This window comes from Caproiciproducens sp. NJN-50 (assembly GCF_004103755.1).
Classification (GTDB): Bacteria; Bacillota; Clostridia; order Oscillospirales; family Acutalibacteraceae; genus Caproicibacter.
Map to the genome: position 1 here is coordinate 2,744,384 of NZ_CP035283.1, position 56,449 is coordinate 2,800,832.

Annotated in this window: 60 protein-coding genes (1 of these 60 only partly in view); 18 read left to right on the forward strand and 42 right to left on the reverse strand. The window is 54.9% G+C overall.

Annotated features, from left to right (window positions below):
- From EQM14_RS13335 to EQM14_RS13360, 6 genes are all read left to right on the forward strand, one after another.
- Positions 1–517: the 3' portion of a PilZ domain-containing protein gene (locus EQM14_RS13335; RefSeq protein WP_128743675.1), read on the forward strand. 131 nt of this gene lie to the left of the window's left edge; 517 of the gene's 648 nt are visible here — the last part of the coding sequence; its start codon lies beyond the left edge, outside the window; its stop codon occupies positions 515–517.
- A 70-nt stretch (positions 518–587) separates the two neighbouring features.
- Positions 588–1,184, forward strand: a complete 597-nt coding sequence (locus tag EQM14_RS13340) for a chemotaxis protein CheW (protein ID WP_243112536.1) — start codon at positions 588–590, stop codon at positions 1,182–1,184.
- Between the two features lie 7 nt (positions 1,185–1,191).
- Positions 1,192–2,649 (forward strand): methyl-accepting chemotaxis protein, encoded by a 1,458-nt coding sequence (locus EQM14_RS13345; protein WP_128743676.1) that lies wholly within the window; start codon positions 1,192–1,194, stop codon positions 2,647–2,649.
- A gap of 206 nt (positions 2,650–2,855) precedes the next feature.
- On the forward strand, positions 2,856–5,552 hold the full coding sequence (fliD, locus tag EQM14_RS13350; protein ID WP_128743677.1) for a flagellar filament capping protein FliD: 2,697 nt from the start codon (positions 2,856–2,858) through the stop codon (positions 5,550–5,552).
- Positions 5,553–5,591: 39 nt separating this feature from the next.
- Entirely contained in the window at positions 5,592–6,005 is a 414-nt protein-coding gene (gene fliS / locus EQM14_RS13355; protein ID WP_128743678.1) for a flagellar export chaperone FliS, read from the forward strand.
- A 32-nt stretch (positions 6,006–6,037) separates the two neighbouring features.
- On the forward strand, positions 6,038–6,490 hold the full coding sequence (locus EQM14_RS13360; RefSeq protein WP_128743679.1) for a hypothetical protein: 453 nt from the start codon (positions 6,038–6,040) through the stop codon (positions 6,488–6,490).
- Here EQM14_RS13360 and EQM14_RS13365 read toward each other — a convergent pair.
- The 30 genes from EQM14_RS13365 to flgB form a co-directional block, all read right to left on the reverse strand.
- Positions 6,487–6,972, reverse strand: coding sequence for a chemotaxis protein CheD (locus EQM14_RS13365; RefSeq protein WP_128743680.1), 486 nt, complete (start codon positions 6,970–6,972; stop codon positions 6,487–6,489). The two genes, EQM14_RS13360 and EQM14_RS13365, sit on opposite strands and share 4 nt — an antisense overlap.
- Complete coding sequence (locus EQM14_RS13370; RefSeq protein ID WP_243112537.1) at positions 6,969–7,592, reverse strand: chemotaxis protein CheC; 624 nt, start codon at positions 7,590–7,592, stop codon at positions 6,969–6,971. Before EQM14_RS13370 ends, EQM14_RS13365 begins: the two co-directional genes overlap by 4 nt.
- 21 nt (positions 7,593–7,613) lie before the next feature.
- Positions 7,614–9,059 carry a DUF342 domain-containing protein gene (locus EQM14_RS13375; protein ID WP_128743681.1) on the reverse strand — a complete coding sequence of 482 codons (1,446 nt, stop codon included), beginning with the start codon at positions 9,057–9,059 and terminating at the stop codon, positions 7,614–7,616.
- 60 nt (positions 9,060–9,119) lie between these two features.
- On the reverse strand, positions 9,120–9,824 hold the full coding sequence (locus EQM14_RS13380) for a flagellar hook-basal body protein (RefSeq protein WP_128743682.1): 705 nt from the start codon (positions 9,822–9,824) through the stop codon (positions 9,120–9,122).
- Positions 9,825–9,842: 18 nt separating this feature from the next.
- A complete protein-coding gene (locus EQM14_RS13385) occupies positions 9,843–10,574 on the reverse strand; it encodes a flagellar hook-basal body protein (protein WP_128743683.1) in 732 nt (243 codons plus the stop codon).
- Positions 10,575–10,592: 18 nt separating this feature from the next.
- Positions 10,593–11,372, reverse strand: coding sequence for a sigma-70 family RNA polymerase sigma factor (locus EQM14_RS13390; RefSeq protein ID WP_128743684.1), 780 nt, complete (start codon positions 11,370–11,372; stop codon positions 10,593–10,595).
- Between the two features lie 30 nt (positions 11,373–11,402).
- A complete protein-coding gene (gene flhA / locus EQM14_RS13395; protein WP_128743685.1) occupies positions 11,403–13,457 on the reverse strand; it encodes a flagellar biosynthesis protein FlhA in 2,055 nt (684 codons plus the stop codon).
- Positions 13,454–14,530 carry a flagellar biosynthesis protein FlhB gene (gene flhB, locus EQM14_RS13400; RefSeq protein WP_128743686.1) on the reverse strand — a complete coding sequence of 359 codons (1,077 nt, stop codon included), beginning with the start codon at positions 14,528–14,530 and terminating at the stop codon, positions 13,454–13,456. Before flhB ends, flhA begins: the two co-directional genes overlap by 4 nt.
- 18 nt (positions 14,531–14,548) lie before the next feature.
- Positions 14,549–15,316 carry a flagellar biosynthetic protein FliR gene (locus EQM14_RS13405; RefSeq protein WP_128743687.1) on the reverse strand — a complete coding sequence of 256 codons (768 nt, stop codon included), beginning with the start codon at positions 15,314–15,316 and terminating at the stop codon, positions 14,549–14,551.
- Positions 15,317–15,329: 13 nt separating this feature from the next.
- The gene (gene fliQ / locus EQM14_RS13410; RefSeq protein WP_128743688.1) at positions 15,330–15,596 is read right to left on the reverse strand and encodes a flagellar biosynthesis protein FliQ; all 267 of its coding nucleotides are present in this window, start codon (positions 15,594–15,596) and stop codon (positions 15,330–15,332) included.
- A gap of 21 nt (positions 15,597–15,617) precedes the next feature.
- Positions 15,618–16,289 carry a flagellar type III secretion system pore protein FliP gene (gene fliP, locus EQM14_RS13415; protein ID WP_305764112.1) on the reverse strand — a complete coding sequence of 224 codons (672 nt, stop codon included), beginning with the start codon at positions 16,287–16,289 and terminating at the stop codon, positions 15,618–15,620.
- Positions 16,290–16,374: 85 nt separating this feature from the next.
- Positions 16,375–16,764: a FliO/MopB family protein gene (locus tag EQM14_RS13420; protein ID WP_243112538.1), complete on the reverse strand. Its 390-nt coding sequence runs from the start codon at positions 16,762–16,764 to the stop codon at positions 16,375–16,377.
- A 20-nt stretch (positions 16,765–16,784) separates the two neighbouring features.
- Positions 16,785–17,147: a response regulator gene (locus tag EQM14_RS13425; protein WP_128743690.1), complete on the reverse strand. Its 363-nt coding sequence runs from the start codon at positions 17,145–17,147 to the stop codon at positions 16,785–16,787.
- Between the two features lie 40 nt (positions 17,148–17,187).
- A complete protein-coding gene (gene fliY, locus EQM14_RS13430) occupies positions 17,188–18,288 on the reverse strand; it encodes a flagellar motor switch phosphatase FliY (protein ID WP_326974804.1) in 1,101 nt (366 codons plus the stop codon).
- 27 nt (positions 18,289–18,315) lie between these two features.
- Positions 18,316–19,314: a flagellar motor switch protein FliM gene (gene fliM, locus EQM14_RS13435; RefSeq protein WP_128743691.1), complete on the reverse strand. Its 999-nt coding sequence runs from the start codon at positions 19,312–19,314 to the stop codon at positions 18,316–18,318.
- Between the two features lie 73 nt (positions 19,315–19,387).
- Positions 19,388–20,230 (reverse strand): OmpA/MotB family protein, encoded by an 843-nt coding sequence (locus EQM14_RS13440; protein WP_128743692.1) that lies wholly within the window; start codon positions 20,228–20,230, stop codon positions 19,388–19,390.
- A 39-nt stretch (positions 20,231–20,269) separates the two neighbouring features.
- The gene (locus tag EQM14_RS13445; RefSeq protein WP_128743693.1) at positions 20,270–21,103 is read right to left on the reverse strand and encodes a motility protein A; all 834 of its coding nucleotides are present in this window, start codon (positions 21,101–21,103) and stop codon (positions 20,270–20,272) included.
- A 28-nt stretch (positions 21,104–21,131) separates the two neighbouring features.
- Complete coding sequence (locus EQM14_RS13450; protein ID WP_128743694.1) at positions 21,132–21,350, reverse strand: flagellar FlbD family protein; 219 nt, start codon at positions 21,348–21,350, stop codon at positions 21,132–21,134.
- 65 nt (positions 21,351–21,415) lie between these two features.
- A complete protein-coding gene (locus EQM14_RS13455; protein WP_128743695.1) occupies positions 21,416–22,249 on the reverse strand; it encodes a flagellar hook-basal body complex protein in 834 nt (277 codons plus the stop codon).
- 80 nt (positions 22,250–22,329) lie between these two features.
- Complete coding sequence (locus EQM14_RS13460) at positions 22,330–22,728, reverse strand: TIGR02530 family flagellar biosynthesis protein (protein WP_128743696.1); 399 nt, start codon at positions 22,726–22,728, stop codon at positions 22,330–22,332.
- Positions 22,729–22,747: 19 nt separating this feature from the next.
- Entirely contained in the window at positions 22,748–23,278 is a 531-nt protein-coding gene (locus EQM14_RS13465) for a flagellar hook assembly protein FlgD (protein ID WP_128743697.1), read from the reverse strand.
- A gap of 18 nt (positions 23,279–23,296) precedes the next feature.
- Entirely contained in the window at positions 23,297–24,661 is a 1,365-nt protein-coding gene (locus EQM14_RS13470) for a flagellar hook-length control protein FliK (protein ID WP_128743698.1), read from the reverse strand.
- Between the two features lie 62 nt (positions 24,662–24,723).
- Entirely contained in the window at positions 24,724–25,179 is a 456-nt protein-coding gene (locus tag EQM14_RS13475; protein WP_128743699.1) for a flagellar export protein FliJ, read from the reverse strand.
- A gap of 2 nt (positions 25,180–25,181) precedes the next feature.
- A complete protein-coding gene (fliI, locus tag EQM14_RS13480; RefSeq protein ID WP_128743700.1) occupies positions 25,182–26,483 on the reverse strand; it encodes a flagellar protein export ATPase FliI in 1,302 nt (433 codons plus the stop codon).
- Positions 26,484–26,504: 21 nt separating this feature from the next.
- Positions 26,505–27,275 carry a FliH/SctL family protein gene (locus tag EQM14_RS13485; protein ID WP_128743701.1) on the reverse strand — a complete coding sequence of 257 codons (771 nt, stop codon included), beginning with the start codon at positions 27,273–27,275 and terminating at the stop codon, positions 26,505–26,507.
- A complete protein-coding gene (fliG, locus tag EQM14_RS13490; RefSeq protein ID WP_128743702.1) occupies positions 27,268–28,275 on the reverse strand; it encodes a flagellar motor switch protein FliG in 1,008 nt (335 codons plus the stop codon). Before fliG ends, EQM14_RS13485 begins: the two co-directional genes overlap by 8 nt.
- Positions 28,268–29,821 (reverse strand): flagellar basal-body MS-ring/collar protein FliF, encoded by a 1,554-nt coding sequence (gene fliF, locus EQM14_RS13495; protein ID WP_243112539.1) that lies wholly within the window; start codon positions 29,819–29,821, stop codon positions 28,268–28,270. The genes fliG and fliF overlap by 8 nt, the downstream gene beginning before the upstream one ends.
- 79 nt (positions 29,822–29,900) lie before the next feature.
- Positions 29,901–30,203 carry a flagellar hook-basal body complex protein FliE gene (fliE, locus tag EQM14_RS13500; RefSeq protein ID WP_128743704.1) on the reverse strand — a complete coding sequence of 101 codons (303 nt, stop codon included), beginning with the start codon at positions 30,201–30,203 and terminating at the stop codon, positions 29,901–29,903.
- Between the two features lie 6 nt (positions 30,204–30,209).
- Entirely contained in the window at positions 30,210–30,659 is a 450-nt protein-coding gene (gene flgC, locus EQM14_RS13505) for a flagellar basal body rod protein FlgC (protein WP_128743705.1), read from the reverse strand.
- A gap of 47 nt (positions 30,660–30,706) precedes the next feature.
- On the reverse strand, positions 30,707–31,087 hold the full coding sequence (gene flgB / locus EQM14_RS13510; protein ID WP_128743706.1) for a flagellar basal body rod protein FlgB: 381 nt from the start codon (positions 31,085–31,087) through the stop codon (positions 30,707–30,709).
- Between the two features lie 384 nt (positions 31,088–31,471).
- Here flgB and EQM14_RS13515 point away from each other — a divergent pair, with 384 nt between their 5' ends.
- The 8 genes from EQM14_RS13515 (at position 31,472) to EQM14_RS13550 (ending at position 38,242) form a co-directional block, all read left to right on the forward strand.
- Positions 31,472–31,801, forward strand: coding sequence for a flagellar biosynthesis anti-sigma factor FlgM (locus tag EQM14_RS13515; RefSeq protein ID WP_128743707.1), 330 nt, complete (start codon positions 31,472–31,474; stop codon positions 31,799–31,801).
- Positions 31,802–31,841: 40 nt separating this feature from the next.
- Positions 31,842–32,321, forward strand: a complete 480-nt coding sequence (locus EQM14_RS13520) for a flagellar protein FlgN (RefSeq protein WP_128743708.1) — start codon at positions 31,842–31,844, stop codon at positions 32,319–32,321.
- A gap of 16 nt (positions 32,322–32,337) precedes the next feature.
- The gene (gene flgK, locus EQM14_RS13525; RefSeq protein WP_128743709.1) at positions 32,338–34,254 is read left to right on the forward strand and encodes a flagellar hook-associated protein FlgK; all 1,917 of its coding nucleotides are present in this window, start codon (positions 32,338–32,340) and stop codon (positions 34,252–34,254) included.
- 6 nt (positions 34,255–34,260) lie between these two features.
- Complete coding sequence (locus tag EQM14_RS13530) at positions 34,261–35,970, forward strand: flagellin N-terminal helical domain-containing protein (protein ID WP_128743710.1); 1,710 nt, start codon at positions 34,261–34,263, stop codon at positions 35,968–35,970.
- A gap of 48 nt (positions 35,971–36,018) precedes the next feature.
- Entirely contained in the window at positions 36,019–36,306 is a 288-nt protein-coding gene (locus EQM14_RS13535) for a hypothetical protein (protein WP_128743711.1), read from the forward strand.
- Between the two features lie 193 nt (positions 36,307–36,499).
- On the forward strand, positions 36,500–36,943 hold the full coding sequence (fliW, locus tag EQM14_RS13540; RefSeq protein ID WP_128743712.1) for a flagellar assembly protein FliW: 444 nt from the start codon (positions 36,500–36,502) through the stop codon (positions 36,941–36,943).
- Between the two features lies 1 nt (position 36,944).
- Entirely contained in the window at positions 36,945–37,208 is a 264-nt protein-coding gene (locus EQM14_RS13545; protein ID WP_128743713.1) for a carbon storage regulator, read from the forward strand.
- Between the two features lie 209 nt (positions 37,209–37,417).
- Positions 37,418–38,242, forward strand: a complete 825-nt coding sequence (locus tag EQM14_RS13550) for a flagellin N-terminal helical domain-containing protein (protein WP_128743714.1) — start codon at positions 37,418–37,420, stop codon at positions 38,240–38,242.
- Between the two features lie 241 nt (positions 38,243–38,483).
- On the opposite strand, the gene EQM14_RS13555 is transcribed toward EQM14_RS13550, so the two are convergent.
- Positions 38,484–40,703, reverse strand: a complete 2,220-nt coding sequence (locus EQM14_RS13555; protein WP_128743715.1) for a glycosyltransferase — start codon at positions 40,701–40,703, stop codon at positions 38,484–38,486.
- 109 nt (positions 40,704–40,812) lie between these two features.
- Here EQM14_RS13555 and EQM14_RS13560 point away from each other — a divergent pair, with 109 nt between their 5' ends.
- Both EQM14_RS13560 and eno read left to right on the forward strand, forming a co-directional pair.
- Complete coding sequence (locus EQM14_RS13560) at positions 40,813–41,916, forward strand: glycosyltransferase family 2 protein (RefSeq protein ID WP_243112540.1); 1,104 nt, start codon at positions 40,813–40,815, stop codon at positions 41,914–41,916.
- Between the two features lie 98 nt (positions 41,917–42,014).
- Complete coding sequence (gene eno / locus EQM14_RS13565) at positions 42,015–43,301, forward strand: phosphopyruvate hydratase (RefSeq protein WP_128743716.1); 1,287 nt, start codon at positions 42,015–42,017, stop codon at positions 43,299–43,301.
- 128 nt (positions 43,302–43,429) lie between these two features.
- Here the strand turns inward: eno and EQM14_RS13570 are convergent, their stop codons facing one another.
- Positions 43,430–44,734: a methyl-accepting chemotaxis protein gene (locus EQM14_RS13570; protein ID WP_164919087.1), complete on the reverse strand. Its 1,305-nt coding sequence runs from the start codon at positions 44,732–44,734 to the stop codon at positions 43,430–43,432.
- A 240-nt stretch (positions 44,735–44,974) separates the two neighbouring features.
- On the opposite strand from EQM14_RS13570, the gene EQM14_RS13575 reads away from it, so the two are divergent.
- The gene (locus tag EQM14_RS13575) at positions 44,975–45,580 is read left to right on the forward strand and encodes a LexA family protein (protein ID WP_128743718.1); all 606 of its coding nucleotides are present in this window, start codon (positions 44,975–44,977) and stop codon (positions 45,578–45,580) included.
- A 59-nt stretch (positions 45,581–45,639) separates the two neighbouring features.
- Here EQM14_RS13575 and EQM14_RS13580 read toward each other — a convergent pair whose 3' ends face one another.
- The 8 genes from EQM14_RS13580 to EQM14_RS13610 all read right to left on the reverse strand — a co-directional run bounded on the left by EQM14_RS13580 (position 45,640) and on the right by EQM14_RS13610 (position 53,958).
- A complete protein-coding gene (locus tag EQM14_RS13580) occupies positions 45,640–48,093 on the reverse strand; it encodes a M56 family metallopeptidase (protein ID WP_128743719.1) in 2,454 nt (817 codons plus the stop codon).
- Positions 48,090–48,476 (reverse strand): BlaI/MecI/CopY family transcriptional regulator, encoded by a 387-nt coding sequence (locus EQM14_RS13585; RefSeq protein ID WP_128743720.1) that lies wholly within the window; start codon positions 48,474–48,476, stop codon positions 48,090–48,092. The genes EQM14_RS13580 and EQM14_RS13585 overlap by 4 nt, the downstream gene beginning before the upstream one ends.
- A gap of 169 nt (positions 48,477–48,645) precedes the next feature.
- Positions 48,646–49,536 (reverse strand): MaoC/PaaZ C-terminal domain-containing protein, encoded by an 891-nt coding sequence (locus EQM14_RS13590; protein WP_128743721.1) that lies wholly within the window; start codon positions 49,534–49,536, stop codon positions 48,646–48,648.
- Positions 49,537–49,620: 84 nt separating this feature from the next.
- Positions 49,621–50,766, reverse strand: coding sequence for an acryloyl-CoA reductase (acrC, locus tag EQM14_RS13595; protein WP_128743722.1), 1,146 nt, complete (start codon positions 50,764–50,766; stop codon positions 49,621–49,623).
- Positions 50,767–50,931: 165 nt separating this feature from the next.
- Positions 50,932–51,693, reverse strand: a complete 762-nt coding sequence (locus tag EQM14_RS13600; protein WP_128743723.1) for an SDR family NAD(P)-dependent oxidoreductase — start codon at positions 51,691–51,693, stop codon at positions 50,932–50,934.
- Positions 51,690–52,289 carry an RNA 2',3'-cyclic phosphodiesterase gene (gene thpR / locus EQM14_RS13605; RefSeq protein ID WP_128743724.1) on the reverse strand — a complete coding sequence of 200 codons (600 nt, stop codon included), beginning with the start codon at positions 52,287–52,289 and terminating at the stop codon, positions 51,690–51,692. The genes EQM14_RS13600 and thpR overlap by 4 nt, the downstream gene beginning before the upstream one ends.
- 69 nt (positions 52,290–52,358) lie before the next feature.
- Entirely contained in the window at positions 52,359–52,532 is a 174-nt protein-coding gene (locus tag EQM14_RS16430) for a hypothetical protein (RefSeq protein WP_164919088.1), read from the reverse strand.
- 10 nt (positions 52,533–52,542) lie between these two features.
- A complete protein-coding gene (locus EQM14_RS13610) occupies positions 52,543–53,958 on the reverse strand; it encodes an aspartate ammonia-lyase (RefSeq protein ID WP_128743725.1) in 1,416 nt (471 codons plus the stop codon).
- Between the two features lie 596 nt (positions 53,959–54,554).
- Here EQM14_RS13610 and EQM14_RS13615 point away from each other — a divergent pair.
- A complete protein-coding gene (locus EQM14_RS13615; RefSeq protein WP_128743726.1) occupies positions 54,555–55,010 on the forward strand; it encodes an Lrp/AsnC family transcriptional regulator in 456 nt (151 codons plus the stop codon).
- Between the two features lie 184 nt (positions 55,011–55,194).
- Here EQM14_RS13615 and spoIIID read toward each other — a convergent pair whose 3' ends face one another.
- Entirely contained in the window at positions 55,195–55,452 is a 258-nt protein-coding gene (gene spoIIID / locus EQM14_RS13620; RefSeq protein ID WP_128743727.1) for a sporulation transcriptional regulator SpoIIID, read from the reverse strand.
- A gap of 338 nt (positions 55,453–55,790) precedes the next feature.
- Positions 55,791–56,435: a dihydroxyacetone kinase family protein gene (locus EQM14_RS13625; protein ID WP_128743728.1), complete on the reverse strand. Its 645-nt coding sequence runs from the start codon at positions 56,433–56,435 to the stop codon at positions 55,791–55,793.
- Positions 56,436–56,449: the final 14 nt, after the last annotated feature.

Consider the following 56,449-nt stretch of genomic DNA (forward strand, 5'->3'; position numbering starts at 1 on the left):
GCTTCCCATCGTCCACTGCAATACCACTGTCAGAATCAGCGTATTCAGCACCGCGCTGGGATTCCGCGTTCTGGTCGGGAAAGTATACCTTTCGTCGCCGGAATTTATCCGGATTTCGGACGTGCAAAGTTTGGCAGACTATGAAAAAAGAAATTTTTTCCGCGTCAGGGTTGATATTGAAACAGAGGCCTTCCCTGAAAACGAGGAAGGCGAAATTCGGAAGGGCAGTGAGGCCATCGCGGTCAGCATCAAAGATCTCAGCCTGAGCGGTCTTTATTTTTTCAGTTCCAGGAAACTGGAGGTCGGCGACCGGCTGTCCGTCAGGCTGAGCCTTTACGATTCGGCCGTCTTCCTCAGCTGCAGAGTTGTGCGCAGGCTCCTGCTGGAGCGGGCGCAGGAGGATGGGTACGGATGTGAGTTCCTGAACAACTCCGGCCCCAAGGGCGATCTTTTATGCAAATATCTTTTCGATTGCCAGCGGGAACAGATCCGCACGATGAAGGAACGGCAGCTGTGAGCGACCCGGAACCGAACCACGCGGGCCAGCGTCCCTGAAGAATCATAATTTACTCTACGAGGTGAATCATATGCAAAACAACTTGGCGGAAGAGGGAATTGGCCAAGACAGCGAACAGGCCGCCCTGATGACCAAATATCTCACTTTCTGGACGGACGGCGAACTGTTCGGCCTTCCGATTTCGGATGTCGTGCAGATTATCAGCATGCAGGGAATCACGCCGCTTCCGGATTTTCCGGACTACGCAAAGGGCGTCATCAACCTGCGCGGGAATATCATACCGGTCATCGATATCCGCGTGCGTTTCGGCAAGCCCGAAGCCGAATACAATGAAAACACCTGCATTATCGTGACCAGCATCGAGGATTCCTACATGGGCTTCATCGTGGATGCGGTCGACGAGGTCACCGATCTTGATGAAGACAGCATCTCTCCGCCGCCGAAGGTTTCCAAGGATATCACCAACCGTTATCTGACGGGAATCGGACAAATCGAAGAGAAGGTCATTCTTCTTCTGGACGTCGCAAAGATTCTTTCGGAAAACGAACTGACGGAAGTACATGAAACCGCCGCTCAGAACAAAAGCGCCGAAGCAGCGGACAAGCATCCGGAAACCCCGGTTGTAGATCTGCGGGCTGCTGCGGTGAAAAAAAACGAAGGAGAGTAATCGGAGTATGCATCCATATCTTAATTTGAAGATCCGTGGAAAATTGATTCTGAACATCACCGTTATTTCCCTGCTATTTGTTATCCCTTATGTAGTCTGTCTCATCATGATTTCGGCGAACAAGGGAAATCCGGATGCTTTGTTGAGCGCCGTAAGGACCATGACCCCGATTATGGTCGCCGCTTTCGTCGTGATCTGGCTGATCGGCATTTATATGGTCGCGAGGTTTTCCAGACATATGGCCGGCGCGATCGATGAAATTTCCAGAGTCTCCAAGGAGATTTCCGAAGGCAAGCTGGACGTTAAAGTGAGTTACGAATCAAATGCCGAACTGGGCCGGCTGGCCAAATCCGTCAATGAGCTTTCCGAGAAGCTGACCACGGCCGTCAGGGAGATCATTTCCCTTCTGGATAAGATGGCAGAAGGGGATCTGACGGCGGAATCCCACGTTGTGTGGGAGGGAGACTGGGCGCGGATTAACAATTCGATGAAAAATATTTTTCAATCCCTGAATTCAATTTTCTCAAAGGTCCAAAGCGCGTCGGATCAGACTTCCAGCGGCTCCGAACAGGTGGCAAGCGGCTCCCAGGCTCTGGCGCAGGGTGCAACGGAACAGGCAAGTTCGATCGAACAGCTGTCCGCGACGATCCTCGAAGTCTCCGGCCATGTGAAAAAGAATGCCGCGAACGCCGCGGAAGCAAACCGCTCTTCCAGCGAAGAAGAGCAGAAGCTGAAAGACGCCAGCGCCAAAATGGATGAAATGCTGAAAGCCATGGGAGAAATCAGCGAAACTTCCAAGCAGATCGGCAATATTATCAAAACGATTGACGACATCGCTTTTCAGACGAATATTCTCGCTTTGAACGCGGCTGTGGAAGCGGCCCGGGCGGGCGCCGCCGGCAAGGGCTTTGCCGTCGTCGCGGATGAAGTCCGGAACCTTGCCAGCAAAAGCGCGGAAGCGGCGAAAGATACAACCAGCCTGATCGAGAACGCCGTAAAGTCGGTCAATAACGGCACAAAGGTGGCCGACGTCACGGAAAAGACCCTTCAGGAAGTCATTCAGTCCGCGAACCGCACCAACGAGCTGGTCAACGAGATCGCAAACGCCTCCAACCAGCAGGCGACGTCCATCGGCCAGATCACACAGGGCATTCAGCAAATTTCCGCCGTCGTGCAAACGAACTCCGCGACAGCGGAGCAGAGCGCCGCCGCAAGCGAGGAGCTGGCCGCCCAGGCGAAAGAGCTGAAACGCACTGTATCCGGCGTCAAGCTGCGTGACGACGACGCGCGGGCACAGAAGAAGGGTCCTGAGAAAAAGCCGGCGGCAGTCCCCGTAAAAGAACAGCTGGAAGCCAGCGGCAGACCCTCGGAAAAACAAAGCGGGGAAAAACGCAAGGCGCAGCCGCAGCGTCCGGCCGCCGTGCCTGTGCATGCCCAGGCCGCGGGCGATGACAAATACGTCTGATATTTAACGCACAGATCGTCAGGGACGTCCTCAAAAACCGAGGGCGTCCCTCTTTTTCATCCGCCGGCAGGAAACGTCACGGCCCGCTTTTGTGCGTATAAATCCCAAAAGACCGAACTTTCTCATAAATATTTCACCCGGCGTGCCGATATATGTTACAGATCGGATTTTATTGACAAATTCTACCGGTCACAGGAGGAATCCCCATGAGTTCATCCAGTTCAGCTACTTCTTCGGCAAATCTTCAGACTTCATCAATCTACCGTCTGACCGGTACAAACCTGTACTCGGGGCTGGATACGGACAGCATTATCAAGGCTCTTGTATCCAATACGCAGAGCAGGATTGACAAACAGCAGCAGTTGGAACAAATCGCCGAGTGGAAAAGGGATTTATACCGCGATGTAACTTCCTCCATGCAGGATTTTGAAAACACCTATTTTTCCTATACCAGCGATACCAACCTGTTGAGTTCGACATTTTTTAAAACCTCCGGCATCAGCAGTTCTTCCAGCGTGGTCAGCGCGACGGGCAACGCCGGCAATGCGGACAGCCTTGTGATCAACAGCATTTCGCAAATCGCCTCCAAGGCTTCCTACAATTCCACCCAGCAGGTGTCGGACGAGGCGATCACCTCCGGTGAAATTTACGACAGCTGGACGCAGTCTGCCGTCGGCGGCAAGTCGCTCATTGTCAATTATAACGGCACTGATTATACCCTGACCATGAGCAGTTCGGTCAAGCTGGATTCCGAGAACATGTCCGCGACGGATGCGGACGGTTACAACGTTGAATTAAAGAAGATTGTGGACGGACTGAACAGCCAGATCAGCCAAAACAGTTCGCTGAACGGAAAAGTCAGCTTTTCACTGAATCAGGACAACAGCATCGTGCTTTCAGCCGCGAATTCTGCCGATACGGTCGGCGTCTCGGCCTATAAGACAAGCAGCGACACGACCAGCGGCCCGGCATTCCTGAGCGCTCTGGGCCTCACGGAAGGAAGCGGAACGGGATCGGTTTCCGGCTCCGCGATCGACACGGACCCCGCCACAAGCAGCCTTTTCAATAAAACCGTATCCTCCTCGTCCTACCTGAAATTCACCATCGGCAGCGACGAATACACGGTCAAGATGGGGACCGATATAACCATATTGGGTGCTACGGACGGCGGATATGCCTCCGCCATCGCGACCCAGCTCCAAAAACAGATCGACGCGAATTCCGACCTCAAGAGCAAAATAAGCGTGACGGCCGACACCGGCACCGGGAAAATCACTTTCACCTCCCTGGACGGCAGCGACCTTTCCGTCAGCGGAGGGTCGCAGAACCTGCTGCAGGGGCTCGGGATCAATACGTCCGACACCGGCACCAGCGTCCAGACCTCAGGGGTGGACGCGTCCGCCCTCTTCCAATCCTATTTCGGCGATGCGCTGGCTGGCAGCACCATGACGTTCAGCCTGGACGGCGTTTCAAAAACCGTCACGTTCGACGCCACCGAGGAAGCGGAATACTCCACCGTCGGCGACTCCAGCAGCGGTCTGATCCATTACCTGCAGGGCAAACTGACAAATTTATTCGGCACGGATTCGTCCACCGGGGATCCGAAAATTCAGGTTGCCGCGACCGGCGAAGGCGGGATCCAGTTCACGACAGACGACAGCACTTCCGTGCTTTCCGTCACTTCCTCCGACAGTTCCAATGTTCTGAACCAATACGGAGCGCTGCGGATTTCCTACGGGGAAACCAATCGCGTGGAGACCAGCAAGACGCTGAGTGAGCTTGCCGGCGAATTGAAACAGACCCTGACGGCCGGTGACGACGGCCAGTACACGATTTCCATCAACGGCAAGACGCTTTCCTTCGACGGGGACACGACGCTTTCCAAAGTGATCTCCCAGATAAACGACGACGAGGATATGGGCGTGACCGTCGCTTATTCCCAGACGACTAATTCCTTCCGCATCACGGCGGACGACAGCGGTTCCCAGAGCGAAATCGAATTCAGCGACGTCAGCGGAAATCTCGCTTCCGCTCTGTTCGGCACTTATGATTCGGATCATCTGACCGCCGGCAAGGATCTGAAAATGAACGTCACCATCAATGGAACTACAACGGATATTGTCCGCTCTTCCAACACAACGACCCTGGATGGAATCAACCTGACCGTTACCGGCACCACCGACGAAGCCGTCACGCTTTCCTCGGAGAGCAACGTGGACGATCTCGCGGATAAAATCGTCGATTTCATCAATGATTACAACAAAATCATCGACAAAGTAAATACCCTTACCTCGCAGATGCCGAATACGGATGAGGATTATGTGCCCCTTACCGACGCGCAAAAAGAAGACATGACGGACGACGAAATCGACAAATGGAATACGGAAGCCAAAAAGGGCCTGCTGCAGAATGATTCCGCGCTGAACGGAATTCTGAACGACCTGCGCGAGGCCATGACGAATGTTGTGAGTTCCGCCGGACTGTCGCTGAACCAGCTGGGAATTTCGACGCAGGCCTACGATTACACCTCCGGCGGCCAGCTGGTCGTGGATACGGATACCCTCAAGGAAAAGCTTCAAAGCGACCCGGATACCGTAATAAAGTTTTTCACGGACGAGGACGGCGTTTCGTCACGGGTGAAAGACGTGCTGGACAAATATGTCGGCACATTCGGCGGCGACGGAGTCCTTCTGCAGCTTGCCGGCACAAGTTCCGACGCGAACGATACCAGCCAGCTGACGACGCAGATCAAACAGTACAAAAGCACCATCTCGGACCTCAAAGACCAACTGCAGACGGAAGAGGACCGGTATTGGACAAAATTCACCGCAATGGAGCAGTCGCTCAGCATACTGACCTCGCAAAGCGACTACCTGACCTCTATGTTCAGCAGCGACTCCTGATCCCGGCAGCGATTAAGAAAACAGAAGGGGAAAACTGAAATGGCGGACAACAACAATTTGATCATGCAGTATCAGGAGCAGTCGATTCTCACCATGTCGCGGGGCGAGCTTCTGGTCAAATTATATGACGAACTGCTGAAAAGCCTGAGATATGCTTCCATTCTTTTCGGCCAGGAACAAATGGAAGGCGCGAAGAAATACACTGCAAAAGCAAAGGACATCGTCAATTACCTCTTTGCCATTCTGGACGACCGATACAGCATCTCCGCGAGTCTGAAACAGATTTATTCCCGTATACTCGGACAGATCATCAAGGCCAATGTCTCCGGGGATCCGGCCGTCCTGAACGAAGTCATCTCAGCCGTGCAGGAACTGAGAACCGCCTGGGCCACGGCGGAAAAAGCAACCCGAATGCAAAACGGCGCAGGTGGAAAACAGCAGGCCGCCCTGTAAGGGCGGCCCCTTTCACAGGAGGTGTAAATACCGTGGCAATCTCGGAAGAACTGCAGGCCTGTCTGGACCAAAAACAGGTTCTCTTAACCCGCCTGCTGAACCTGTCCCGTCAGATTGAAACCCAGTGTTCCCGTGAAAAACCGGAAGATCCTTCCGCTTTGATCCGGCAGCGCCAGGTTTACATTGACCGGCTGAAAAAATGCGCGGACCGGATCGGTCTTTTGCTGGCAAAGCTCCCTCACGAGGAACGCGAGCGAACGGATTCGATTCTTTCCGCCCGATTGCCGAAGGCGCAGTGCAGCGCCGGGGAAGCGTCTGCCATGGAGCGGGAAGCGCAATGCCGCTCCCTGCTGAGGGAACTCTCCGCTTCCGACGCGGAGAGCAGGAGGCAAATGAAAAAGGAGTGCGACCGGCTTCAAAAGCTGGTCAACAACTCCCGCGGCAAGGGGAAAAAAGATTCCCTTTTTTCAAATTTTAAAACTTAAAGTCTCTTTTCTCCTTTTGCGAAGGATTTCACGACCACCATGCCCGTGTCCGTGTAAAAATAAACGGTGCGCCCATAGTTCAGCCCCGTATCCTCCGCCTGAATGCGGATTCCAAGATCCGCGAGCGTCTTTTTCACCGCGGCGATGTTTCTCGCTCCAATGCTGCCGAACGCGCTGTCGTCCGCGACTTCAAACATCTTGGCTCCGCCCGCGATCTTTGCCTGCATCCTGGCGCGCAGGCATCCCATTGCCTCCATGTCCCCGACCATCACCGGCAGACAGGAATCCGCGTAGCGGTTGATTTGGTCCCCGGCGTTATTCTCCGGCCGGCAGGGCAGCATAATATGGGCAAGTCCTCCGATTTTTAAAGCCGCATCATAGAGACAGATGCCAATACATGACCCCAGCGCGTAGGTGACCAGCGCGCCGGGGTTTTGTGTTATTTTCACGTCCGAAATGCCTACCGTGATCAATTCGCTCATAGCTGAATCCCCAGACTGCTCATTAGTTTATTCAGTGAGGCAATGTCCGGGATCAGCATCATATTCGCTGAAATCGTCTTGCTTGCGCTGAGAAAGTCATCCTCGATAAAAATGATTTTATCGGACACGGAACCCATTTCCGCGGCGGGAACCGTGAGCAGGGCTCCGGCCATGTCTGCCGTGACGGCCGGCACGGAAATTTTAATTTCAAGGTTGGAAAGAGACGCGATCGAAGCCGCATAGGCGCCGATCATGATGTTGCCGATTTCCGAAAGCGCGGAATACTCCATGTCGGAAAGGGACGCGCAGTCCGCCCCGCTTTCGCCAAGCAGGGTCTCCAGCAAAGACTGCGTGAATTCCTGCTCGATGACAAACATCATAAGGCCGTGAATATCTCCGTTCAGCTCCACCAGAATCGCCACGACCGGCGTTTCCGGCCCGCCAAGCGCGCGGTCCGCCTCGCTGATATCCAGAATGCGCACAACGGGCGTCACCATGTCCACTTCGCGGTTCAGCATCTGCGAAAGGGAGGTCGCCGCGTTTCCCGCTCCAATGTTGCCGATTTCCTTTAAGACATCAATATGCATCTCATTTAGCTGGCTCAAATTTTCTATTGCCATAGGCACGCCTCGCTTTCAGGATCATGTGCGGTCAACAGGCTGTATCGGCGAGCTGACAATATGTTCGTGATCCGCATAGAATTTTGTCGCGCTGTAATCGGAAGAAAGGGTCTCGGTAAAACTGCCGATCGTCATCCTTGTTCCCGCATAGGCGATGCGCAGCGCAGCGACTTTGAAATCCAAAATTGCCAGGCCGCTCTGGTCCGCCGTCCCCATCGCGCTGATTTTCGTCTTCAGGTAATCGATTCTGGATTCCGCCAGTTCTTTTTGAGAATTGGCGCTTTTCAGTAATTTTTTGGCTTTCAGGGAAAGCGGATCTTTCTGGAGAAACAGGGCGATCGTCTCCGCCTGGGAACACAGGGTCTGAAGATTCTTCTCCTCCTCCGAGAGCTCCGCTTTGACGGAATCCAGGCTTTCCTCTTCTCTGCCTGTAAGCAGGCCGTCCAGCACGCCGGACACAATGAGGACCTCCGTGCGGGCGCCCCCGCTGCCGATCGTGTTGGCGGTAATGGAGCGTCCCGCCTGATAGCGCCCCCCGGCCAGAAGGCCTTTCCTGCCGCGGGCCATAATTGAATTTCCCGCCTTGACCATGCTGTTAAAAATGACGTCGGCCCGCAGATCGCCGGCACATTCAACCGTTGCGTTCTCAATGTACTGGGCGGAAACACTTCCCTTGGCAATCAATTTTCCCCGGCTCATCCCGTTCATTCCGCAGGATATGGCGATATTCCCGCCGGCCTCCAGCATGGCTCCTTCCACCATGCCGCGGACATTGATATCCATTCCGGCTTTGATGGAAAAGCCTTCCAGGACATCTCCCTGAACGATGACGGTCCCGAGAAAATCGATATTCCCGGAAGAGCTGTCCACATCACCGCGCACAACAAACACTTCACTGATGCTGAGGTTCGCGTTCTTATATTCGATACAGCCGTCCGAGTCCGCGGTCAGAGTCAGCCCGTCCTCCGAAACTGCCGTATTCTTTCCCTGGGGAAAGCTCGGAATTTTCCCGCGCCGGTATTCCACCGGATTGTTATAGACATCGATTCCGTTTTCCCCGGGTTCGGGGGGAAGGATCCTGCACAGCACATCGCCCTTTTTCACATTCTGCACGATTCCAAGATTGCGGTAATCCACCGTGCCGTCTTCGCGCTCCTCCGGCATGAAATTCTGCTCCCTCTGGAACAGATACTCCAGTTTGCCGTCCTTTTCGTCCACCGGAGAAAGACCCCTGGCACAGACAAGGTCGAGAAAATATTTTTTGTTTTCACAATAATCGCGGATGACGCTTTCCAGCACGCCGTAAACGATTCCGTTTTCCTTTAAAAACGCCACGATTTCCTCAAAGGAAACCGACTGGCCATGAAAGGCCGTTTTAACCCTGATGGTTGCTTCCAGCCGGTCCGACGACACGCTCAGCTGTATTTCCGGTTTTTTCAATTCTTCCTTCTGATCTGATTCCGCCATCCGATTCCCCTTATCGTCCGGTGCATTCAATTTTTACTCCCCCTCCTGCATGAAAAACATTCATCGCAGACTGTTGACCGTCTGCGTGGTATTGTCCGAAATAGAAAGGATATTCGCATTAAAGGAAAACGCCTTCTGTGAATTGATCAGCGCCGTCATCTCATCCGCCAGATTCACCGCCGAATCCTCAATGCTTCCCTGAATCGCCTGAACATTGGAATCTATCGCCAAACCGGAAGCTGCGGTCTCCTCCAGATAATTGTCCCCCGACTTTTTAAGCCCGCCGCAGTTCCGAAAGGAATAAACGCCTACGCTCTGCTTCTCGTTTTCGTCCTTCACCGAAATCGCGTTCCCGGACTGGTCCAGCACAAGCCCCCCATGCGAATCCGAGAGGAAAAAGCCGCCGTCGGAGTTTTTCGAGAGCTGGAAGCCACCGTTGCGCGTGAAACGGACGAGGCCATCCGAACATCTCACTGCGAAAAACGCATTCTCAGCGGGAAGCGCGTAATCAAGCGGACGGTTGGTCCGCTCAACGCTTCCCTGACCGAAAACCGTGTCCGTTTTGTCGGCGCGGTCCCCATGGCCGACCTTCAGGCTGTTTTCCGTCTCCGGCCCGTGCACGCCCGTGTAAACCAGGTCTGCAAATGAAACTTTGTCCGGCTTAAACCCCTGCGTCGACGCATTCGCGATGTTATTGGAAGTCACATCCATCTTCTGCTGCTGCGCGATGGCGCCGGCGGCAGCCGTGTAAAAGGATGTCATCATAACGTTCCCCTCCCCTCCTTAAAGTTTTGAAATATCCACCGCCTGATCCAGCACGGTATCATACATCTTCAGCGCCTGCGAGCAGGTCTGGAGCTCACGCTGGGAGGAAAGGGCGTTTGTCATCTCCTCCGCCATGTCCACATTGGAGCCTTCCAGCGATTTCCATAAAATGTTCGGATCTGTGACCGGAACGGCGGAAGCACCCTGGAACATCCCCTCCCCCACCGTTCTCAGCGCGGCGTTGTCCGGAAAGCGGTAGACGGCCAGACTGCCTGCGGAGCGGCCTTCCGCAGTCAGATTGCCCTGCCCGTCCGACGAAAGGTCGTCCGTTCCGGGACGGATCGGTCCGCCGTCGGTGCCCAGCACTCTGCCCTGCCCCTTGAGGACCAGATAGCCGTCTTCATCCAGATTGAAGCTTCCGTTTCTCGTGTAAACGGTCCCGCCGTCTCCCTGGACGGCAAAAAAGCCGTCGCCATTGATGGCAAAATCCAGCTTTCTGTCCGTCTGCGAGACGGTCCCTCCGGAAAAATCGGTCACGGCTTCGTCCGCGGTGTTCATCAGCGAAGCCGTGCCGACGGGCGTTCTCTGCCCATCGACCCTCTCAATGACCATGCTGCCGAATGTTTTCGGCATGACCCGGGACTTTTTAAATCCGTTGGTGTCGGTGTTCGCCACATTGTTGCTGATTGTATTCAGGACCCTGCTCTGTGTCAGGATGCCGGAACCCAGCATATAGAACCCTCTGACCATATCGAGTCTTTCCTCCTTTCACTGTTTCAGATAACTTTCCAGGCTTCTTTTCAGCTTTCTCAGCGCGCTGGAATGGATCTGCGACACGCGTGATTCGCTGATCCCCATCACGTGGGAGATTTCCTTGATTTTCAGCTGTTCCTTATAATAAAGGGAAATGACGATTCTCTCCTTTTCCTCCAGCAGGTCGATGTCGCGCTGGAGCATGCTGCTCAGTTCCTTTTCCGCGACGGTCTGTTCCGGGCCGTCGGAAGAATCAGCGCCGCGCAGCGCAAGGCTCTCCACTCCCTTTTCATAAACCAATTCCTCAAAGGAAAGCATGTTCATCGAGCAGGTTTCCGCCAGCATTTTTTCGTACTCCGAAAGGCTGATCTTCATGTAGTCCGCGGTTTCCTGTTCCGTCGGGCTGCGGCCGAACCGCTGGTTCAGGACTTCGTCCGCCTCGTTCAGCGCCTTTGCCATCTTTTTCAGCCTGCGCGGAAAACAGTCCTGGCGCCGTATGTAATCAATCATCGCGCCCCGGATCTTGATGGATGCAAAAGTCTCAAATTTAACATTTTTCAAAAGATCGAATTTAGACACGGCGTCCATCAGCGCAATCAGGCCCTCGCTTATTATATCGTCCAGATAATTAAAATACTGATAGTGCCCTACAATTTTTATCGCGATACACCGCACAAGGTAACTGTACTGACAGATCAGCTCATTGCGCGTTTCGACGTCCCCGGTTCTGTTGTACCGGGCCCAGAGCTCGCGGACCGGCAGCTCCCGCTCCCTGATCCCGTAATCTTTCGTCATACAGCCCCTCTCCCTTCCGCAATCTGTCTATCAGTCCAGCGTCACGTTGGCGACCGCCTGAATCTGCACGTTGTTGTCAAGTTCGTTAAAGGAAAGCACCACGGCACGCGGATAAAACTGCTGCAGCAGTTTGCTGAAATAGATCCGCACCACCGGGGAAGTGAGGATCACCGGGGTGGCAACCACGTCCTTCACCTTGGAAACGCAGTCGGTCAGCTTCATAATGATCTTCTGGGTCGTCTGCGGGTCCAGCGACAGGTAAGTCCCGTGCTCGTTTTTGCTGATGGAACCCACGATCGCTTTTTCCACCTCGCTGTCCAGCGTGATCACCCGGATCTGACCGCCGTCCGCCCACTTGCGCGTGATGGTCCTGCGCAGCGCCTGCCGCACATATTCCGTCATCATATCCGGGTCGCGCGCCGCGGCGGCGTTGTTGGAAATCGTCTCCAGAATCGTTTCCATGTCCCGGATGGGAACGCCTTCCTTCAGCAGGGAGCAAAGCACTTTCTGAAGGTTGCTCTGTGTCATCACATTCGGCACCACGTCGGAGACAAGGGAGGCGTCGTAGCCCTTGACGCTCTCGAGAAGCTGCCCCACTTCCTGCCGGGAGAGCAGCTCGTCCGCGTGGCGGCGCACGGTTTCCGAAAGATGGGTAATGACGACCGAAAGCGGGTCGATGACGGTGTACCCGTAAATCTCCGCCATATCCTTTTTGTCCGGGGTGATCCACTTGCTTGGGATGCCGTAAGCCGGCTCGATGGTGTCGATGCCGTCGATCTCACCCGTCAGGTTGCCCGGGTCCAGCGCCAGGTAATAGTCCATCAGGATTTCTCCGCGGGCGACTTCCTCTCCTCTGATCTTAATGACATACTGGTTCGGGTTGAGAAGCCCGTTGTCACGCAGGCGGATGGAAGGAACAACCATGCCCATATCCACCGCGAACTGTTTGCGGAACGTCACCAGCCGCTCGATGAAGCTGCTGCCGCTCGATTCATCCACCAGCGGGATCAGGCTGTAGCCAAACTCCATTTCGACCGCGTCCAGAGGAAGCAGGCTGTAAATATGGTCGATATTTTTGTAGTAGGAGGTCTCGTCGTCCTGGGGCGCGGCGGCGCCGGCGCTCTCCCCCTGTTCGACCACCGCTGACTGCTCCAGTTTTCTGCGCAGCATCAGGCCGGAACCGATCAAAAAGGCGGAAAGCAGCACAAGCTGGACATGGGGCATGCTGGGAATCAGGTTCAGGGCAAACACGCCGCACCCGGCCAGCAGGATCACCATCGGCTGCGAGGAGAACTGGCGGGAAACGTCCTCCCCCAGCGTGGAGCTGGAAGCCGCGCGGGTCACGATCATGCCCGTCGCCGTGGAGATCAGCAGCGCGGGCACCTGCGAAACCAGGCCGTCGCCGACCGTGGCGATGGAGTAGATATTCAGCACCTCGCCGAACGACTGCCCGCCCTGCACCATGCCGACAATCAGCCCGCCGATGAAGTTGATGAACGTGATGACGATGGACATGATCGCGTCGCCCTTGACGAATTTGCTCGCGCCGTCCATGGAGCCGTAGAATTCCGCTTCGCGCTGGACATCATCGCGGCGCTGGCGGGCCGTCTGCTCATCGATCAACCCGGAGTTCAGGTCCGCGTCGATCGCCATCTGCTTGCCGGGCATCGCGTCCAGGCGGAACCGCGCCGCCACTTCGGAAACCCGTTCCGCGCCCTTGGTGATAACCAGGAACTGCACGAGGACGATAATCAGAAACACGACAAAGCCGACGACGATATTGCCCTGCAGGACAAACGTGCCGAACGTCTTGATCACCTGGCCGGCCGAACCGGAATTGGACAGGATCAGCCGCGTGGAGGAAATGTTCAGCGCAAGCCGAAACAGCGTGGTGATCAGAAGGATGGACGGGAAAACGGAAAAGTCCAGCGCGCTTCTGATGTACATGGTCAGGAGCAGGATCACCAGCGATAAGGAGATATTGAGGATGAACATCATGTCCAGCAGGGGAGCCGGAAGCGGAATAATGATGAGCGCGATAATGAAAATGACAAAAAGCGATACGACGTGGTTGAGCAGTTTCATCTTTCCTCTCCTTCCTGCTTCAGGCGGTAGACCCATGCCATGACCTCGGCCATCGCCTGATAAAATTCCTGCGGGATCTGAGCGTTGACCTCGACCGCCGCGTAGAGGGCATGCGCGAGCGGCCTGTCCTCTTTCATCGGAATGTGGTGCTGCTGCGCGATCTCAATGATTTTCAGGGCCAGATAGTCCTGTCCTTTGGCCACCACGACGGGCGCGCCGTCCTCCTCCGCGCGATACCGGAGCGCTACGGCGACATGCGTCGGATTCCGGACGATCACGTCTGCCTGAGGCACCTGCTGCATCATGCGCCGCCCTGAGATTTTGCGCTGTACCTGGCGGATTCTCCCCTTCGTTTCAGGGTTTCCCTCCAGTTCCTTGTACTCTTCCTTCAATTCCTGCTTTGTCATGCGGATATTGCGCTCAAAGTCCCACCACTGAAAAAAGTAGTCTGCCGCGGCAATCGCGATGAACACGAGCGTCATCTGGATGACCATATCCATGATGTCGTTCAGTATTCCAACCGCCGATTCCAGCAGGTCGCTGCCCATCATCGCGATGCAGCCCGCACAGATCTTCCTCATCTGCAGGTACATGACGTATCCGATCGCGGCCGTCTTGGCGATCGATTTCAGCAGTTCCGCAACCGATCGGATCGAAAACAGGCGCTTGAATCCTTCGATGGGGTTGATGTTGGAAAATTTGAATTTGATTTTTTCGCCGGAAAATTTGAATCTGGTCTGCATGCCTGTCGCCAATACGGCCGCGAGCAAGGACGAGAACAGAACGGGAGAGGACACGAGCAGAATCGCAACCCAGGCGTCCCGAAGAACATCCATGGCCCCCGACTGCGTCAGGGAGCTTTTGGTGGCGGCATAGGAAAGATACGTGACGATGAAATTGGACAGATAGCGGTAAAGATAAGGGAAGGCGATGCGGAGCATGACAAAGACCGCCAGAATGGAAAGGGAACTGACTACGTCGGCGCTTTGAAAGAGATTGCCCTTCTTCCGTTCGTCCTCCCGCTTTTTCGGCGTCGCTTTTTCCGTTTTGTTTTCCGACGAAGCCCCCGGCACCGCAATCCCCCCCTTCCACTAAGCCAGCGCGGCGTACAGACCGCTGATCCGGTCAAACATCAGGGTCGTCAGCCGCTCGAGAAACGAAGCGTAAGGCGGGACAAGGATGAGCATCACAAGAAAACCGATTAAAATCTTGAGCTGGATCTGGACGGTGAAGACATCAATCTGGGGCACCGCGCGCATCATCAGGCCGGTGCCGATCTCCCCGAGCAGCTGCACCGCCACCATCGGCAGCGACAGCTTCACCGCATAAACCAGCATTTGCCCCAAAAGAGCGGCAAGGCCGCCGAACAGGCTCGCTTTCAGCTGGAGCCCGTCGCCGTAGGGAACAACGGCGCCTAGCCTGACGAATACCTGAATCAGAGTGAGGTGCGCATTGGTGGCGAAAAACATCAGAAGATACATCGCATTGAGCAGCGAGGCGGAAAGCGGCATGGAAACGTCGCTCTGGGGGTCGTAAATTTTCGACATGGAAATGCCCACCTGCATATCCGACATTTCTCCGCCCATCACGATGACCGAAAGAAACAGCTGAATGATATAGCCGATCATAAAGCCGACCAGAAGCTCCTTCAGCCCGGAGACAAAAAGGACGAGAAAGGAGTGGATCTGAAGCGAGCGGTCCGGCGTCAGGCGGTAAGTAAACAGGGAAAGCATCAGCGTCAGCCCGATCTTGACTAGATTCGGCAGGTTGCGCCTGCCAAGGATCGGGTTAAAGAAAACGCAGCCCGTCATGCGCAGGAAGATCAGCATGAGAAGTGTGTAATTGTAATCCAGTTTCATATCCGCCCCGTTTTCAGTTCAGGGAAACAATCAGGCCAAAGATATACTGCATAAAATCGTTCATGACCTGCATGATCCACGGCCCCAGCAGGACCAAGACGGCGGCGATGGTGAACAGCTTCGGGACAAAGGCCACCGTCTGTTCATGGATCTGAGTCGCCGCCTGGAGGATGGATATGACAAGGCCGACCAACATGCTTGCAATCAGAATCGGGCTGGCGATTTTGAGGATGACCAGCATGGCGGCATGCATGATCTCCATGACTTTTGAAACGGTCATCTTTGAGCCTCCTTCAACCGCCTACAGGTGGAAACCTGAGGCCAGTGTTTTAAACAGCAGATCCCATCCGTCCACCAGAACAAACAGCAGCAGCTTGAACGGAAGGGATATCGTCGCCGGCGGGAGCATGATCATGCCCATGGACATCAGAGTGCTGGAGACGATCATGTCGATGATCATGAACGGGATGTAAAGGAGAAAGCCGATGATAAACGCCCGCTTGAGTTCGCTGGTCATAAATGCCGGGATCACCAGGGTGATCGGCATCTGCTCCGCGGGGGTCTTGCTGTCCTGCTTTGCAAGGTTGACAAACAGGTTCAGGTCTTCCTTTTTGGTGTTTTTCAGCATGAATTCCTTGAGCGGCACGCTCGCCTTCTGAAGGAACTCCTCCTGCGTGATCTTTTCCTCCTTGTACGGCTGATAGGCGTCCGTGTTGATTTTGGTCACGACCGGGGACATGATGAACAGAGTCAGGAAAAGGGAAATGCCGATCACCACCTGGTTCGGCGGCGTCTGCTGCAGCCCGAGAGCGTTGCGCAGAAAAGAGAGAACGATCACAATGCGCGTGAAACAGGTCGTCATAATCAGGATGGACGGCAGGAGCGCGAGGAGGGTGAGCATCTCAATGATTTCCAGGGTATTCGCGCCGTTCCCGTTAATATTGACGTCCACCGCGGCGGCCGAGGCCCTCATGGGCAGAAACACGGCTGCAAGAAAAAAAACTCCCGTCAAAAGCAACGCCTTTTTTGCGATTCTGCACCGGAGCGGCTTTTTTTCTTCAGTGCTTGTCAAGCTTATGTTTTTTACCATGGCCAGTCAAATCCAATCTGCCCTTCAGCGCGGCGTTCAGAGCATCCACAAAACTCCGCCCGTTCCCGGGTTCGGAAGAACGAAGCTCCATTTCGTCGATTTCCTTCAAAATTTCAACCCTGTCGGATGAAAACCCGATGAGATAGCAGCGGCCGCAGATCCGCGCGATGGCAAGCCCCTTGTCCTGGGCCAGCGCAACACGCTCCAGAATGCGGATGTTGGCCGTGTTCGCCGCGCTGTTCGCCTTTTTTGCCACAAACCGGCTGAGAAGGAAACACAGGTACAGGATGGCGGCAATTGCAACCAGCGCAAAAAGCAGCGGGAGAAGATCCGATGCATAGCTCATGCTCAGCCTCATTCAAATTCCTCCGCGGCTTTTCAGCCCAGGATACCCTTTACGGTTTTCATGATGCGGTCCGCCTTGAACGGCTTGACGATAAAATCCTTTGCACCCTGTTTGAGCGCGTCGACCACCATCGCCTCCTGCCCCATGGCGGAGCACATGATGATGTTGGCGTCCGGGTCCTGCGCCCTAATTTCCTTCAGCGCCTGCAGCCCGTCCATCACGGGCATCGTGATGTCCATGATGACCAGATCCGGCTTTTCGGCGGCGTAGTTCGTAACGGCAATCTGTCCGTTATTCGCTTCGATAATGTCGGTATAGCCGTTTTTTGACAGGGTGTCTTTAATCATCATCCTCATAAAAGCAGCGTCATCCACCAGCATGATTTTCTTTTCCATCGAGTATCCTCCTAAAACTTTGGAATAAATGTATTTTTAATTAGACCAGTTTCATAATCTCTTCGCTGTTCATTACTTCCGTAATCCGGACACCGTAGAAGTCATCCACCACCACGACGTTCCCTTTCGCAATGGCCTGTCCATTGACAAAAACATCGACCTGGGATCCGGCCTGTTTGTTTAATTCCACAATGGTTCCCGTGGAAAAGTCCAGGATTTCCTTGATTTTTTTGGAAGTTCGCCCGATTTCCACCGTGATTTGCAGTGGGACGGATAGAATCATGTTCAGATTGTTGCTCTCCCCCTTGGTGAGGGGCGGCTCAGGCTCGTCGAAGCTCGGGTAAGCCGCATTCCGGATATTGAGCTCGGAAGGAGCCGGCGGCGCGGAGGCTGCCGTCGGAGCCGGCTGGGGACCCGGCTGCTGCGGGGGCGCTGTCTCCCCCGCGGGCTGAGGTTCCGGGGGCGGGACCGGCTGAGACGCCGCCGGGGCGTGCACCGGCGCCTCCGGCGACGGGGCCGCGGCATTCTCCCGCTGGGCGGAATCCAGTCCAAAATTGGAAACCAGTTCCTTTGCCAGGGAAATCGGCATGACATTGATAAACTGGCTGTTGATCATGTTTCCTATCATCAAGTTGAAATAGACCGCGACGATATCTTCGTTGCCCTCAAAGTATTTCTCCTTGAACTTTTCGGAATTGTCAATGGAGAAAGAATTCGGCGGAGAAATATTGATGCTTCTGTTCAGGAACTGGGAAAGCGCCGTGGCGGCGGCACCCATCATCTGGTTCATCACTTCGCAGATCGCGCCGACATTCATCTCGTCCATGACGAATTCCTGGTCGGAAAAATCCGTCTGGAGCAGCAGGCCCACGATGACCTTGACGTCCGACTCCTTCAGAATCAGCAGATTTTTTCCGGAAAGCCCCTGAACATAATTAATTTCGACGGCGATGGCGGGCTCATATGTTTTGATATCGAATTCGCTGGTCTTCATCAGCTTAACCTCCGGCGTCGTGATGTTGACCGGCTGCCCAAGCAGTTCCGATACGGAGGTGGCGGAGGAACCCAGACTGATATTCAGAATTTCGCCGATCGCGTCTATCTCCATATCGGAAAGCAGCTTCTCTTGCTTTGGCTCCAAAACAATCACCTTTTTTCAAATATATAGTTAGTAAAGGACTTTCCCTATTTTAACGGCGTAATTTTTTTTCTTTACGCCGATCCTGCCTGTAAACCATCTCAGCTTTTCAACTTGCAGGACAACGGAGTCGTCCGCGACGGGTGACTCCAGCGGAATGACATCGCCCCTTTGCAGCTCGAGCAGGTCCCTTAGGGTGATTTCTGTTTTTCCAAGAAGCGCCGAAACGGTCAGCGGCGTATCTTTCAGGCTCTCAAGGATCTGTTCCCTGCGCTGTTTTTCCACCGCCGGGTCAAGTTTTCGATTGATTTTCACATATTTGGAATCAAAAATTTTGAAAATCTCTTCCAGCGAGCTGGCGGGAAGACAGATGTTGATGTTTCCCTTCAAGTCATTGAGCGTCACCTCGATGACAACGATGGCCGCGGACTCGTCCGGCTGGATGAACTGGATGAGCTGGGAGTTGGTTTCAATTCCATCCAGCGTGTGTTCCACGTCGACATAGTTCCCCCACGCGTCTTTTAAAATGGGAGCAATCTGCTGAAAGAGGTAATTCAAAAGCGAAAGCTCAATCTCGGTATAATCGCGGTCGACCTGATAACCGGTCCCGCTGCCCCCAAGCATCCGGTCCAGGATACAAAAGGAAATCGGCCTGGTCATTTCGACAAGGATCTGCTTGTCCTCAATGCCGTACTCCGCGCTGTGCAGCCCCATCACTCCGATCAGCACGGAATCGCTCAGCGCGTTGCCGAATTCCTTGTACTCTTCTTCTTCCACCTGAAGCACTTCCGCCTGGCAGTTCATGCGCAGGACTCCCGAAAGATGCAGGCTGAACAGCCGTGAAAAGCTCTCAAATATATTCTGCAAAAGCCTGATTTGCTCTCTTGTAAACTTTTTTGGGGAAAGAAAGTCGTAGTCCTTGACCTTCGGTCCGGAACTTTGCTCTTCGATTTCCTGAAAATCCATACTGCCGCTCTGCAGGCTCCCCAGCAGATCGTCTATCTGCTGCTGCGATAAAACTTCCGCCATACATACCCACCATTCCTTGCAAGGATTCTGTCACTTCCGGCCGCCGCGGCCGGCGAAAGATTAAGAACAGGCGTCACCCCGAGCTGCCGGGCGCCGCTTTGCTGGAGGCGTTGATCTCTTCATAGACTTTTTCCAGAACATCATCCGTCGTCCCATTCTTGGAGATGTAAATCTCAACCCGCCGGTTCTTCGCCCTGGTCGCTTCCGTCCCGTCGTCCGGGACGATCGGGCGGTATTCGCCGTAGCCTTCACTGACCATCTTCGCCCCGCCGATGATTCCCTTCGCCTGAACGTAAAGCAGAACGTTTTTCGCCCTGTCATCGGAAAGGCCGCGATCGAACGCCTGCCGTTCCGGCGTATTGGTCGCCGAGACCTTCGCCGTATGCCCATAAAAGCGGATTTCACCGATCTGGTCCGGAATATTGGCCATCGCGTTGCAAAGGTAATCGAGAATCACCTTTCCCTGCGTACGGAGGACGGAACTGTCCCCGTCGAAGAAAATGCTGTTCCGGAAAGAAAGGAACGTATATCCGTCCCCTTTATAGATCTTGACATTGTCGTCCAGATGATTCTTTTCAATATAATTTTTCAAATAGGCGTAGAGCTGGTCAAAATTCGTCACCTTGTCCACGAGCGGCTGGGATTCCTGGCCCAGTCCTTCGTCCGACGCGGCGGCGTCCGGCGCCCTGGAGGCGGTGAGCGCGGAGGGATCGATCACGACCTGCTGTTCACTGTTCACCGGATTCTTGGCGACGTTGGCAGTCAGCGCAAGAACCAGCTTCTGCCATTTGCTGGAGTTTAGGGTCGACATGGAAAACAGGAGAACAAAAAATGTCAGCAGCAGCGTCACCATATCCGCATAGGTATCCAGCCAGCTTGGGCCTCCGGAAGAATCATCCTGTTTCTTTTTTCTCATATTGCCACCTCATTCCCCGATATCTATATCGAATGAGCGTTATTTTTTGCTCTTTTTTTCTTTTTTAGGCTTTTTCCCTGTTTCCTGGTCTTCTCCCCTTTGCTTTTCACAGAGGAATGCATTCAGCCGCTGCTCGATATGCTTTGGGTTGTCCCCCGCCTGAATGGCGATGACCCCCTCCACAACGATCTCTTTGCAGAGGCGCTCCTCGTTATGGCGCATATGCAGCTTGTGGCCGATGGGAACCAGAATCAGGTTGGCCGCCAAAGACCCGTAAAACGTGGTGACCAGAGCGACGGACATTCCCTGCCCAAGGGCACTGGCCCCGCTGGAAGAGTCCATATTCAGGTTGCCCAGCATGTTGATCAGACCGATCAGCGTGCCGATCATTCCGAAAGCCGGCGCAAATGTGGAAGCTTTTTCAAAAAACTGCCAGCCCGCGGCATGGCGTTCGTCCAGAGAATCCAGTTCATTGTCCAGCATTTCCTTTACCTTTTCCGGGTCGATTGCGTCCACGATCAGCAAAATGCTGTTCTTGAGAAAAGAATCGGAATCGTCGAGCGCGTTCGCCTTTTCTTCCAGCGAAAGCAAACCCTTTTTCCGGGCCTCCTGCGCAAATTCCACGATGAGTCCTATGTACTTCTGGGGATCGTACCGGTTCCTCTGCAGGGTGATTTTCAGCTGGGCGGGGATTTTTTTGAAATAGGAAATCGGAAAAGCAATCAGGGTGGAGGCGATGGTTCCGCCGAAGGTGATCGCCATGCTCTGATAATCGATAAATCCCTTCATCGCGCTCATATCGGTAAAGTTGGTAATACCGAAAAAAATCAGGCCAAGGCCGGCGATCAAGCCGATAATTCCTGTAAAATCCATGAACTTAACACTTCCCTGAACCTAAGATTTATTTCTGGGGTTTGAGTCCTTCAATACAGATCATGTTTTTATAAATCATCCGCTGATAGGCGATGATTTTCCTGAGAATGTCCTCCCGCTCTTCCTGAACCAGAAAATATTTTCCGGTCGTGAGCGAGATCTTGGTTTCCGGTATGCTTTCAACCGTTTCGATCAGATTGCAGTTCAGCATAAAAGGGGTGCCGTTCAATTGCGTCAGTTCGATCATTTTCCTTCCCCCATCCACAGAAATCGCCGTCCCTTCCCGGGAACCGGGAAGGGGTGGCGCGTTCCTTAACGGACCATGTTGACCAGGGTTTCCAGCATCGTGTCCGCGACCGTGATGATCTTGGAGTTCGCCTGGTAGCCTCTTTCGGTGGTGATCATGTTGGAAAATTCGTTCGCGAGGTCCACGTTGGAGGACTCCAGCGCACCGGTCACCAGTTTGCCGGTAGCGCCTCCGCCCGGCACCGCGTAGGCAGCATCGCCAGAGTTTTTGGTGGCTTTATAATAGTTGCCGCCCTCCTGCTCAAGCCCGGCGGGATTTACAAAGTGCGCCAGCGCAATTCCTCCGATTACTACCGGGTCCCCCGAACTGGAGTCTATCCCCGTGATGGTGCCGTCTGCGGCAATGGAAATACTGCTGTATGATTTTGACGTACCGCAAGTAATAGTATCAGGATCACCACTTGCAAAAGTTTTGTCCTGAGCGCCTAACACTAAATTGCCGTTCCCGTCGACCAAATCGCCGGAACTGTCGAACGAAAGGGCGCCGACGCGGGTGTATTTGTAGCCGCTCGCCCCGTCCCTGACAACGAAATAGCCTTCGCCGTTGATGTAGCAGTCGCCGCTGTACCCGGTGGTCGACATGCCGGCGCGCCCGGTGTCCACCGAAACGGAAGACGCGGTGGAGCCGTAGCCGACCTGGCTCGGATTGACGCCGCCCGTGCCGTTTGTAGTGTTCGGCGCCGTCGCGTCGGTCAAGGTCTGGTACAGCACGTCGCTGAACAGGGCGCGCGAGGATTTGAACCCATAGGTGTTCACGTTCGCGACGTTGTTGCCGATCACGTCCAGCGCCGTCTGGTGCGCCTTGAGTCCGGCCACGCCGGAGGACATTGCTCTCATCATAGTAGATTACCTCTCCTTCGTTTGGAACCGCACGGGCTTCTCCGTCATTCAAAGCCCGATAACCCCCTCGAAAGGTCCGGTTATAAGATTACGGCTCCGTCAATATTGGTGAATATATTTTCCTTCATTTCCCCGCCGCTCATCATCGTGACGACCGTCGAACTGGGAACATTGACGATAAACGCGGTGTCTCCGCTCATCATTAATGCGTCGCGAACGCCTTTTTCCTTCGCTTTCGCGGCCGCGCCGTTCATCTTCTCCATCAGTTCGGGGGAAACCTCGATCTGCCTTGCGTCCATTCGCTGCAGCGCGTGCTTGGAAAAGGTCAGGCCGCCCTGCACGTTTTTCAAGACTTCGGAAAAACTGTTCTTGCCCGCGGCGCCGGTTTCTTTGGTTCCCGGGCTTTTGCCGTCCGGCTGGGCCGGATAAGCCGGGCCGATCCAGGCGGAATAATTTTTCCGGAACTGGATGTCGTTCATTGTTTCGCCGCCTTTGGTTTCAAGTGGTATCCGGGGTACTTGCGGGATCTGTGGAATCATCTGCGGAATCATCCGTGGAACCGTCGGAAGAAGAACCGCCCGACGAGGCGTCCTTCATCACCATAACCACATCGGAAAGATTGTAAACCGTGTTGTCGCTGTCCAGCAAAATCGCGCAGCCGTCGGACCCAAAAGCTGTGTTTTCGACGACGCCCTGTTTGATGACATATTGGCCGGTCGTGTCGTAGGTCCCCACTTTCACGGTTTTTCCCACAAGGGAAGCCGCGTATTGATACTGCGAATACTGAGTGAGCTGGCTCATCGCCTGCAGGGATGAAAACTGCGCCAGCTCCGCGATGAATTCCGTGTTGTCCGTCGGGTTCATCACGTCCTGATTTTCAAACTGCGCGGCCAGGAGCATCAGAAAGTCGTTCATATCCAGCGTGGAGTCCGAGCTTGTCGTCGACTCAGTATGGTTCGCTGAAGATTCCAGGCCGGACGAATAGGTGCGGTTCAGGGTCCCGTAATTGGTAATTCCAAGGTTATTCAAACTTTTTCCCTCCTTTTGTTACCGTGCGTATGCGCCGATCCGCTGGATCATGGAAAGAAAGTCGCCTGTGTTCAGTTCGGCAGACACGGATTCAACGCCGTTTGATTTGTCCCTGCGCGGCTCGTCCCGCTTTTGGCGCCGGTTCCCGGAGGCGTCCCCGCCGTCCGACTGCTGCCCGTACCACTGCGCCGCCTGCTGGTCCGGAGTTACCGTCTGCACGTTCTGCCCGGTGGAAGCCTGCAGGATGCTGCGGATCTCGGAAGAGCCGGAAAGCAGAAGGCTTTGAGTCTTGGGGTCCGCCGCCGCAATTTCCACGGTCAGCAGCCCGTCCTGAGAAGTGAGCTTTACGGAAACCTTCCCCAGCGATTTTGGATAAAGGTCCATCTGAAACTCGGTTTTTCCGCTCCGCAACTGATGCACGGCCGCGTCCGCCACCTGCCGGGACGGAGAGGTCTCCGCCTGTGCCGGCTCGCCGGAAACCTTGATGACGACCTTTCCATTGCCATAAAGGGCCGGCAACCCGCCGTTTGCGGCGGCAGCGCCGCCCGTGCCGGAATCTTTGGCATCCGGAGGATGAGTCTGTGCCGGGCCGGCCGCTCCTTGCAGGGGCTGCGCCGTCCCGTCCTCCGCAGCATTTTTCCCTTCCGCGCCGGTTGTCCGGCTGTCTCTCTGTGCGTCGGACGGACCCCGGGTTTCACGGTCATAAGAGCCGGGAGCCGACGCCGCGACCTGCCGCCTGAAATCGGGACTCTGAAATTCCCGACGCCCTGAATCGGCCGGAGCGGATGCCTGCTGACCCGAAATCCCATCGTTCTGCGCAGGCGGTTCCGAAACGGTCCGGTCCGCCGTTCTGGGCGACGCGGAGTCTTGGCCTGAAACCCGGGCCGTCTCTCCTTCGGGCGGGAAAGCCTGTCCGGTTTGCCCCGGCCGGCCTGCCTGCTCCTGCGGCGGAATCCCCGCCGCCAAAACCGCGCCGGTGCCGTCCGATGCGGAACCGCCGGGTCCCGCCGCCGGCTGATCTTTTCCCTGGAAAGCCGGCTGACCTTTCACCGAAGCGAAAGCGGCGGCGGCATCCGGCGAAACGAGCGTCTCCGACGGCAGCGCGCTTTGCGGCGCCTGGCCGGCGTTCGTCCCAGCCGGAGCCGATTGATCCGCTTCTGCTGTCCGTTCCTTTTTCCTGCCGCTGCCGGCCTTATCCGCTTTGGAATCCTGTTCCTGATCGGCGGTCTTTCGAGCGGAACCGCCCGCGCCCTGTGTCGAACCGGACTGTCCCGCGGCGGCTTTCAGCATGGAGCGGAACTGATCCGTATCCTGCGTTCCGCGCGACGTTTGCCCGGTCGAAGGCACGTTCGCGTTTACTGTGCTGATGATCTGCTGTACCATTGCAATTCACCTCCTTTCAAGGAAAATCTCTATCTAAAAAATACATTTAGACAGCAATGCTGTTACGCCGTGCGGCACCCCGAGGAGTCCTTCCGCCGCGAGACAAATTCCTCGATCAGCTGCTCCTGTTCCTTCCGCCCCTGGGCTTCGTAATCCTTCCGCTGCGATTCCCGGAGTTTTTCCAGCCCCGAGATGTCGCTTTTCATTTTTACGATTTCCTCCTGCTTGGCGGCCGCCGCCCTTTGCACGGCCGCCCGCTGCGACTCCAATTTGCGCACCTGGCGGTCCAGTTCGGCAAAATATCTTTTGTAAACCGCAATGCCGCACGGTTCCACCCCGGCCTTCATCTCCAGAACCAGCGTCCGGTTCAGGTCCGAATATTCCTGCTTCATCCTGAAAATCCCCTGTTCCAATTCGCGAATTTTCATTTGGAGCTGCGCCATTTCATTTTTGAGCATATCCAGCGTTTCCTCTTTGTAACGCAGGACGCTTTCAAGGGAAAACACAAATTTTTTCAATATTAAATCCCCTTCATCCTGTTTTCGGTCTCCTCATAGGAAAACGATTCGTCCACCCGCTGCGTGAGAAACTGATTGATCTGGTCGATTTTGCCGACGGCTTCGTCAAGCCTTTTGTTCATGCCGGGTTTATAGGCGCCGATGGAAATCAGGTCGTAATTCTGATTGTAAGTGGAAAGAAGATTCCTGAGCCGGGCCGCGGCCGCCTGATGCTCCTCCGAGGTGATGTCCGTCATAAGCCTGGAGATGCTGGCCCCCACGTCGATGGCAGGGTAATGGTTCCTCGCCGCAAGAGTTCTGGAAAGCACGATGTGCCCGTCCAGAATTCCGCGCACGGTGTCCGAAATCGGCTCGTTCGTATCGTCTCCCTCCACCAGGACCGTGTAAATCCCGGTGATGGAACCCGTTTTGAAATTCCCGCTCCGCTCCAGCAATTTTGGGAGCTGCGCGTAAATGGACGGCGTATATCCCCTCGCGATGGGGGGTTCGCCCGCCGCCAGCCCGATTTCCCGCTGCGCCATGGCAAAACGCGTCAGAGAATCCATCATCAGCAGAACGTCTTTTCCCTTGTCGCGGAAGTATTCCGCGATGGCCGTGGCCACGGAAGCGCATCTGGCCCGGAACATGGCCGGCTGGTCGGAGGTGGCCACCACCAGCACCGAGCGGGCGAGCCCATCCTTCCCCAGGTCCTTCTCGATGAACTCCTTCACTTCCCTGCCGCGCTCGCCGACCAGGGCGATCACGTTGATATCCGACCGTACATTTTTCGCGATCATCCCCATCAGCGTGCTTTTTCCCACGCCGCTTCCGGAAAAAATACCGATTCTCTGGCCTTTGCCGATCGTAAGGGGCCCGTCGATTGCCTTGATGCCGAACGTCATGGTCTCGCTGATGCGGGGCCGTTCCAAAGGGTTCACGCAGGAGGAATCCACGTCGTAGCGCGCTTCGGCCTCGATGTCCCCCAATCCGTCGATCGGTCTTCCGGCGGCGTCCACGGTCCTGCCCTTCAGCCCTTCTCCGACCGGAACGCGCAGCTTGTGCCCGGTCGATTCCACAATGCTGCCCGGCCCCACCCCGCGGATGTCCCCGTAAGCCATCAGCAGCACGTTGCCGTCGCGGAACCCGACCGCCTCCGCTTCGACGGGCGGTTCCCCGTTCTGGCCGCCAATGGTGCAAATATCGCCGATTCTGGCGTCAAGGCCAGTGGTTTCCATCATCATGCCGACGATATTTTTCACTTTTCCCTTGTAACAGAGCGGGTCGATCTTTGTGACGATTTCACAGGCAGACCGTAAATCAACCATCTGGCTTGTTCCTTTCAGGAGTTACCCCATTTCGGTTTGGCCGGATTCCTCCAGCGCCGACTGAATTTTTCTCAACTGGGTGTCGATTCCCGCGTCGATGACCTGATCCGGCATCTCGATGACGCAGGATTCGTCGCTGATTCCCGTTGTAACGACCACCTTTACGCGGTCGGATACGGCCTGAAGCTCCTGCGCGATAGAGACGTCGGCCTTGGTCAGCAGATTTGCCGTGTTTCCTGAAACATAGATGCGCACCCACGCCTGGTTGCGATAGGAATCGACCGCGTTCTGGATGATGGTGTGCAGCGTTTTCGGGTCGGTTTCCAGCTCCTTTTTGACAATGGCCCTCGCTATGGTCACCGCGAGATCCTTCAGGTCGGATTCAAATTTCGAAAGGATTTCCGTTTTGGATTTTTCAACGGACTGGATCATCTCGCCAAGCTCATTGAGGCATTGCCGGTTTTCCGCCTCCGCCTTTTTTGCCCCCTCTGAAAGGCCCTGCCTCATGCCGGACTCCATTCCGGACTTTTCGCCCTCTTCCCGGCCATGCGCGAAACCCTCCCGGTATCCCTGTTCTTGGGATTCCCGAAGCTCCCGGTCCGCATGTTCCGCGCAGTCGCGGAGCTGTTCCGAACGGTAATTCTGCGCTGATTCCACAATCTGCTTTGCTTTCTGGAAGGCCTGATCGAGAACCAATCTGCATTGGGCATCCGGCGATACGTCCGCGCCGGCGGCCGCGCCGGGGCTTTCGATAAACGGGTTGTACTGGGAGGCTTTGATTACCTTACTCAATAATCTCGTCCTTCCCTCCCTTAGAAATTACCAGCTCGCCTTCGCTTTCCAGGCGGCGGATCACGCCGACGATGCGCTGCTGCGCCTCTTCCACGTCCCTCAGGCGGACATTGTGCGTATATTCCAGATCCGATCTGACCGTTTCGGCCGAACGCGAAGACATGTTGGCAAAAATCGTGTCGGCAACCTCTTTATTGGCCCCTTTGAGCGCATAGACAAGGTCTTTCGGATCGACCTCGCGCAGAAAACGCTGGATGGACATGTTGTCCAGGATGACAATATCCTCGAACACGAACATCTTCTGACGGATCTCCTCCGACAGCTCCGCGTTTTTGCGGCCCAGCTCGTCGAAAATCGACTTTTCGTTGGTGCGGTCCATGTTGTTCATGATATCGGCGACGTAATCCACTCCGCCGAACTGGGTCATGTCAACGCTCAGGACATTGGAGAATTTATCGGAAAGGTTGTTTTCCACGATCTTGACCACGTCCGGCATGATCCGGTCCATGGTGGCGATCCGCTGGACGACATCCGCCCTCTTTTCCGGCGGAAGGTCCGCGATGACTGTCGCGGCCTGGTCCGCGCGGGCATAGGAGAGAATCAGCGCGATCGTCTGCGGATGTTCATTCTGAATGGCGGTCAGGAGGTTTTTGTAATCCGCCTTTCTCAAGAACTCAAAAGCCTTGGAGCGAAGCGACTTGGTCACCCGTTCCAGAAGCGAGCTCGCCATCTGCGCGCCGTAGGCCTTTTCCAGGACGTTGCGGGCGTACTCCACTCCCCCGTCCGTAATGACCTTCTGGGTCAGGCAAAGATTGTAAAAATCGCCGAGGATATTTTCCACTTCATCGGGCGGCAGATTGGTCGTCCGCGCGATTTCATACGTGAGCTGTTCGACTTCCTCTTCGCGGAGATATTTGTAGATTTTAGAGGCGGCGTCGGTCCCAAGCGCGATAATGACGGAAGCGGCTTTCTGTGCCCCGGTAACCTTGTGTTCAGGCATTGTCGTCCTCCCCCTTCAGCCAGCTGCGGATCAGCTGAGCCGCAATCTCCGGATTCTGGGAAGAAAATTCCTGCAGGTCCTTGCGGACCTTTTCCTCTTTTCCTCCGGTCTCCTTGCGGATCTGCTCGATGGATTCCGTGGGAATGTCGGAAACGGGGGAACGGCCCAGCCCCTCCAGGCTGATTTCTTCCCCCTGCGCCAGGTTTTTCTCAAGCTCTTTGATCCGCTTTTTCCTTCGCCTTGAAAGGAAGACGACCGTCAGGATTACGATCAGGAGGAATCCGCCGGCGCCGGCCGCGAGAATTTTCCAATCGAACGGAAGGGCGTAGCCGGCCGGCTGCGCATTGGCGGGCTGCGCGGAGCTGTAGAAATTTCTGCTCATGACGTCCACCTTGTCGGCACTGACGCCCGAGGCAAAGGCCACCGCGTTTTTCAGGTTGTTTATCTCCGTGTCCGTCATTCCGGGGTCGTTGACGATCACGGAAACGGTTACATCCTGCAGCGCCGCGGCGTCGCCCTGGACCTGTTCCTGAACCTGGCTGACAAGGTATTTATACGACGCGCTGTCTTTTGACGTGATGATGTTTCCGTTGACCGTCACGCCTGGATACGTCGTCGTCTCCGTATTGGATTCGGCCCCGGCAGCTCCGCCGGTTCCGGAGGCATCCTGGGTCACCTCGTGCTGTTCCTCGCTTTCGCTGACGACCCCTTTCCCGTCACTGGTCGTCGGCTGATAGGTAATGATATTCTTGATTGTCTTGTCAAGGTCCATCTGGCTTTTGACGCTGACGCTGACATTGTTCTGCCCGTAAATCTCCGACAGGTGGTCCACAATCTTTTTTTCCAGACTGTCTTCATATTGCTTTTCAATTTTCAGCTTGAATTCCGTCAGGTTCATCTGGACGCTGCCGGAACTGTCGGAATCCGCGGACTCCAGCTCTTCTCCCGTGGAATTGTCAATCACGGAGACGTCCTCTGTTTTCATGTTGGGGACGCTTTTGGAGACCAGCTGCTTGATCCCGTTCACCTGCTTGGCGCTCAGGGCCTGTCCCGATTTCAGCTTGATCGCGACCGAGGCGGTGGGAGCGCTCTCCTTGTCGTCCCAGGCATAATCCGATTCATCCGGGATGCTGATGGTCACATAGGCGTTTTCGATCGGGTCCTGGGTCTTGATCACGTCCTCCAGCCTCTGGTTCAACTGATATTTCTCGATGACTTTTTTTTCATAATCGGTCGTCATCGCATTGATATTGCTGGTGAAAAAATCGTAAGTCGGAGCCGATTTCGGATGCCCTTCGTTCGCGAGCTGCATTCGCACGGAATCTTCCTTGTCCGACGGAACGTAAATGGAATCGTCGTCCTCCCGGTAAGAGATGCCGCTGTCTTTCAGCTCCGTCATGACCTCAACCGCTTCGTCATGGTCAAGCCCCGAGTACAGAACCACATACTGCGTACGGTTCAAAAGCAGTCCCAGAACGACGGACAGCAGAACTACCCCGCCCAGAGAAATGAAAATAATTTTTTTCGTCTTTGAAGATAGTTTCATCCAAAAGTTCTTGACTGGCTGTATGTATTTCTTAACTTCCTTCATCATTCGGCTCAGAACCGCCCTTTGCGAGAATTCGTCAGACGCTCATTCTCATAATCTCATTGTAGGAATCAAGGACCTTGTTCCGCATCTGGACCAGCAGATCAACGGACAGGCTGGCTTTCTGTGACGCAATGTAAATATCGTGCAGATTATCCGACTGTCCGGTCGTCATTTGATAGACCTGGTCGTTCAGAGAGGCGTCCGTCTGCTTGACATTGTCCACGGCCTCCTGAAACAGCGACTGGAACGGCAGCCCCGCGGGCTGCGCCTGGCTTCCCCCGGAAACGCCGAGCTCCTCCGGCGTGCTCAGCTTCTGAATAGGCACAATTGGATTCATTGTTTATCACTTCCAGATTTCCAGCGCTTTGCTGGCCATGCTTTTGACCGCGTTAAGCGCGTTAATATTGGCTGAATAAGCCCTGGTCACCGACATCATGTCCAGTGTTTCCTTGGTGACGTCGACATTCGGCATCTGAACATACCCCTGCTCGTCCGCGTCCGGGTTGGACGGGTCGTAGACCGTGTTAAACGGGGTCTGGTCCTCTACGATCCCCTCCACCTTCACTCCGCCGGGGACCTGGGAAGAAGCATCTAGCTCATTGTTCAGAATCGAGCCAAAGCCGTCTTCCGCGCCGTCCGCCGAGCGGTAAACCACCATTTTTCTGCGGTACGGTCCGCCCGCGTCGGTGCGGGTGGTCGAAGCGTTCGCGAGATTCTCGGAAATAACGTCCATTCTGAGCCGGCTGGCCGTCAGCGCGGACCCGCTGATGTCCAGTGAACTGAGAAAAGCCATAAAAAAGCCCTCCTGTTTTTCTTAATCTTAAAATTATTTAGATCTATTTAAGTTCCGCCGCCGATTGCGGTTTTCAGCCTGGAAAATACATCGGAGACTGTCTGAAGAGAATAATAATAGTTCATTTGCGTTCTAAGAGACTCAATATCCTGTTGCTCCAGATCCACTCCGTTGCCGTCCGCGCGGAACATTTCGTCCTCCGCCTCCGCCGTTTCCGGCTGCACGCTCTCAATGCCGCGCATCTGCCCGCCGGCCGTCTCACCGCCTGCGACCTGGGCACGCAGCTGATCTTCGAACGAAACGCTCTTGGTCTTGTAACCCGGTGTTTCAAAATTGGCAATATTGTCCGAGACCGCCTGTTGCCTTGCCCACAGGCCGTCCAGATCCTTGCCGAGCAGCGACGTCGTCACGCTATCGATCCAGTTCATCGTTTCCACCGTCTTCCTTTCGTCCGCCATATTATGAAAAAATTCAACACTAGTGAATATTTATTTATTTTTGCTTTTCCCCGGAAAGTTCGGCGATTGATTTTTCATACATATAGCGATGGTGTTTTTCCCATCTTTTATAAATGAAGGAATGCTAGATATTGGGATGAAAAAAGGAAAAATATTCTTGATATATTATCATACAGTATGCGACAAAAGTCAACATATTTCGAGCTTTTATCGAAATTTTCTCTGTCAATTATAGAAATAAACGCTTAATGAAAACGCCGGTCAAGCTTCCCGTTTTACAAATCGGACTTTTTCGCCGCCCAAACTAAATTTTTGAATGGAACAGCCGATAAACAATTCAGAGGTGAACGTCGGATGCGGATCAAAGACACTGGTTTTTCCCTGTTTCCTTATTCACAGATCAAGGACAAGGGAAGTGCGGCACAAACGGAGGCCGCTGTAAAAAACACGAAAGAAGCGTTTCAGGGCAATAGGAGCCAGGGTGTTCGCGCCGACAGGATCGAGCTTTCCCCCCGTCAGGAGGAGTCGTCCGATCGGCTGATCGACAGCCTGAAAAACAGCATCTGCGAAGAATTTGGCAGAGACGCCGGCGCGGCGAGACTCCAGTACCTGAAGGACGCCGTAACCAGCGGAAGCTATTCGGTGGATTCCGGCGCGCTGGCTGAGATGCTTCTGTCCGAATGATATCGTCCTGCGGGCAGCGGGAGGAGGGAGTAACCGGATAATGGATGAAAAAACATCCGAAAACATGATTTCTTATTTCGCCCGGCTGCTGGAGTTCTACCGGAAATTCCTGGATTTTGAAACCGAGAAGCAGGGATATCTGGAACAGGACAAGCTGGACAGGCTGGACGAATGCATGAAACGGGAACAGGCCTTTGTCCTGAAGGCACGGGGCCTGGAGCAGGAGCGCGCCAGGCTGATGCAGAAAACCCCGCAGCCTCAGGCGAATTTTCGGGAGATCATCCCCCTGTTTCCCTCTGGAAGCAGGGAACAGATTCAGGAGCTGTATGAAAAACTTTCTTCCGTGCTGGCCGAGTTGAAAGAGACAAACCGCCGGAACAGCCTGCTGACGGAGCGCAAGCTTCGCCGGGCGTCCGGCGTCCTGAACCGGCTGAAGGGCCGGACGGAACTGCAGAAAATTTACGGGCGGAAAGCCGGGGACGGCTCCCCGTCCGCCGGTTTTCTTTCTAAAAAAATATAGAAAGGCGGCGTATGCCATGAGTTCAACCTTTGACGGATTATATATTGCAAAAAGCGGGGTGCAGGCTGCGCGGACCAATCTGAACACCACCGGTCAGAACATCGCCAACGCAAACACGGCCGGCTATACGCGCCAGCGGGTGGATCAGAGTTCCGTCGCCCCCACCAGCATCAACATGCTTTACGCGGGGACCGGCGCAATCGTCGGCGAGGGCGTGACGACAACCGGGATCAGCCAGCTCAGAAACAAGTTTTTAGACGGACAGTACCGCACGCAGAACGCGCAGTCCGGGCTGACCTCCACGCAGCTCAGCGCCCTGCAGGACATCGAGGACGCGCTGAACGAAACCTCCACCGATGGGATCAGCGCCGCTTACAGCGCCCTTGTCAAACAGCTGGAGGGCCTGACTTCCAGCGGCAGTTCGACCGCGACGGAAAGCACCGTCAAGGAAGCGGCCTCCCTGCTGGCCACAAAGCTCAACACGGCGGCGAACCAGCTTGAAACCATCCGGAACCAGCAGTATAATTATCTGGATCAATACGGGGTGGACAAAGTAAACACCCTGCTGAAGAACATCTCAAGCCTGAGCGACCAGATCAAAAGCGCGGATCTTGCCGGCTCCCCCGCTCTGGAACTGCTGGACGAGCGGAACTCGATGATCGACGAGCTGTCGCAATACGTCAATGTGAAAGTGGTAGAAACGCCGACCGATGTCGGCGCGGGCAAATCGGTGGACACGCTGTCGATCTATCTGGCGGACAGCAAAGGCGATGCGCTCTCCGGCTCCTACCCTCTGGTCGACGGCAACCAGTATTCCGAACTTGGCGTGACCGGCAGCGCCGAATCCGCCGGCCTCACGGTCTCGGGCCTGACAAAGGACGGCGTCAATTTCTCGGTCGAATCCGGAGCGATCGCCACCGATTCGGACGGCAAGCTGACGTCTGACATCGACTCAACTTACGATTTCACCTTGGGAAACGGCACCGCCGTATCCATCAATATTACGGCCAGCGCCGGAGACACGATGGAGGACCTTCTCGCGAACGCCCAAACGGCCTTAAATGATGCCTCGCTCAACGTCACCGTGGGACTCTCCAGCGACGGGACGCGGCTGACCTTCACGCCGACCGACGGCTCCGAATTGTCCGTCACCGACTCCGGGAGCGACCCGCTCGGCCTGTCCCATTCGTCTCTGGACCGCGGCATTGGGAATGACGACTTTCAGGGCGGCAGCCTGAGCGGATACCTCAGCCTGCTCAATGACAACGGCGAATACGATAAAACCTCCGCCGACGATACCACCAACAACAGCCGCGGAATCGGATATTACGAAAACATGCTGGATACGCTGGCGCAGCAGCTGGCCAGCGTGATGAACGCCGACAACAGCACCAACGATACCGGGGACAACAAGCCGATTTTTACGGACTCCGCCGGCAATACCGTCGACGCGTCGGGCAATTCCACCATCACCGCCGCCAATATCCGGGTTTCCCCGAAATGGGACGATCCACAGTACAGCGAAGGGTATCTCACCCTTTCAAAGGACACTTCGAATTCCGGCGACGATTCAAGCGGCTCCAACAGCAATATCACGCAGATGATCACCGACCTGACAACCAGCAAGTACACGCTTTCCACTCCAAACGGCGTCAGCCTCTTCACGGGGACGATGCAGGAAGCCGTGGACAACGTTTCTCTCACGCTTGGGCAGGACATCGACGCGGTCGACGCGCAGGACACGGCAAACTCCACCATGCTGAATAATATCGACACGCGCCGGCAGGCGCAGTCGTCCGTGGATATCAACGAAGAGGCCATCAACCTGATCGTCTACAATCAGGCTTTGTCGGCTTCGGCCCGGTTCATGACGACGGTGGACGAATGTCTTGATACGCTTATCAACAACATGGGCATCGTAGGAAGGGGTTAATCAGCCATGAGAATTACAAGCGGGATGATTTCCAGGCAGTACAACAGCAACTTGAATCAGGCGACTTACCAGCTCAATAAGGCCGCCACCACCGCTTACGATTACCGCGCGTTTGAAAAGCCCTCCGAAGACCCGTTTCTGGCCGGGCAGACCTTTCAGGTCCGCCGGCAGCTTGGTCTGAATGAGAGTTATTCTTCCAACATTTCAAGTCTGAAAGGCGAGGTTTCTTCCGCGACCAGCACGCTGGACACGGTTTACGGCATTCTGACGAACGCAAAGACCAGCATTCTGGCGGCCATCACCGCCTCAACAAGCGAGTCCGACCGGGACATCTATGCAAATAAACTGGAGACGATGCAAAAAGCGATTCTTTCCGACATGAACGCCGAATACGGGAACCGCTATCTCTTCTCCGGCGCGGGCGGATACGGCGAGGCCCCGTTTTCCGTCGACAGCAGCGGCAACCTGCTGTACCGCGGCATCAACGTCGACACAGGCGAAAACACCAACGGCGCTTCCGCCACAATCAACTACGACTACACGGACGCCGACAATGTCACAACGGCGAAGACCATGCAGATCGATTTCGGGACCGGCATTTACGATAAGCTGAACGGCTATACCGTTTCCCTCTCCGTCAGCGGCACTTCCAACACCGTCTCGGTCGATACCGCTGGAAAGACCATTTCCATCACAATGGAAAACGGCGCCACTAAGCAGGGGCTTCAGGATTTTCTCCAGGGCAGCGATTTTCAGTCGGCGCTCTCTTCCATTGATTCGAGCATTACCGCCGACGACGTAAAGCAGATCACCATCAGCGGTCTGGACGAGCCCGGTGTGGGAGACGACGCCATCAGCGAAAGCGGAACGGTTTCTTCCTCCGTTTCAGGCGATTTTTCCGCCTTTAGCTACAACGACGCCGACAACATCTCAGGAACCCTCCGGATCAATTTCAGCGGAGCCTCGACTTCCTACGAAGGGTATACCGTCTCCCTCGGCACGGGGGCATCCACAAACACGGTCAGCGTCGATAACGACAATAAGACAATTACCATCCGGCTGCAGGATGGCGCAACGCGAAGCGATTTGCAGTCCCTCCTTCAGTCGCAGGTAGACGGCGGTATCGACGTCACTTTGGACGCGGGGGACGCAATTTATGAACCCAAAACTTCCATCTCGTCCGGAATAACCAATTTCGTCGATCTCGCGGATCTGGCAAAGGAAACCTCTTATGTGGATATTGGCCTCGGAATAAAAACGGACGCGAACGGGAACGTGGTTGATCAGAGTGCTTTCAACGCCGCGATGCCGGGCATCAGTTTTCTCGGCTACGGGACGACCACGGAGGGCGGAACCAGTATTCCGAACAATGCTTATTCCCTGCTCGGCAGGATGGCCGACATCCTTCGAGACGGCAGCATGAGCGGCGAGGACCTGATAGACACGCTGGAGCCGTACACTGACGCTTTCAACGACGCTATGGATGAATTCTCCTCCCAGAAGGCGCAGCTCGGGACCGACGCCACCTTTTTGGACAGCACCAGCACCTTTATTACCAATGTCAACCTGAATCTGACCCAAAAGGACGAGGATGTCGAATATGTCGACACAACAGACGCCATCACTAATTATTCCATGCAGATATTCTGCTATCAGGCGGCCCTGCAGGTCGGCAGCAGCATTTTGCAGCCGACCCTGCTGGATTTCATGAAATAACGACAATCGGCGGACCGAGCGCCGCATGTTTCGGAAGGGAAAGTTTACATGCTGATCGCCATCGAAGGCCGTGACTGCCCGGTTTGTGAGACCATCCGTCAAAGTCAGCCGGACGGCGGCCTCGCTTATCTTCCTTCCGTTTCAGTCCGCTTTCTTCTGGAACCCCGGGAGCTGCGTCTCCAATATGAAGCCGGGCGCCTGCGTTACGACCTGAACTGCGGCGGCGATTTCCGCTCCGGGCCCGGCGACGCGATCCAGCTTTACCGCAAGACCGCCGCGATGTTTGCAGCCGCGCCTTCGGGGCCGGACGGCGGGCCTTTCAACGAAATCGCCTGAACAGACCTCCGGCCGGGACGCGGCTCCGCCGGTCACGGCTCTGGAAAATCCCGCGTTTTGAGTTTTTTCCGCCGCTCCGGGAAAATGAACGGCGGAAATTGCCGGTTTCGTCTGGCAAGATTGTTCCGGGATACTCCCGGAACAATCTTGAATTTCGGGCCGCAGCGCCATACTGCCGGAAAGGAGAATTCCTATGAAATCAACATCCGCCGGGGCGGAGCCAAACGCCGGGAATCAAAAAAATATCATTCGGTTTGAAGATGGAATCTACGGTTTCGAATCAGTGAAGGAATTTGTTCTGCTGCAGCAGGACGAAACACAGGCGATCTGGTCCCTGCAGGCGGCGGATTCTCCCTATCCCTCCCTGATTGTCATCGATCCCTTTTTGATTTTTCCGGATTACGGCCCCGTCCTCTCTCCCGCGGATCTGGAGCACCTGGGAAATCCAAGGAAAGAAGATCTCTGCATTCTGGCGGTCGCAGTGATCAAGCGGGAACTGAAAGATTCCGTCGTAAACCTGAAAAGTCCGGTGGTCATCAACGTTCCGGGAAAGACCGGCAGGCAGGTAATCCTGGAAGACAGCAGCTATCCCATTCGCTGCAAACTGTTTCGAAGCGGCACGGCGGGGAGGGACTGACATGCTGGTAATCACAAGGAAAACCTCCGAGTCCATCCTGATCGGCGACGAGATCGAGATCACTGTAACCGAAATCGGTGCGGAGCGGGTCAAAATCGGAATCAACGCCCCAAAGGGCGTTCCGATCCTGCGGAAGGAGCTGCTGGAAACGCGCGAGCTGAACCGGGAGGCCAGCGCTGCCTCCGGACCGCGCGAAATGGCGGAACTGCTCAAGCTGCTGCATTTGCATGGAGTGGAGGAGCAGGCGGACCCGAAAAAAAAATAGGGAAAAAAGTCTAATATTATCGCCGATCCTGCCGATATATAGCATAGGTCCGGTTGGAAGATTCTTCCGCCTGTTTTCGCTCTCACAAGGGCCCGTGCGGCGAAGCCGCCGGAAGGGCTCCGTCGGACCGATCAGGAAAGAGAAAGGACTCTCTTTCCCCGCGAACGGCGGATACGCCGCGCGGAAATTGATTCAGGAGGAATAAAATTATGCGTATTAATCACAACATTGCCGCTTTAAATGCTTCCAACCGCTTGAAGGCGAACGACAACTCCATCAGCAAAAACCTGCAGAAGCTGTCTTCCGGCTACCGCATCAACAGCGCCGCGGATGACGCCGCGGGCCTTGCGGTTTCCGAAAAAATGCGCGCCCAGATCAATGGCCTGAACCAGGCGGAAGACAATGCGCAGAACGGCATTTCGCTCATTCAGACGGCCGAGGGCGGCCTGAACGAGACCGAATCCATCCTGCAGAGGATGAACACGCTGGCCGTCGAATCCGCAAACGGAACCTATCAGGATACGGACGACCGCCCCAACCTTCAAAAAGAGGTTACTGCTTTGATTGCGGAAGTGAATCGCATCGCGAGCTCCACGAACTTCAATGGAACCACTTTGCTGGATGGCACCGCTACAAACCTCGTTTTCCAGATTGGTTCCGACAATACCGCCTCTCAGCAGGTATCGCTCTCAATCGCAACCATGACCGCAACAGGACTCACCATTGATGGTGTCGACATCAGTACTCTGACAGGAGCACAGACCGCAATCGATGCCATAAAAAGCGCAATCAAGGCGGTTTCCGGTGCGCGTGCGGACCTCGGTGCAATGCAGAATCGTCTGGAACACACCACCAACAACCTCTCCACCATGAGTGAAAACCTGACCAGCGCGGAAAGCACGATCCGCGACGTGGACATGTCTTCCGAAATGGTCGACCTGACCAAGAACCAGATTCTGGAGCAGGCCGCGACCTCGATGCTCGCTCAGGCGAACGCTCAGCCGCAGAATGTTCTGTCCCTTCTCAAGGGCTGATTCGATTCCCTTTCCCAAGGCAATACGTGAACAGGGCTTCCGGATTTCTCCGGAAGCCCTGTTTTTGCAGCGTGACACCTGTGCATTCAGCGACCCGCCCATATAGCGCAGGAAAAAGAGCAGCCAAGTCTGGCGGGACAGTTTTTGACTGTTCCCGCCGATTTCTAAAGCATAGGGCACGCCCCTCCGGAACAAGGGCCGGGCAAATATATGGCAGGCCAACGGAAGCGGCGCCTCGCCGCTACTGGGGCAAATGGGCAGCCAGTTCGTTCATATCCGGCTCCGTGTGTGTCAGTGTCCTGAATCTCACTACATCCGGGTCGTCCGGCAACAGCCGTGCCAGCTGAGCCGTGTAGCGCCCTGCTTCCTCCAGCTTTCCCTGCGCAATCAGCGCCTTGATGTTCTCCTTGACCCGTCCTGCCAGCGTTCTGAACTCCTCCGCCTTTTCCTTTCTCTCTTTCTCCTTTTGCTGAAACTGCTCCAACAGCAGAGAGATCGGCTTTTTCATCACCGGATAACCGTGCAGGGCGTGACGCAGATTTGCAATATAAGCCACATCATTCCCCTGGCCGCGCGCGGAAAGCGCCAGATTGATATAATACCAAAACCGGTGTTCCCTTGGAAGGGCGGAAACAGATTCCGGGGAAAGCAGTTCCGGACGGTACAGCATCCGGAGATATTGGGCGCTTTGAGACGCATATTCCCAAAACAGGGCTATGACTTCCTCGTCGCCGAGGCCCTGAGTAAGAATCACCTGTTCTTTCAGACAAAGAAGCCAAAAAGCTCTCTGCATCGATTTGCCGGAATCCGGCCCGCGATAATTTTTTATCACCTCCAAGAAATCCAGATGCTGCGTTTGCATATTGACCGCACAGCCCTTCAGATCCTCCGCGCCGATTTTTCTCAGCAAGGGAGTGATATCGGCCTGTTCCTTCATCCCGTAAAACAGAACGTCGTATAAGGTCGCGTCCCAATCCCCGTCCCACTGGAAAAACCAGCTGAGTTCCCTTTGCGCGGCATTCCGGTTTCCGCTGCGTTCCGCATCCCGCAGGCGGTTTATCCGCACATAGGCATCGTCGTCATCCGTCATCGCGGAGATTTCCCGCGTTGCAAATGTCCGTTTATCCAAATCTTCCGGCAGTTGACTCTCCATCGTTCTCCGAAGGGAATCCCTGATTTCCTCCCCGGCGCCGCAGGCTTTCCGATAAAACCCGGACACACACGTCCAGTCTCCGGTTTTGCCGCCAAACCCATATAAAAACTTTACTTCAGGTGCCAGTAATTCTTCAAATGAGATTTCCAGGCTGTCAAGAATATGCCTTGCCTCGCTGATGCGGTTCAGGGAAAGGAAGGATTCTCCCAAAATACAAAGCGCTCTTTCCCGGCTCAGCGGAGAAAAAAGCTGCAGGGCCGAAAACAGGGTGCAATACTGATTCAACTGGCCCAAACGATTTTTCTCATACAGTTTCAGATAGGCTTTCCCGTGATCAATGGAACGCTCATAGTCCCCGACTGAAAAGGCGGCGGACTGCGCGCAGCCATGAAAATCGATCCAGAGGACCTCCGTTTCCGCATTATGGGGGACGTCGTTTTCCAACAAGCGAAACAGCTTGTCACTTTTATTCTCTTTCATATATGCGGTGGCGAGGATATGCAGCAGGGAAAGCCTCCAATGGGGATCAGGATTCTCCCGCTCGATCTGCAGGCCGAAATTGCAGTATTGTTCCGCCCGGGCCGGGTCTTCCGACAGAAACTGCATGGCGGACTGAAGATAGGCTTTCAGGTTCTTCGGATGGTCTTTTATCTCCAATTCAAGCAGAGTTGTGTTCCTGCTTCGCTTTTTTCTTTTTTCCGCCTCACAGTGAAATATATAACCGTAATGGTGAACATAGTCATTCACAAACTTGATTGGCTTCACGGCCGGAATGTTTTCATGGATAACATTGACAAACCGGATTCCCTGATATACCCGGTAAACACGCATCGCATGAAAATCGTTATACCGTTTTCCGTCAAAATTATTGTAATTTCTCTGGATATAGGAAGCCGACCCGTACCGGTCACATTCGCCGCTTGTAAAAAAATCAATGAGTTCGTTCGTATCCTCGAACCATTCGTCTCCGTCGAGGAACATGAACCACTCGCCGCGCGCCGCCTTGAGGCCGGTGTTCCGGGCGGCCGAGAAATCGTCGCACCACTGGAAGTGAATGATGTGATCGGTGTATTTTTCCGCGATTTTCACCGTGCGGTCCGTGCTGCCGGTGTCGGTGATGATCAGCTCGCTCTCCACCGCCTCCATCAGCGGCTTTAAAGAGCTCAGGCAGCGGTCGAGCGTCTTCTCCTCGTTCTTTACGATCATGCCGATGGTCAGCCGAATTGGATGCCCGTGGTACGGACCTTCTCCTGAAATTCGGATGATGTGTTCCTTGGAAACATTCTCCTGTCTCACACGTGCTTTCATCTATGTAATTCCTCCGATTCGTCATTAAAAACTATTTTTATTATATATCGGCAGAGCAGGACAAAGTCTTACTATATTTTAAACAAATCGGCGACAGAATGTGCTATGATTGAAGAAAATACCGGGTGGATCGTTTTCCGGTCCGCCCTATGGAAAGAAGCGCGCGGAACACATGATTTCCATCAGTGTCTGTATGATTGTAAAAAATGAAGAGGCCGTACTGGCGCGGTGCCTGGACTGTCTGACCGGAATCGCGGATGAAATTATTGTGGTCGACACCGGTTCCACCGATTCCACCCCCGGAATCGCCCGAAAATACACGGAAAAGATTTTCCCGTTCCAATGGCGGGACGATTTTGCCGAAGCCAGAAACTTCGCCTTTTCCAAAGCGACAAAGGATTATATTTACTCCGCCGACGCGGACGAAGTGATCGACGGGGAAAACCGGGAAAAGTTCCGGCTGCTGAAGCAGACGCTCTCTCCCGAAACCGAGCTGGTTGAAATGCGCTATGCGAATCAGCTTCAATTCAACACAAATTACAATTACGACGTGGAGTACCGGCCCAAGCTGTTCCGGCGCGTGCGCGGTTTTCACTGGGTGGAACCCGTCCATGAAACGGTCGATCTGTCGCTTCACATGCTTGAGAGCGACATTGTGATCACCCATTGTCCGTCGGAACTTCACGCAAAGAGGGATTTCCTGATTTTTCAGGAAATGGTCCGGAAGGGTCCGCTGAATTCCCGGCTGCACCGGATGTATGCAAAAGAACTGTTCTTCGCGGGAGAAAGCGGGGACTTCCTCTCCGCCTGCCCCTATTTTGAAAGCACGCTGCACGAAGAATCCAGGAGCCTCGACGACATCCGTGTTTCCCAGTGCGTGGCGGCAAGATGCGCCCGCTTGCAGGAGAATTCGGTGAACCTCTTCAAAACGGCTCTGAAAAATGTGATCGGCGGTACGCCGTGCGCCGAAGTCTGCTGCGAACTTGGAGAATACTTTCAGAGCGCAGGAGACTGCGAGGAGGCCGCAACCTGGTTTTACACAGCGGCATTTGGGGCGGAAAGCGAAATTGATCTCCGCGCTTCCGGAATTTTTCCGCTCCGGAAACTGGCGGACTGCTATGAGGCGCTCGGCCTTCCGGAGGAGGCGCAGACATACCGGGCCAAGGCCGGGAACTGGAAGGCGCCCGGTCCCGACAGCACAATTTCAAAATAATTTCATAGAACATTGCTTGACTTCACATAATAGGTATGCTATGGTATGGACAGAGTAAGTTTCTGCTAACTTTTGGTAAACGGAAAGAGGGGTCAAGCATGCCTGATTACAGGATTAAATCCGTAAAGGGTTTGGAAATGATCGATTCACGCGGCAACCCGACTGTCGAAGCGGCGGTGGAACTGGCGAGCGGAGCGGTTGGGCGCGGCGCGGTGCCAAGCGGCGCCTCCACCGGCACATATGAGGCGCTGGAACTTCGCGACGGGGATCCGTCCCGCTTCGGCGGAAAGGGCGTTCTGAAAGCTGTGGCAAACATTGACGGGCCCCTCTGCAACGCAGTCTGCGGGCTTGACGCAACCGACACGTCGGCGGTCGACAGCGCGCTGCTGAGCGCCGACGGTTCTCCGGACAAATCCCGCCTGGGGGCCAACGCCATTCTGGCCGTTTCCCTTGCGGCAGCCAGAGCGGGAGCAAACGGCCTGGGACTTTCGCTTTACCGTTTTCTGGGCGGTATCGGCGCGGACACTTTGCCCGTGCCGATGATGAATATTCTGAACGGGGGCGCGCACGCGGCGAACAACGTCGATATTCAGGAATTCCTGATTATGCCGGCCGGGGCGCCTTCCTTCAGGGAAGGCCTTCGCTGGTGCGCGGAAGTGTTCCATACGCTGGCGGGCATTCTGAAGTCCAAGGGCCTTTCCACCTCCGTCGGCGATGAGGGCGGATATGCGCCGAACCTGAAAACCGACGAGGAAGCAATTGAACTGATCCTGCAGGCGGTTGAGAAGGCCGGCTACCAGCCCGGCAGGGACTTTGTCCTGGCCGTTGATGCCGCCGCCAGCGAGTGGGCATCCCCCGAGGGGTACCGGCTGCCAAAGAAGGGAACGCGGTATACGACGGACCAGCTGATCGCTTATTGGAAGCAGCTTGCGGGCAAATACCCGATCCGTTCCATTGAGGATCCTCTGGGTGAAGAGGATTGGCAGGGCTGGGCCAAGATCACGGAGGCGCTGGGCTCCAAAATCCAGCTGATCGGCGACGATCTCTTTGTGACCAATACAAAGCGGCTGGAAAAGGGCATCACCATGAACTGCGCGAACTCGATCCTGATCAAGCTCAATCAGATCGGTTCCCTGACCGAAACGATCCGGGCCATCAAAATGGCGCACGGAACCGGTTACACGGCGGTCATTTCCCACCGCTCCGGCGAAACGGAAGATACCACGATCGCCGATCTTGCTGTCGCCATGAACGCCGGGCAGATCAAAACAGGCGCTCCGAGCCGCAGTGAGCGCGTTTCAAAGTACAACCAGCTTCTGCGAATCGAGGCACAGCTGGGGACCGCGGCGGTCTACCCGGGAGCGGACTGTTTCCATCAAAAATAGGGATACAAAACCAAATCACCGCACCCCCGGCAATGCCGGGGGTGTTTCGTGTCAGTAAGGCCCTGACCGGTCAACTGTAAAAAGCAGCGGCAGCCCTCCGGGAGGGCCGCCGCTGTTCCAATCTCAAATCAGGAAACTGCAGTCTTCGTTTTTAAGTGGAATCGATTCAGTTCCTTTTGGAGCAGATCCGCCTGCCCGGACAGTTCTTCACTCGCCGCGGCGCTTTCTTCCGCGGATGCGGAATTGGTCTGGATCACGCTTGAAATCTGCTCAATGCCCTGCGAAATCTGTTCGGCGGCCCCGGATTGTGTTGACGCCGCGCCGTCGATTTTCGCAACCGCCTCGTTGACTTTGACAATTCGGGTGGAAATCTCCTCCAGAGCTTTCGCGGTTTTTTCCGCGATTCCGGTGCCGTCCTTCACCTTCGCAATCGTGCCTTCAATCAGCGCCGTCGTCTGGCTGGCGGCATTGGCGGATTTGCCGGCCAGGGCCCGCACCTCGTCGGCGACGACGGCAAACCCTTTTCCGGCCTCTCCGGCGCGCGCCGCCTCAACTGCGGCGTTCAGGGCAAGAATATTGGTCTGAAAGGCGATTTCGTCGATCGCCTTGATAATCTTCCGGATTTCATCGGAGGACGCATCAATCTCTTCCATCGCGACAAGCATCTGTTTCATCTGGCGATTGCTCATCTGAATATCTTCCGTTGTTTCCGCCATGTAAGAATTAACTTTGCTGATATGTTCCGACGTTTCCTGAATGCTTGCCGAGATTTCCTGCGTGGAAGAGGACAGCTCCTCCACGGACGCAGCCTGTTCGGTCGCCCCCTGGGCCAGCTGCTGGGCCGCGGCCGAGACCTGCCTGGCGCCGCTGTCTACCTGACTGGAAGTCGACTGAATGATTTCAAACGTATGATTCAGCTTCCGAAGAATCTCACGGTAGGAATCCGTGATTGGGGCAAAGTCTCCCGCGTAGTTCTGGGTGATCTCCATGGTAAGGTCACCGTCTGCAATCCGGTTCAGAGTTTCCGAGATTTCACATACATCTTTTTTTAGAAGAGAAAACGCGGCGTTAAGGGACGACGAAATGGTGCCGATTTCATTCTGTGAGCGGCAATCGATCCGAAGCCCCAGATTTCCTTTGGAAAACTCCCGCGCCACGTCCGCGATCGTTTGGATCGGCTGCGAAACCTCTCTGGAGAGCCAAAGATGAGAGAAGGCAGCGGTAAGAATAAAAACAACGCAGAATACGGCCATCACCGCAATCATCCACACCGCGGACTGTTTCAGCCGGGTAAGATCCTGCCCGTTCAGGACCTGAAGCAATGCATAAATCCCCATTGCGGCGGACAGAATACCACCTGCCGAAATCACATATTGTATTCCTGTAAGCAGTTTTGAAATTTTAACATTCCGAATGCCTTTTTTCATTTTCATCAGCCGTAAAACCCTTCTCTTTCCAGCAAAATACGACATCGCTTATTTTCGATGAAAGTCATAGAATCCGCAAATCAGTCAGATTGTCCCACAATTCTACATATTTCAAACTGGTTCTACCTTAATGAATTATATATTCATAAAATTGATATGTCAATATATATATCATGAATTTAGTTGATATTGTATTTACTTTTTGAATACAGACTTTGTAGAATGGAATCGAAAGGGCTGATATGAATGAACAGAATCCGTTTTTTGCGTACGCAGAAAGCGATGAAGCAGGAGGAGCTCGCAAGGGTAATCCATGTCAGTCAGTCCTCTTTGTCGGGATACGAAAACGAAAAATATGAGCCGGATAAAAAGACCCTTCTGCGGCTCGCATCCTTTTTCGGGGTCTCGATTGATTACCTGCTGGGAATAGACGACACCTGTTCCCACGGTACGGGTGTCTCGGTGAAAATCCCCGTTTATTCCATCCTGCGGTCGGAGCAGCCAACAGGTCCCTGCGGCTCGGTCCTCTATTTTCTGGACTTTGAACCGTATTGGAAAGAGAACGGCGAGTATTTCGGCATCCAAGTGAGCGGCAATCTGATGGAACCGCGTATTTTTGACGGCGATATCGCCATCGCCCGGCGGCAGAATACCGTCATGGACGGCGATATCGCGGTTGTACAGATAGCGCATAAAAACGCGGAGATCATTCGCGTGGTTCATCACGGAAGCGGAATCATTCTGCTCCCCTATAACCCTAAATGCAAAGTTCTTTCCTACACGGAGAAAGAAATTGCGGAGCTGCCCGTAAAAGTTCTCGGAAAAGTGGTCGAATTTCACGGAAAGTGCTGAAAAAAGCCGGAACCGCCTCGTCCGGTTCCGGCTTTCATTCCGCTGATTTTCGATTTTACTCAAAAGATCGGGTAGTCCTGCCCGCCGTCGTGAAAATACTTTGCCCCGATTCCGGACTGCGCAACGTATTCCTGGAGATTCTTTTTCATCTGCGTGAGAAACGGGTCGTTTTTTCCATAATCAGAGAGCATCTTTTTCGCGGTGCCGCTGTGCGGGGCGCAAAAATCGCGGATGGAATCCGCAAAATAGGAGCCGTCCTTCGCATAGGTATGGCCGTCCGGCTTCCAGGACGTCCCGTCTTTTAAAAAACGGAGCTCCATTGGCATCTTGCTGCCGCTGACCGGATTCAGGGCGTCCCCGTCCAGCTCATATTCCTCAGAGAGGACGGTGGCAAAAACCCGCAGCCCGCCGTTTTCTTCAAAGCTGCCGTAGATCACCGGAGCGCTGACGACCACATTCCCGGAAGCGTAGGGTTCCGAATAAAATGTTCCGAGCGCCTGATAAACGGCGCTTTCCACCGCGTCGTCCGTATGATGCGTGTAGGCCGGCAGCATCGTTTGCCGGTCGTTGAACTCCTCTTGTGCCTTTTTCAGGGCTTCTTCGGCCTCACTGACTTTTTTCCGCTGTTCGGACAAATCCGCAGCTCCGCTTTTTGTCCGGTCTTCCAGCTCCGCCTGTGCCTGCTTTAAAGTCTCCTGCGCCCGTGCGATTTGCTCCCGAAGCTCCGACAAACCCGATTTCGAGCCGCTGCTTCCCGAGGCTGCTCCCGCAGATTCCAGGTTCTGCATCAGCGGGTAGGAATTTTCAATCGTAATCAGCGCGCTCCCGTCTTTGGAGAGCGCATATCGCTTGTTTTCCCGGGGGCTCTGATTGGATTCGGCCTGGTTGAAAAGATAGCAGTCCGCACCGCCGAATTTCTGCTCCCTGAGGATCATCAGCTGCACGGAAGCGCCCAATCGTTTCCCCAGTGCGGTCCAGGCTTCGTCGGCGGTAAGAAGGCCGCTGATCTCACGTCCGTTGATTTTTGTAAAATCTTCCGCGCCGCGGCCGTTGAGCTCCAGTAAGAATTTTTCCATTTCGCTCTCGCCCTGTGAAAGCATTCTCACATCCGTCTGCTCAAGCTTCATTGCCTGCTCCTGCGTATAGGTGAAAGTCATCTCATAATCGGGCCCGGTAACCTGAAAGGTGACCCGGCCGACATTCTGGATCAGGCTGAGCAGGAGCATCGCGTTGCGGTATGCCCAGGCCAGATCCGCCTGAGAGAGGGTCTGGTCGCTCCGCGCCGTATAGCTGACTGTCAGCCCATACGGTTCGGCGCTTGTCTGAAGAAACATCTCCTTCTGCGACAACCCGTCGGGCAGAGGCGGCAGCGCGCCGAGCACTCTTCCGACCGCGCTGGCATCGCCGATATACTCCGTGCGGGTCTGAAGCAGCTTCCGGGCAAGAGGCTCCTGCTGAGCCAGGTTTCCTTTCCAGCCGGACGACGGCGTCCCATAGGCGATAAACGCGCCGCAGGCGGCCGTCAGGGCAAGGACGATGCACAGTGCCGCCGCTCCGCGGCGCTTCTTCTTTGTATCCAGAATCATTTCAAGACGGCGTTTCAGTTCTTTTTTTCCGCTGCCGAAGCAGGTGGAGAGTACCGACCGGCGCAGGATACCCTTCTGTGCAACGGAAAGGACGGCGCGGCCGTATTCCGCCCGAAACGCGGGCTTTGCCCCCCGGAGCGCAACCTCATCGCAGGAGAGCTCCAGATCCCGATTTACTTCCCGCGCCATCAGCCAGACGAGCGGGTTGAACCAATGGACAGCGCAGACGACGGCCAAAAGCAGTTTGTACCACAGATCCCGCCGATGAAAGTGCGTCAGTTCGTGCCGGAAAACCGCGCGGAGCTCTCCGACGGAGAACGAATCGTGCGGAAGAAGCAGGGCCGGATGGAACAGCCCGATCATCATTGGGCTGTTCTCTTTTTTGCATCGCATCAGGCGGGGGCCCTTTTCGATCCCGGCCGCGGCACATTCCTCCCGGAACAGACGCAAAACTTCACCGTCGGGCTCCGCTTTGCTCCAGCGCAAGAGCCTTCTTCGGAGGAATACGCTGGAGCTCACCGTCCATAACAGGCAGCCGGCAGCGCCCGCCGCCCATGTCATGGCAAGCAAAGTCCCAAGCGGAACCTCGCCTGCTCCCTCCTGCTGCGGGACGGATTCGGCCTTCTCCCTGTACGCTCCCCTGTCCTTTTCAGAAACCGTGTCCGGCACGGAAACGGCACTTTGCGGCGCGGGGGCCGCAAGCGTGAAAGTTTGTTGCGGCGCGGGGATCGCGATGACCGGCGACGGCGCTTCGAAATGGACCGGGACCAGCAGCCGCACAGCGAGCGCCAGCCAGACCCAGTACTTCCACTGGGCGGCGTAGGTTTTCCGGACTGCCCTGCCCGCGAGAAGCAGGGCCAGAATCAAGGCGGAAGCCCCTATTGAAATTTCCGCGAAGTTTCCCGCAAGGCGGATCAGCAGGTTCATGGCTCCGCCGTCCTTTCTTCCAGAAAAGCCCGCAGGTCCTCCAGATCCTCTTCCGTAATCGAATGGCTGTCGTACAGTGACGCGACCAGCCTCGTCACGGAATTGCCGTTCAGCTTTTCCAGAACGCTCCGGTTTTCGTCCGCCAGATATTCCTCTTCCCCGACCAGCGGCGTATAACAGCGGTTCTTCCCCCGCTTCTCGCTGGTCAGAAAGCCGCGCGCAATCAGCCGGTTCAAAAGGGTTTGAAGCGCGGAAACATTCCACGGTTTTTCACGCTCCAGCATTTCGCGGACGCGGGCGGTAGCGACCGGATACCCGCCGCAGTTCCAGACGGCCTGCATTACTTTGAGTTCGGTTCCGGGCAGCCGGGTAAATCGACGCATGGCGTAAGCAACTCCTACAACTGTAATATATTATATATCTTACAATTGTAGGAGTCGTTTGTCAAGTTTTTTCAAATCGCCCGCCGCCCCGCCATCCGAAAGCACCGGGGCCTTTCCTGCTCCCGCAAGGAAATCGCGGAGCTGCCCATAAATATTCTCGGCAACGGTATCAGATTTTCCACTCTAGGACGCCGCGGTTGAGAACAGCCTTGCCGGTGTTTTTGTCCACAAAGCGGAAATAAAGCTGGCCGTCCTTCATCTTCCAGCCCTGCAGCCGGACCGGAGTGCCGGGCAACAGCGGGCTGCTCATCTGCGCGGCCATGTGGGTGAGGCGCTCCGGCTCGCCGGGGACCAGCTCGCCAATGGCCATCCGGCAGGCAAAGCCGAAGGAGCACAGGCCCTGCATGATAGGCTGGTCGAACTTCATGTTCCTGGCATACTCGGGATCCACATGGATCAGGTTGGTGTCGCCGGTCAGGCGATAGAGCAGGTTCTGCACGGGGCTCACATAGTCGTCCACAGTAAAGTCGGGATCCCTCTCGGGGATGACGACGCTGCTTTTGGGCATGGGGTTGCCGCCGAAGCCGCCGGCCTCATGGAAGAAGGTGGAGGAATAGTTGGTGCATACCAGATTGCCGGCCTCGTCGCGGACGTCGATCCTGGTCTTTACCACAGCGCCGCGGCCCTCGCCGCGGTCATACACGTCCACGATCTCATCCTGCCACTGGAAGGTGCCCTTGATGGGGTCGATGGGACGATACCAGAAGATCTCGTGGTCCATGTTCAGGAATGCGATGGTGGGCTTGATGATCTCATCCGCCAGCATGGAAGCGGGCAGAGGCATCCACTGGCGGGGGCGGACATTGACGGTGCCCCAATAGGGGACGGCGCCGTAGGTGGGAATCGCCTTTATGTATTTCTCATAGGTGTACGTCAGGTCCTCCCTGTGGGCCCCGACGGCCAAGGCATAGAGCGCGATATCGCGCCAGTTGTACTCCATGTAGCGGGGCTCCATCTTTTTGCCGACCAGGACCTCCGCAAGATTGATGGAATGGTCCATAACGATTCATCCTCTCAAATAAAATGTTTTTGGTAAGAACCATAACGCACAGCGGGATAGCCGCTGTGGTTCCCTGGCAAACGCTTATTTGCCGGCGAGGACAGCGCGGGAGATGACGACCTTGTGGATCTCGGAAGTGCCCTCGTAGATCTCGGTGATCTTGGCGTCGCGGTACATTCTCTCCAGAGGATAGTCCTGCATATAGCCGTAGCCGCCGTGGATCTGCAGGGCCAGGTTGGTGACATAGCGCGCATTCTCGGAGGCGTTGTACTTGGCCATGGCCGCCTCCTTGGTGTGAGGCAGACCGTTTGCATCCAGATATGCCGCATAATAGGTCAGCCATCTGGCGGCCTCGGTCTTGGTGGCCATATCGGCCAGATACCACTGGATGCCCTGCAGGCTGGCGATGGGGCCGCCGAACTGCTGGCGTTCGCGGGCGTACTTGACCGCCAGATCAAGGGCGCCTTCGGCAATGCCCACCGCCTGGGCCGCCACGCCGATGCGGGCGCCGTCCAGCGCCATCATCGCATAGCTGAAGCCCTTGCCCTCCACGCCGATGAGGTTCTCCTTGGGAACACGGCAGTCCTGAAGCACCAGCTCCGTCGTCTCGGACCCGCGCAGGCCCATCTTGTTCTCAATTCTGCCGATGCTGAAGCCGGGAGTGCCCTTCTCCAGAATGATGCAGGACAGGCCCTTCAGCTTCTTTTCGGGCTGGGTCAGTGCAATGAGGGCAATGTACTTGGCACGGGCGCCGCCAGTGATGAAGCACTTGGTGCCGTTGATGACAAACTCGCCGGCCTTTTCGTCCAGAATGGCGGTGGTCCGGGCGGCGCCGGCATCGGAACCCGCACCCGGCTCGGTCAGGGCGAAAGCGCCCAGCGCGCCGTTGGCCAGCTCCGGCAGATATTTCTTTTTTTGTTCCTCTGTGCCGTGTGCCAGAATAATGGAAGGGCAGACCATATGGACGGACAGAGTGGCTGCGGTGGAGGCGCACTTCTTGGCGATCTCCTCAACCACAAGCGCTTTTTCAAGGGCACCGCCGCCGGAGCCGCCGTACCCTTCGGGAGTACACAGGCCGGTAAAGCCCTGCTCCGCCATCATGGCAAACAGCTCTTCGGGGAAGCGGTGGTCTTCGTCGATGTCCGCCGCGCGGGGAGCCACTTCCTTCTCAGCGAAATTGCGTGCCATCTGCTGTACCGCCAACTGGTCTTCCGTCAAACTGAAATCCATAAACAATTCCTCCCAAATCAGTTTTTCGCATATAAGGTTAAAGTTGAGGATCCCTCCAGCCAGGTAAAACAGCGCGTGATGCGAGAAGCCCCTATAATTGTAAAATATAAACATATTTTACAATTATAGGGGCTTCTCGTCAAGCTTTTTTTTAAATTCCGCTCCTTACAGTTTTGGACCCGTTTTCCGTCTCTGCATGTGATAGGCGATTCGCGCAACCGCCGCCTGCGGAAGAAACCGTTCCCCAAACAAAGCGGCCTTCATCTGAAATCCGGGCACGATCACGGTTTTGCGCGCGAACATTTTGTCAAGCGCGTAACGCGCGACATACTCGCTTGAACGCCCTTTTACGCTGAAACGCACGTCGGCGACGGAGTCGAATTCCGTCCGTACCGGTCCCGGACAAAGCGCTCCGATGTAAACATGGCCGCCGTCGCGGCGCAGCTCCTCCGCGAGCGCCTGCGTCAGTCGCAGGACATAGGCTTTGGAGGCATAGTAGCTGGAGAGCAGCGGCCCCGGCTGAAACGCGGCCAAGGAAGCCACGTTCAGAATATATCCTGAACCGCGCTTCTTGAAATCCCTGTAAAACAGCTTCGTCAGGATATGGACGGCCCGGATATTGACATTGATCAGATTCAACTCCCTCTCCAGGTCCGTCTCGTCAAACGGCCCGAACACGCCGAATCCGGCACAGTTGATCAGAATGTCGATGCGGTCGCCGCAAACCTGCCGGTACAGGTCATAGCACTGGTCTTTGCGGGACAGGTCCACCCCAACGACGCTCACATGCGTATTCAGTTTCCGCGCGAGTTCTTCCATCCGGGGAACGCGCCGGGCGGCAAGGACCAGATCGAACCCCCGGCGGCTGAGTTCGCGCGCAAAGTCCCTGCCGATGCCGGAGCTTGCGCCCGTGACCAATGCCTTCATTTTGTCCCCTCCCCCTGGATCGCTTTTTCATAGACAGGCGTATAACGCAGCTTCCCGCCGGGACGCTCCGACTGATACAGGGTGAATTTTTCCACCGGCATTTTCATGGCGGGCACGACAAAAGCTCCATGATCGTATTCCCGTTTTAAGACCGCCTGCCGCGCCAACGTCAGATGAGGGCGGAATCCGCGTCTCTCCAGAGTGAGCCCGCGGTTTCGCAATTGAGCACTCAACTGGCGATGAAGGGAAACCAAAGGCTCTGAACGTTCCACGCCGGCCCAGAAGATATCTCCGCCTTCCCTGCGGAAATAGCCAAATCCGCCGACGTGCAGAGGGAACGGCAAAACGCTGACGGCATCCATTGACTCCCGCACCAGCCCCGCTTTTTCCGCAGGGATTTCGCCCAGAAAGACAAGGGTCAGGTGCAGATTCTCGATTTGCGTGAATCTTCCGCTTTCACAGCAGGGCCGCAGCCTTTGAATCACTTCTTCCAGGGTTCCCCTGATTTCCGGGCTCAGCGCAACGGCAATGAACAGACGCGTAAAACCACCTCCACTTACAGCACGTCTTTTTTTTATTATATCACAATCCTGCATCAATTTTAATCACGAAGTCACGCAATTTTTTATGAACAGAAGCGGCGCGGGAATCCCGCGCCGCTTCTGTCAGATATGATTCCGCCAATTGCAGCCTTTGCCGCACCCGGGAACAAAGCGGTCCGGCCGGCAAACCTTTTCATCCGGAGCCCTCGGGCGCCTTACCGCCCGGTCCCGGCGGTCCGGCCAGCGGTTGACGCGGCCTTCCTCCAGATAAACAAGCTCGTTTCCAAGATAGTTCATAGCCGCCTCCTCAGACGGAAATCCTTCCTACATTCAGAATCTGGGCGGAACCCGTCATTGCGGCGGGGTCGAGAATCGCTTTCAGCTTCTCTCCGCTCAGGACCTTCCTGCTTTCCACCAGTTTCAGCACCGGCACGCCAGTTCTCAGCGATTCTTTCGCAAGCTCCGCCGACTTGGCGTACCCGATATAGGGGCAGAGTGCGGTGATGACCCCAACGCTTTCCTCCAGGTGCCTGCGGCAGATATCGCGGTTTGCCGTGATTCCGGCCACACAGTTGTCCACCAGGGTTTTTACCGCTCCCGCAAGGCTTCTGGCGGATTCAAACAGACTATAGAACAGCACCGGTTCGAAGGCGTTGAGTTCCAACTGGCCCGCTTCCGCGGCGAGGACCGCCGTACTGTCATTGCCGATAATCCGGAACGCCACCTGGGAAACGACTTCCGGAATCACCGGATTGACTTTCCCCGGCATGATGGAGGAGCCGTTCTGCCGTGCGGGAAGATTGATTTCCATCAGGCCGGTCCTCGGCCCGCTGGAAAGGAGCCTGAAATCATTTGCCATTTTGGACAGATTCACCGCGCAGGTTTTCATTGCGCCGGACACCGCCACAAACCCGTCAAGATTTTGCGTGCCGTCAATCAGGTTTTCCGCCTGCACCAGCTTAAAGCCGCAGATTTTTTGAAGATTCGCCGTAATATTATACAGATAGGCCGGAGCCGCATTGACCGAAGTCCCGATCGCCGTGCCGCCCATGTTGACGCTGCGCAATTCGTCCTGCACCTTCTGCAAACGGGCGATATCCCGCTTGACCGCCGCGGCCCAAGCTCCGAATTCCTGGCCCAGGCGGATCGGGACGGCATCCTGCAGCTGAGTGCGCCCCATTTTCAGCACATCGTCAAATTCCGCTTCCTTCTTCCCGAGCGCCTCCGCCAGGCGTTCCATCTGGCGAAGCGCCTCCGGGATCAGCCTCAGCATTGTCAGCTTTCCCGCCGTCGGAAAAACGTCGTTTGTCGACTGCGACATATTGACGTGGTCGTTTGGGTGGACGATGGAATAATCCCCCCTTTCTCCGCCGAGAAGCTCGATCGCCCGGTTGGCGATCACCTCGTTTGCGTTCATATTGGCGGACGTTCCGGCGCCGCCCTGAATCGGATCTACAATAAACTGACTGTGCAGACGCCCCGCAATGACCTCATCGCACGCCGCAATAACCGCGTTCGCAACAGAGGCCTTCAGATCCCCCGCGTTCCGGTTCGTCACCGCGGCGGCTTTTTTAATCTGCGCCAGCGAAACAATAAAATACGGATCCATGTGCCTGCCGGTAATCTTGAAATTGTTTCTGGCCCGCAGCGCCTGGATCCCGTAATAGGCTCCCGCGGGAACTTTCAGACTTCCTACGGAATCCGTCTCTGTTCTCGTTTTCATGTTTTTCGTGCCGCCTCATTTCGGACTTGACCTCATATCCCGATTTGTTTTGACGGAAGTACTTTAACATGTTCCGGAGGTTCCGTAAATAGCTTTCGCTCCTTTTCGTGATATTTTTATTTTTATGCGCGTTCTCTTTATGTAAGTAAGTTCGCCGTTCCGATACTTAATTTTGTTAAGTGCCCGGATCTTTCTTATTTTCACGCCTGCATCACCCGCTCCTGGAAAAGTATCCGGGCGCCGGACAACCTGAAAATAAATAATTTTGCGTTTTTTCCTTTTCGGCATTGAAAAAGGACTCACACTGTTTATAATAAAATAAAGTGCAAAGGGGCAAACCGTTGGTCTTTACGGTTTTTTCCTTTGCATTTTTTATTTTCTTCCACTGTCACTGTGGCAAAAGAAGAATTGTAATTGGCGCGACAGAAAATAGGAAAAATATTTATTTTGCGCACTTGAAAATATTTTAAAATGATTTATAATTAAATAAATTGCGAAGGGGCATGTCAGTTTAATTTTCTGGCTTGTTCCTTTTTTATTTTAATATCCCGCCTGTAAATAATAAATAATGTTAATCTTTTATGAGGTGATGAATCATGGACAAAATCGACGCCACATTGATTTCCGCCCTACAGGAAAACGCGCGGATTCCAATCAAAACGCTGACGAAAAAAGTCTTTCTGTCATCCCCCGCAATTTCCGCCAGAATCGAAAAACTGGAAAAGCAGGGACTGATCAGCGGCTATCACGCGTCGGTGAACCAGTATAAACTCGGGTATCATATCAAGGCGTTTATCAACCTGCAGATGTCCCCGAATCAAAAGCCGGAATTCTACCCTTTTATCCGCTCCTGCCCCAACGTGGTGGAATGCAACTGTGTCACCGGAAACTACTCCATGCTCATCAAGGTCATTTATCACAGCACCATGGAACTGGATGAATTTATCGGCCAACTGCAGAAATTCGGACCGACGGAAACACAGATCGTGTTTTCAACCCCAGTGGAGCCACGTGGCATCACGGTTCTGGAAAGCGACTCATGTGAAAATTGAAAAAGGGCTGAACGCGGCCCTGAAAAAATCGAACCAGCGGGATACGCTTTGATTTGGCAAAACCATTCAAAGCGTATCCCGCTTATTTTTATAGAAAAAGGCTCCTCCCGCTTTCATCCGCCACACGAAGGAAAAGCTTGTGGTCAGCAAAAGCGGAAAGGAACCATCAAATCCGGCCGGGCTGTCAATTGGCGGCGTTTTTTTTATATTTCAGCCGCGTGGCGATTCCGCCGCGGATATGGCGCTGAGATTTGTTGAACTCCAAAATGATCTTGACCTTTTTATAGAGCTGCGGATCAATGGCTTTCAAGCGCTGCGCAACGTCTTTATGTACCGTGCTCTTGCTCACGCCAAATTTTTTTGCCGTGCTGCGCACAGTCGCTTTGTTCTGTACAATATATTCGCCAAGCTCCACGGCGCGTTCTTCCACAATACCTTTCACTGCTCCACCCTCCAAACGAATCCGATTGCTAATAGGTATGCAGGAGGATGGTATTTTAGTACAAGGAGAAAACTCGCAAAAGGGCAGTAAGCCGCTTCTTCATGTCTTCCTCTCATACCTCGAACGCTTTATCCGCGAAGAAACGGACAGTTTATTATCATGTTTTTTAATAGACGACGGCCGATCCTAATGCGCATGTTTATACTCAACGCCAAAGTAAACACTTGACATCGCCACGGATTTTCATATTAGATCGGGGAGTCGCTACTCATCCGACACGAGATAAAACGGCGATTCCCCTCAAAAAATTATGGAACCTAAGGATTGGTTTCGAATCTCTACATCTGATTTATATATTGCCGCATACCCTCGATCATATAATATCCAGCCATAGCCCCCTGGTCTGGAGTTCCAACTGCTCTCGCTGCAAAAACCGCAGCTTTTCCATACTTCGGTTTCATCTCTTTTGTGGTCTCCATTCCAACCGCCGCACCCTCTGCCGCCGCGTCAATTACGGTTTTCAGGGTAGCACCTGCCATAGAGGCGGCGATAGCCGCTCTCTTCGCTCCGGCATCGAGAGCGTCTAATACTGTTCGATCCCCAAGCTGACATTTCCCACGCTTTTGAATTCCCGCGGCAAACGCGGCTAAATAGTCGGAGAGTTCGGCAGGGCCGATTCTGCTCTTACCCCTCAGTGCCTTCCCGCCTTCCATAACGCCGCTGGCCATCAGCGTCCCCATTGTGGAGGGCACAACAGAAGCCATCTTCACGCCCGCTTTCATCAGAACCTTTCCAATATCACCCGGCTCCGCATACTGACGAATAAGATCCGGCAACGAACCATAACCCTTGCACATGGTCAGACCCAAATCGCCGTCGCCCATTTTTGCATCCATTTGGCAGAGTTCTTCTTTTTTTTCTGAAAAAGTCTCCGCAATACAGATGAACAGTTCCGGCAACTCCTGTAAAGTAATTATATCCATAGCCTTTCGCTCTC

Excerpts from the sequence above, each read along its gene's own strand:
- EQM14_RS13515 (WP_128743707.1), top strand. The coding sequence starts at position 31,472 with ATGCGGATCAAAGACACTGGTTTTTCCCTGTTTCCTTATTCACAGATC.
- EQM14_RS13545 (WP_128743713.1), top strand. The coding sequence starts at position 36,945 with ATGCTGGTAATCACAAGGAAAACCTCCGAGTCCATCCTGATCGGCGAC.
- EQM14_RS13450 (WP_128743694.1), bottom strand. The coding sequence starts at position 21,350 with ATGATCGAACTGACGCAATTGAACGGCACCCCTTTTATGCTGAACTGC.
- EQM14_RS13375 (WP_128743681.1), bottom strand. The coding sequence starts at position 9,059 with ATGGCGGAATCAGATCAGAAGGAAGAATTGAAAAAACCGGAAATACAG.
- EQM14_RS13625 (WP_128743728.1), bottom strand. The coding sequence starts at position 56,435 with ATGGATATAATTACTTTACAGGAGTTGCCGGAACTGTTCATCTGTATT.
- fliQ (WP_128743688.1), bottom strand. The coding sequence starts at position 15,596 with ATGACCGTTTCAAAAGTCATGGAGATCATGCATGCCGCCATGCTGGTC.
- EQM14_RS13445 (WP_128743693.1), bottom strand. The coding sequence starts at position 21,103 with ATGGATTTTACAGGAATTATCGGCTTGATCGCCGGCCTTGGCCTGATT.
- EQM14_RS13520 (WP_128743708.1), top strand. The coding sequence starts at position 31,842 with ATGGATGAAAAAACATCCGAAAACATGATTTCTTATTTCGCCCGGCTG.
- EQM14_RS13470 (WP_128743698.1), bottom strand. The coding sequence starts at position 24,661 with ATGGTACAGCAGATCATCAGCACAGTAAACGCGAACGTGCCTTCGACC.
- acrC (WP_128743722.1), bottom strand. The coding sequence starts at position 50,766 with ATGGATTTCAGTTTGACGGAAGACCAGTTGGCGGTACAGCAGATGGCA.
- flgB (WP_128743706.1), bottom strand. The coding sequence starts at position 31,087 with ATGAACTGGATCGATAGCGTGACGACGTCGCTGCTCGGCAAGGATCTG.
- eno (WP_128743716.1), top strand. The coding sequence starts at position 42,015 with ATGCCTGATTACAGGATTAAATCCGTAAAGGGTTTGGAAATGATCGAT.
- EQM14_RS13370 (WP_243112537.1), bottom strand. The coding sequence starts at position 7,592 with ATGGCAATAGAAAATTTGAGCCAGCTAAATGAGATGCATATTGATGTC.
- EQM14_RS16430 (WP_164919088.1), bottom strand. The coding sequence starts at position 52,532 with ATGAACTATCTTGGAAACGAGCTTGTTTATCTGGAGGAAGGCCGCGTC.
- EQM14_RS13570 (WP_164919087.1), bottom strand. The coding sequence starts at position 44,734 with ATGAAAATGAAAAAAGGCATTCGGAATGTTAAAATTTCAAAACTGCTT.
- EQM14_RS13600 (WP_128743723.1), bottom strand. The coding sequence starts at position 51,693 with ATGAAGGCATTGGTCACGGGCGCAAGCTCCGGCATCGGCAGGGACTTT.
- EQM14_RS13585 (WP_128743720.1), bottom strand. The coding sequence starts at position 48,476 with ATGCGTCGATTTACCCGGCTGCCCGGAACCGAACTCAAAGTAATGCAG.
- EQM14_RS13425 (WP_128743690.1), bottom strand. The coding sequence starts at position 17,147 with ATGGAAAAGAAAATCATGCTGGTGGATGACGCTGCTTTTATGAGGATG.
- EQM14_RS13345 (WP_128743676.1), top strand. The coding sequence starts at position 1,192 with ATGCATCCATATCTTAATTTGAAGATCCGTGGAAAATTGATTCTGAAC.
- EQM14_RS13340 (WP_243112536.1), top strand. The coding sequence starts at position 588 with ATGCAAAACAACTTGGCGGAAGAGGGAATTGGCCAAGACAGCGAACAG.
- flgK (WP_128743709.1), top strand. The coding sequence starts at position 32,338 with ATGAGTTCAACCTTTGACGGATTATATATTGCAAAAAGCGGGGTGCAG.
- EQM14_RS13530 (WP_128743710.1), top strand. The coding sequence starts at position 34,261 with ATGAGAATTACAAGCGGGATGATTTCCAGGCAGTACAACAGCAACTTG.
- EQM14_RS13420 (WP_243112538.1), bottom strand. The coding sequence starts at position 16,764 with ATGAGGCTGAGCATGAGCTATGCATCGGATCTTCTCCCGCTGCTTTTT.
- fliI (WP_128743700.1), bottom strand. The coding sequence starts at position 26,483 with ATGGTTGATTTACGGTCTGCCTGTGAAATCGTCACAAAGATCGACCCG.
- EQM14_RS13590 (WP_128743721.1), bottom strand. The coding sequence starts at position 49,536 with ATGGACCATTCCATCAATCTTGCGGAGGTCCTGGTCGGCAAAAAGATG.
- fliD (WP_128743677.1), top strand. The coding sequence starts at position 2,856 with ATGAGTTCATCCAGTTCAGCTACTTCTTCGGCAAATCTTCAGACTTCA.
- thpR (WP_128743724.1), bottom strand. The coding sequence starts at position 52,289 with ATGCAGGATTGTGATATAATAAAAAAAAGACGTGCTGTAAGTGGAGGT.
- EQM14_RS13575 (WP_128743718.1), top strand. The coding sequence starts at position 44,975 with ATGAACAGAATCCGTTTTTTGCGTACGCAGAAAGCGATGAAGCAGGAG.
- fliW (WP_128743712.1), top strand. The coding sequence starts at position 36,500 with ATGAAATCAACATCCGCCGGGGCGGAGCCAAACGCCGGGAATCAAAAA.
- EQM14_RS13615 (WP_128743726.1), top strand. The coding sequence starts at position 54,555 with ATGGACAAAATCGACGCCACATTGATTTCCGCCCTACAGGAAAACGCG.
- EQM14_RS13380 (WP_128743682.1), bottom strand. The coding sequence starts at position 9,824 with ATGATGACATCCTTTTACACGGCTGCCGCCGGCGCCATCGCGCAGCAG.
- EQM14_RS13440 (WP_128743692.1), bottom strand. The coding sequence starts at position 20,230 with ATGAGAAAAAAGAAACAGGATGATTCTTCCGGAGGCCCAAGCTGGCTG.
- EQM14_RS13455 (WP_128743695.1), bottom strand. The coding sequence starts at position 22,249 with ATGATGAGAGCAATGTCCTCCGGCGTGGCCGGACTCAAGGCGCACCAG.
- fliS (WP_128743678.1), top strand. The coding sequence starts at position 5,592 with ATGGCGGACAACAACAATTTGATCATGCAGTATCAGGAGCAGTCGATT.
- flhA (WP_128743685.1), bottom strand. The coding sequence starts at position 13,457 with ATGAAACTGCTCAACCACGTCGTATCGCTTTTTGTCATTTTCATTATC.
- EQM14_RS13405 (WP_128743687.1), bottom strand. The coding sequence starts at position 15,316 with ATGAAACTGGATTACAATTACACACTTCTCATGCTGATCTTCCTGCGC.
- fliG (WP_128743702.1), bottom strand. The coding sequence starts at position 28,275 with ATGCCTGAACACAAGGTTACCGGGGCACAGAAAGCCGCTTCCGTCATT.
- EQM14_RS13460 (WP_128743696.1), bottom strand. The coding sequence starts at position 22,728 with ATGAACGACATCCAGTTCCGGAAAAATTATTCCGCCTGGATCGGCCCG.
- EQM14_RS13390 (WP_128743684.1), bottom strand. The coding sequence starts at position 11,372 with ATGACGAAAGATTACGGGATCAGGGAGCGGGAGCTGCCGGTCCGCGAG.
- EQM14_RS13610 (WP_128743725.1), bottom strand. The coding sequence starts at position 53,958 with ATGAAAACGAGAACAGAGACGGATTCCGTAGGAAGTCTGAAAGTTCCC.
- fliP (WP_305764112.1), bottom strand. The coding sequence starts at position 16,289 with ATGAGGGCCTCGGCCGCCGCGGTGGACGTCAATATTAACGGGAACGGC.
- EQM14_RS13550 (WP_128743714.1), top strand. The coding sequence starts at position 37,418 with ATGCGTATTAATCACAACATTGCCGCTTTAAATGCTTCCAACCGCTTG.
- EQM14_RS13555 (WP_128743715.1), bottom strand. The coding sequence starts at position 40,703 with ATGAAAGCACGTGTGAGACAGGAGAATGTTTCCAAGGAACACATCATC.
- fliF (WP_243112539.1), bottom strand. The coding sequence starts at position 29,821 with ATGAAACTATCTTCAAAGACGAAAAAAATTATTTTCATTTCTCTGGGC.
- EQM14_RS13385 (WP_128743683.1), bottom strand. The coding sequence starts at position 10,574 with ATGGTCAGAGGGTTCTATATGCTGGGTTCCGGCATCCTGACACAGAGC.
- flgC (WP_128743705.1), bottom strand. The coding sequence starts at position 30,659 with ATGGCTTTTCTCAGTTCACTGGACATCAGCGGGTCCGCGCTGACGGCC.
- EQM14_RS13365 (WP_128743680.1), bottom strand. The coding sequence starts at position 6,972 with ATGAGCGAATTGATCACGGTAGGCATTTCGGACGTGAAAATAACACAA.
- EQM14_RS13580 (WP_128743719.1), bottom strand. The coding sequence starts at position 48,093 with ATGAACCTGCTGATCCGCCTTGCGGGAAACTTCGCGGAAATTTCAATA.
- fliE (WP_128743704.1), bottom strand. The coding sequence starts at position 30,203 with ATGAATCCAATTGTGCCTATTCAGAAGCTGAGCACGCCGGAGGAGCTC.
- fliM (WP_128743691.1), bottom strand. The coding sequence starts at position 19,314 with ATGGCGGAAGTTTTATCGCAGCAGCAGATAGACGATCTGCTGGGGAGC.
- EQM14_RS13535 (WP_128743711.1), top strand. The coding sequence starts at position 36,019 with ATGCTGATCGCCATCGAAGGCCGTGACTGCCCGGTTTGTGAGACCATC.